Source organism: Nocardia sp. NPDC003183, from assembly GCF_053590715.1.
This window is the reverse complement of sequence record NZ_JBSFTG010000004.1, coordinates 481,432-539,102: the sequence shown is the minus strand read 5'-3', so window position 1 is coordinate 539,102 and position 57,671 is coordinate 481,432. Positions and strand designations below refer to the sequence as shown.

At 67.3% G+C, this 57,671-nt stretch carries 46 protein-coding genes (2 of these 46 only partly in view); 19 read left to right on the top strand and 27 right to left on the bottom strand.

What is annotated here, in order from left to right; all coding sequences use genetic code 11:
• Both ACWDXS_RS18340 and ACWDXS_RS18335 read left to right on the top strand, forming a co-directional pair.
• Window positions 1-508: the 3' portion of a glycosyltransferase family 2 protein gene (locus tag ACWDXS_RS18340; RefSeq protein ID WP_378989527.1), read on the top strand. It extends 461 nt beyond the left edge of the window; the window shows 508 of its 969 coding nt (coding positions 462-969); the start codon falls outside the window, past its left edge; its stop codon occupies window positions 506-508.
• Complete coding sequence (locus ACWDXS_RS18335; RefSeq protein ID WP_378989526.1) at window positions 505-2,028, top strand: DUF2142 domain-containing protein; 1,524 nt, start codon at window positions 505-507, stop codon at window positions 2,026-2,028. The genes ACWDXS_RS18340 and ACWDXS_RS18335 overlap by 4 nt, the downstream gene beginning before the upstream one ends.
• Window positions 2,029-2,049: 21 nt before the next feature.
• Here ACWDXS_RS18335 and rfbB read toward each other — a convergent pair whose 3' ends face one another.
• Complete coding sequence (gene rfbB / locus ACWDXS_RS18330; protein ID WP_449966990.1) at window positions 2,050-3,051, bottom strand: dTDP-glucose 4,6-dehydratase; 1,002 nt, start codon at window positions 3,049-3,051, stop codon at window positions 2,050-2,052.
• Window positions 3,052-3,377: 326 nt separating this feature from the next.
• Here rfbB and ACWDXS_RS18325 point away from each other — a divergent pair, with 326 nt between their 5' ends.
• Entirely contained in the window at window positions 3,378-4,076 is a 699-nt protein-coding gene (locus tag ACWDXS_RS18325; protein WP_378989524.1) for a hypothetical protein, read from the top strand.
• Between the two features lie 118 nt (window positions 4,077-4,194).
• On the opposite strand, the gene ACWDXS_RS18320 is transcribed toward ACWDXS_RS18325, so the two are convergent.
• Window positions 4,195-5,241 carry an alpha/beta hydrolase gene (locus tag ACWDXS_RS18320; protein WP_378989523.1) on the bottom strand — a complete coding sequence of 349 codons (1,047 nt, stop codon included), beginning with the start codon at window positions 5,239-5,241 and terminating at the stop codon, window positions 4,195-4,197.
• A 245-nt stretch (window positions 5,242-5,486) separates the two neighbouring features.
• Between ACWDXS_RS18320 and rfbA the strand changes: the two genes are divergently transcribed.
• Both rfbA and ACWDXS_RS18310 read left to right on the top strand, forming a co-directional pair.
• The gene (gene rfbA / locus ACWDXS_RS18315; RefSeq protein ID WP_378638078.1) at window positions 5,487-6,359 is read left to right on the top strand and encodes a glucose-1-phosphate thymidylyltransferase RfbA; all 873 of its coding nucleotides are present in this window, start codon (window positions 5,487-5,489) and stop codon (window positions 6,357-6,359) included.
• Window positions 6,360-6,362: 3 nt separating this feature from the next.
• Window positions 6,363-6,914: a dTDP-4-dehydrorhamnose 3,5-epimerase family protein gene (locus tag ACWDXS_RS18310; protein WP_266295138.1), complete on the top strand. Its 552-nt coding sequence runs from the start codon at window positions 6,363-6,365 to the stop codon at window positions 6,912-6,914.
• A gap of 60 nt (window positions 6,915-6,974) precedes the next feature.
• Here the strand turns inward: ACWDXS_RS18310 and ACWDXS_RS18305 are convergent, their stop codons facing one another.
• A complete protein-coding gene (locus ACWDXS_RS18305) occupies window positions 6,975-8,450 on the bottom strand; it encodes an MFS transporter (RefSeq protein ID WP_449966984.1) in 1,476 nt (491 codons plus the stop codon).
• An 85-nt stretch (window positions 8,451-8,535) separates the two neighbouring features.
• Here ACWDXS_RS18305 and ACWDXS_RS18300 point away from each other — a divergent pair, with 85 nt between their 5' ends.
• The gene (locus ACWDXS_RS18300) at window positions 8,536-8,955 is read left to right on the top strand and encodes a MarR family winged helix-turn-helix transcriptional regulator (RefSeq protein WP_378638073.1); all 420 of its coding nucleotides are present in this window, start codon (window positions 8,536-8,538) and stop codon (window positions 8,953-8,955) included.
• Here the strand turns inward: ACWDXS_RS18300 and ACWDXS_RS18295 are convergent.
• Window positions 8,939-9,784 carry a helix-turn-helix domain-containing protein gene (locus ACWDXS_RS18295; RefSeq protein ID WP_378989519.1) on the bottom strand — a complete coding sequence of 282 codons (846 nt, stop codon included), beginning with the start codon at window positions 9,782-9,784 and terminating at the stop codon, window positions 8,939-8,941. The genes ACWDXS_RS18300 and ACWDXS_RS18295 overlap by 17 nt on opposite strands.
• A 121-nt stretch (window positions 9,785-9,905) precedes the next feature.
• The gene (locus tag ACWDXS_RS18290; protein WP_378638068.1) at window positions 9,906-10,490 is read right to left on the bottom strand and encodes a DUF4282 domain-containing protein; all 585 of its coding nucleotides are present in this window, start codon (window positions 10,488-10,490) and stop codon (window positions 9,906-9,908) included.
• A 191-nt stretch (window positions 10,491-10,681) separates the two neighbouring features.
• Here ACWDXS_RS18290 and ACWDXS_RS18285 point away from each other — a divergent pair, with 191 nt between their 5' ends.
• The 3 genes from ACWDXS_RS18285 to ACWDXS_RS18275 all read left to right on the top strand — a co-directional run bounded on the left by ACWDXS_RS18285 (window position 10,682) and on the right by ACWDXS_RS18275 (window position 14,247).
• Window positions 10,682-11,185, top strand: coding sequence for a hypothetical protein (locus tag ACWDXS_RS18285; RefSeq protein WP_378989518.1), 504 nt, complete (start codon window positions 10,682-10,684; stop codon window positions 11,183-11,185).
• Window positions 11,186-11,292: 107 nt separating this feature from the next.
• On the top strand, window positions 11,293-13,452 hold the full coding sequence (locus ACWDXS_RS18280; protein WP_449966978.1) for a molybdopterin oxidoreductase family protein: 2,160 nt from the start codon (window positions 11,293-11,295) through the stop codon (window positions 13,450-13,452).
• 168 nt (window positions 13,453-13,620) lie between these two features.
• Window positions 13,621-14,247, top strand: a complete 627-nt coding sequence (locus tag ACWDXS_RS18275) for a pyridoxamine 5'-phosphate oxidase family protein (RefSeq protein WP_378989514.1) — start codon at window positions 13,621-13,623, stop codon at window positions 14,245-14,247.
• Here the strand turns inward: ACWDXS_RS18275 and ACWDXS_RS18270 are convergent, their stop codons facing one another.
• Entirely contained in the window at window positions 14,248-14,745 is a 498-nt protein-coding gene (locus ACWDXS_RS18270; protein ID WP_449966975.1) for a GtrA family protein, read from the bottom strand. It abuts the gene before it with no gap.
• 27 nt (window positions 14,746-14,772) lie between these two features.
• On the opposite strand from ACWDXS_RS18270, the gene ACWDXS_RS18265 reads away from it, so the two are divergent.
• From ACWDXS_RS18265 to ACWDXS_RS18255, 3 genes are all read left to right on the top strand, one after another.
• Window positions 14,773-16,188 carry an FAD-binding protein gene (locus ACWDXS_RS18265; RefSeq protein WP_449967032.1) on the top strand — a complete coding sequence of 472 codons (1,416 nt, stop codon included), beginning with the start codon at window positions 14,773-14,775 and terminating at the stop codon, window positions 16,186-16,188.
• A complete protein-coding gene (locus ACWDXS_RS18260) occupies window positions 16,185-16,964 on the top strand; it encodes a decaprenylphospho-beta-D-erythro-pentofuranosid-2-ulose 2-reductase (RefSeq protein WP_378989511.1) in 780 nt (259 codons plus the stop codon). Before ACWDXS_RS18265 ends, ACWDXS_RS18260 begins: the two co-directional genes overlap by 4 nt.
• Before the next feature lie 115 nt (window positions 16,965-17,079).
• Window positions 17,080-19,089: an arabinofuranosyltransferase gene (locus tag ACWDXS_RS18255; RefSeq protein WP_449966971.1), complete on the top strand. Its 2,010-nt coding sequence runs from the start codon at window positions 17,080-17,082 to the stop codon at window positions 19,087-19,089.
• A gap of 55 nt (window positions 19,090-19,144) precedes the next feature.
• On the opposite strand, the gene ACWDXS_RS18250 is transcribed toward ACWDXS_RS18255, so the two are convergent.
• A complete protein-coding gene (locus ACWDXS_RS18250; RefSeq protein ID WP_449966969.1) occupies window positions 19,145-19,774 on the bottom strand; it encodes a TIGR03086 family metal-binding protein in 630 nt (209 codons plus the stop codon).
• Between the two features lie 83 nt (window positions 19,775-19,857).
• Between ACWDXS_RS18250 and ACWDXS_RS18245 the strand changes: the two genes are divergently transcribed.
• The 5 genes from ACWDXS_RS18245 (at window position 19,858) to ACWDXS_RS18225 (ending at window position 26,078) form a co-directional block, all read left to right on the top strand.
• Window positions 19,858-20,820 (top strand): helix-turn-helix transcriptional regulator, encoded by a 963-nt coding sequence (locus ACWDXS_RS18245; protein WP_387445961.1) that lies wholly within the window; start codon window positions 19,858-19,860, stop codon window positions 20,818-20,820.
• Between the two features lie 176 nt (window positions 20,821-20,996).
• Complete coding sequence (locus ACWDXS_RS18240; RefSeq protein ID WP_378989507.1) at window positions 20,997-21,539, top strand: hypothetical protein; 543 nt, start codon at window positions 20,997-20,999, stop codon at window positions 21,537-21,539.
• A gap of 215 nt (window positions 21,540-21,754) precedes the next feature.
• Entirely contained in the window at window positions 21,755-22,267 is a 513-nt protein-coding gene (locus tag ACWDXS_RS18235; RefSeq protein WP_449966964.1) for a hypothetical protein, read from the top strand.
• Window positions 22,268-22,349: 82 nt separating this feature from the next.
• Window positions 22,350-25,754 (top strand): arabinosyltransferase domain-containing protein, encoded by a 3,405-nt coding sequence (locus ACWDXS_RS18230; RefSeq protein ID WP_449966961.1) that lies wholly within the window; start codon window positions 22,350-22,352, stop codon window positions 25,752-25,754.
• Between the two features lie 162 nt (window positions 25,755-25,916).
• Entirely contained in the window at window positions 25,917-26,078 is a 162-nt protein-coding gene (locus tag ACWDXS_RS18225; protein WP_156677619.1) for a hypothetical protein, read from the top strand.
• A gap of 72 nt (window positions 26,079-26,150) precedes the next feature.
• Here ACWDXS_RS18225 and ACWDXS_RS18220 read toward each other — a convergent pair whose 3' ends face one another.
• Window positions 26,151-29,483, bottom strand: coding sequence for an arabinosyltransferase domain-containing protein (locus ACWDXS_RS18220; RefSeq protein WP_449966957.1), 3,333 nt, complete (start codon window positions 29,481-29,483; stop codon window positions 26,151-26,153).
• 78 nt (window positions 29,484-29,561) lie between these two features.
• On the opposite strand from ACWDXS_RS18220, the gene ACWDXS_RS18215 reads away from it, so the two are divergent.
• Both ACWDXS_RS18215 and ACWDXS_RS18210 read left to right on the top strand, forming a co-directional pair.
• Window positions 29,562-30,059: a peptidylprolyl isomerase gene (locus ACWDXS_RS18215; protein WP_378638030.1), complete on the top strand. Its 498-nt coding sequence runs from the start codon at window positions 29,562-29,564 to the stop codon at window positions 30,057-30,059.
• Between the two features lie 170 nt (window positions 30,060-30,229).
• Window positions 30,230-30,763 (top strand): hypothetical protein, encoded by a 534-nt coding sequence (locus ACWDXS_RS18210; protein WP_378989501.1) that lies wholly within the window; start codon window positions 30,230-30,232, stop codon window positions 30,761-30,763.
• 214 nt (window positions 30,764-30,977) lie between these two features.
• Here the strand turns inward: ACWDXS_RS18210 and ACWDXS_RS18205 are convergent, their stop codons facing one another.
• From ACWDXS_RS18205 to ACWDXS_RS18115, 19 genes are all read right to left on the bottom strand, one after another.
• Window positions 30,978-32,522, bottom strand: a complete 1,545-nt coding sequence (locus ACWDXS_RS18205; RefSeq protein WP_378638019.1) for an acyl-CoA carboxylase subunit beta — start codon at window positions 32,520-32,522, stop codon at window positions 30,978-30,980.
• Between the two features lie 4 nt (window positions 32,523-32,526).
• The gene (pks13, locus tag ACWDXS_RS18200; RefSeq protein WP_449966952.1) at window positions 32,527-37,785 is read right to left on the bottom strand and encodes a polyketide synthase Pks13; all 5,259 of its coding nucleotides are present in this window, start codon (window positions 37,783-37,785) and stop codon (window positions 32,527-32,529) included.
• Window positions 37,786-37,882: 97 nt separating this feature from the next.
• Entirely contained in the window at window positions 37,883-39,793 is a 1,911-nt protein-coding gene (gene fadD32, locus ACWDXS_RS18195) for a long-chain-fatty-acid--AMP ligase FadD32 (protein WP_378989499.1), read from the bottom strand.
• 181 nt (window positions 39,794-39,974) lie between these two features.
• Window positions 39,975-40,994, bottom strand: a complete 1,020-nt coding sequence (locus ACWDXS_RS18190) for an LLM class F420-dependent oxidoreductase (protein WP_378638012.1) — start codon at window positions 40,992-40,994, stop codon at window positions 39,975-39,977.
• 140 nt (window positions 40,995-41,134) lie between these two features.
• The gene (locus tag ACWDXS_RS18185; RefSeq protein WP_378989553.1) at window positions 41,135-42,127 is read right to left on the bottom strand and encodes a cutinase family protein; all 993 of its coding nucleotides are present in this window, start codon (window positions 42,125-42,127) and stop codon (window positions 41,135-41,137) included.
• Window positions 42,121-42,624 carry a DUF732 domain-containing protein gene (locus ACWDXS_RS18180; RefSeq protein WP_378989498.1) on the bottom strand — a complete coding sequence of 168 codons (504 nt, stop codon included), beginning with the start codon at window positions 42,622-42,624 and terminating at the stop codon, window positions 42,121-42,123. Before ACWDXS_RS18180 ends, ACWDXS_RS18185 begins: the two co-directional genes overlap by 7 nt.
• Before the next feature lie 113 nt (window positions 42,625-42,737).
• On the bottom strand, window positions 42,738-44,531 hold the full coding sequence (locus ACWDXS_RS18175; RefSeq protein WP_378989497.1) for an alpha/beta hydrolase-fold protein: 1,794 nt from the start codon (window positions 44,529-44,531) through the stop codon (window positions 42,738-42,740).
• A 203-nt stretch (window positions 44,532-44,734) separates the two neighbouring features.
• Window positions 44,735-45,739, bottom strand: coding sequence for an alpha/beta hydrolase (locus ACWDXS_RS18170; RefSeq protein WP_378989495.1), 1,005 nt, complete (start codon window positions 45,737-45,739; stop codon window positions 44,735-44,737).
• Window positions 45,740-46,037: 298 nt separating this feature from the next.
• Complete coding sequence (locus ACWDXS_RS18165; protein WP_378989494.1) at window positions 46,038-47,099, bottom strand: alpha/beta hydrolase; 1,062 nt, start codon at window positions 47,097-47,099, stop codon at window positions 46,038-46,040.
• A gap of 301 nt (window positions 47,100-47,400) precedes the next feature.
• Complete coding sequence (locus ACWDXS_RS18160; protein ID WP_378637999.1) at window positions 47,401-48,471, bottom strand: alpha/beta hydrolase; 1,071 nt, start codon at window positions 48,469-48,471, stop codon at window positions 47,401-47,403.
• Window positions 48,472-48,704: 233 nt separating this feature from the next.
• On the bottom strand, window positions 48,705-50,600 hold the full coding sequence (gene zomB / locus ACWDXS_RS18155) for a flagellar motor control protein ZomB (RefSeq protein WP_379312829.1): 1,896 nt from the start codon (window positions 50,598-50,600) through the stop codon (window positions 48,705-48,707).
• Window positions 50,601-50,604: 4 nt separating this feature from the next.
• Window positions 50,605-51,537 carry a decaprenyl-phosphate phosphoribosyltransferase gene (locus ACWDXS_RS18150; RefSeq protein ID WP_378989492.1) on the bottom strand — a complete coding sequence of 311 codons (933 nt, stop codon included), beginning with the start codon at window positions 51,535-51,537 and terminating at the stop codon, window positions 50,605-50,607.
• A gap of 26 nt (window positions 51,538-51,563) precedes the next feature.
• On the bottom strand, window positions 51,564-52,076 hold the full coding sequence (locus tag ACWDXS_RS18145; RefSeq protein ID WP_364403367.1) for a phosphatase PAP2 family protein: 513 nt from the start codon (window positions 52,074-52,076) through the stop codon (window positions 51,564-51,566).
• Between the two features lie 74 nt (window positions 52,077-52,150).
• Window positions 52,151-54,061 (bottom strand): glycosyltransferase, encoded by a 1,911-nt coding sequence (locus ACWDXS_RS18140; RefSeq protein WP_449967027.1) that lies wholly within the window; start codon window positions 54,059-54,061, stop codon window positions 52,151-52,153.
• Window positions 54,062-54,069: 8 nt separating this feature from the next.
• Window positions 54,070-55,308, bottom strand: a complete 1,239-nt coding sequence (gene glf, locus ACWDXS_RS18135; protein WP_378989491.1) for a UDP-galactopyranose mutase — start codon at window positions 55,306-55,308, stop codon at window positions 54,070-54,072.
• Window positions 55,309-55,514: 206 nt separating this feature from the next.
• Window positions 55,515-56,168, bottom strand: coding sequence for a hypothetical protein (locus tag ACWDXS_RS18130; protein WP_387445967.1), 654 nt, complete (start codon window positions 56,166-56,168; stop codon window positions 55,515-55,517).
• 92 nt (window positions 56,169-56,260) lie between these two features.
• Window positions 56,261-56,806, bottom strand: a complete 546-nt coding sequence (locus ACWDXS_RS18125; RefSeq protein WP_449966941.1) for a hypothetical protein — start codon at window positions 56,804-56,806, stop codon at window positions 56,261-56,263.
• A gap of 79 nt (window positions 56,807-56,885) precedes the next feature.
• Entirely contained in the window at window positions 56,886-57,296 is a 411-nt protein-coding gene (locus ACWDXS_RS18120; RefSeq protein ID WP_378989488.1) for a hypothetical protein, read from the bottom strand.
• Window positions 57,297-57,407: 111 nt separating this feature from the next.
• Window positions 57,408-57,671, bottom strand: partial view of a MerR family transcriptional regulator gene (locus tag ACWDXS_RS18115; RefSeq protein ID WP_449966938.1) — the 3' portion only. The gene runs 495 nt beyond the window's last position; 264 of the gene's 759 nt are visible here — the last part of the coding sequence; the start codon falls outside the window, past its right edge — the gene reads right to left on this strand; it ends in the stop codon at window positions 57,408-57,410.

The window sequence follows — 57,671 nt, the reverse complement described above, 5'->3', positions numbered from 1 at the left end:
CGGTTTCCGGGTGTTCTCGCGCCGGTTCGTGAAGAGTTTCCCGGCCGTGTCGCGCGAGTTCGAGATCGAGACCGAGCTGACCGTGCATTCGCTGCACCTGCGCGTGCCGCAGACCTCGGTGCCGGTCGGTTTCCGCGACCGCCCCGCGGGCAGCGAATCCAAGCTGCGCACCTACCGCGACGGCACCAAGATCCTCGCGCTGATCCTGGGCCTGGCCCGCCACGAACGCCCCGTCGCGTTCTACGGCCTGTTCGGCACCATCGCCTGGCTGGTCTCGGTGATTCTGACCGTGCCGATCGTGATCGACTTCTACAACACTCACCAGGTGGCGCGGTTCCCGACGCTGTTCCTCGCGTTCACGCTGTTGCTGCTCGGCAGCCTCGCGTGGACCGCGGGCCTGATCCTGGACGGCATCCGCCGCTCCCGCCACGAGACGGCGCGGTTGGTCTACCTGCGTTATTCGGCCGCCGGGGTGAACGAGGACGTCGCGGCCGGAGACCGTCGGTGACCACGTCCATCGAGCCCGAGACGACTGTAGAACCCAGCAAGACCCCCGCACGCAAGGATCGGGCGCTGGCGCCCATCCGGACTGTGACCCAGCGGTTCGGCGCCGCGACCGTCGCGTTCGCGATGATCGCGACCGTCTTCGGCGCCGTGTTCGCCGTGCTCACGCCCGCGTTCTGGGGCCACGACGAGATCACCCAGTTCGGCCGCGCCTACCAGGTCGCCCACGGCGGCGTGTTCCCCCAGCGCATCGTCGACGATCGCGGTGTGGCCTACGGCGGGCAGATCCCGGTGAGCATCGACGCGCTGATGGGCTACGCCTTCACCGACTACAACGACAACCCCGAAGAGCCCGACGCGATGGTGGCCGACCCCGGCGCCTACGACCGGCTCGCCGCGGCCGAGGTCTCCTCGACGACCCGGCAGATGTGGTTCACCAACACCGCCGCCTACTCGCCGGTGCCGTATGTGCCCGCCGCCGTTGGCATTCGGCTGGGCGAGGCGCTCGGCCTCGACGTGGGTGGCATGTATTTGCTCACCCGTTTCGCCGGCCTGGTCGCCTATCTCGCGGTTGTCGGATTCGGGCTCTACGCGCTGCGCGAGCGGCGTAGCCAGTGGCTGGTATTCACCGTGGCGGTGCTGCCGATCGCGCTTTTCCAGGCGGGCACCGTCACCGCGGACACGCTCACCAACGCGCTCGCCATCATGGTGTCGGCGCTGTTGCTGAAAGCGCTGTTCGTCGGCGATCGACTGCACCGGGCGGAAACCGCCGCGCTGCTCGCCGCGACGATCGCGCTGCCGCTGAGCAAACCGACCTATGTGCTGCTGGCGATGCTGGTTGTGGTGGTGCCCGCCGACCGGCTCGGTTTCAGCGGAAAACTGAAATTCGTCCCGTGGGCATTCGCGGTGACGGGCGGGGTGCTTTTCCTCGCCTGGACGAAGATCGCGGCGCCCACCGGCGACGGCATGGGCCTGATGCGCCCGCCCCATCAGTGGGGCCAGGTGCGACCGGGCGATCAGCTGAAGGGAATCCTCAGCGACCCGGTGCAATTCGTGCACACCTTCGGCGAGAGCATCGCGCTGCGCGACCATCGCTGGTTCAACCAGTTCTTCGGCGAACTCGGTTTCGCGTATGTGGACGTGCCCGCGATTTCGATGCTGGCGTGCCTGCTCGCCTTCGCGGTGAGTTTCGGCATCGTCGACCGGATGAGTACCACCACAGCCACTTTCCGTCGCACGCTGATCGTGGCGCTCACGGTGCTCGCGAGTGTGGCGATGATCTACGTGACGCTGTACATGTCGTTCACGCCGGTCGATTTCTATATCATCGACGGTGTGCAGGGCCGGTATTTCGTGCCGCTGGCAATCATGGGACTGGCGGTGCTGGCTCGCGTGGTGGGGCTGCGACTCACGAATTCCGATGGCGTGATTCCGGCCCGCGGGACCGCGATCACCATCGCCTGCGCATCGACTTTCGCGCTTGTCGCTACCGCCGCAACGTATTACACCGTCGTCTGGGGATAATTCCCCAGACGACGGTGGGGATTACAGAGTTTTCTCGCCCGCTGCCGCGTAGGCGCGTTCGGTATCGGCCTTTTTCGGTCGCCACCAGTTCTCGTTGTCGCGGTACCAGGCGACGGTGTCGGCCAGGCCGGCGCGGAAGTCCGCGTAGCGCGGTGACCAGCCCAGCTCCTCGCGCAGCAGACTCGCGTCGATGGCGTAGCGCTGGTCGTGGCCGGGGCGGTCCGTCACGTGATCGAAGTCGGTGGGCTCTCGATCGAACGCCTGCAGAATGAGCTGGACGACCGTGAGGTTGTCGAGTTCACCCTGGGCGCCGATCAGATAGGTCTTGCCGGTCCGGCCACGCTCGAGAATGTCCCAGACCGCGCGGTTGTGGTCGTCGACGTGGATCCAGTCGCGCACCTGATGGCCCGCGCCGTACAGCCGTGGGCGCACACCGTCGATCAGGTTGGTGATCTGGCGCGGGATGAATTTCTCCACGTGCTGGTACGGGCCGTAATTGTTGGAGCAGTTCGACAGGGTCGCGCGGACACCGAAAGACCTGGTCCAGGCGCGTACCAGCATGTCGCTGCCCGCTTTGGTCGCCGAATACGGGCTCGACGGGTTGTAGGCGGTGGATTCGGTGAAGCCCGGCTCGTCGGGGGTGAGATCGCCGTACACCTCGTCGGTGGAGACGTGGTGGTAGCGCACCTCGTGGCGGCGTACCGCCTGCAGCAGCGAGTAGGTGCCGACGATATTGGTCTGCACGAACGGCCACGGCTCGGCCAGGGAGTTGTCGTTGTGGGATTCGGCCGCGAAATGCACGACCGCGTCCACCCCACCGACCAGGTTGTCGACAAGATCGAGATCGGCGATATCGCCGTGCACGAATTCGATCCGATCCGCGACCGGATCCAGCGATGCCCGGTTGCCCGCGTAAGTGAGCGCGTCGAGCACGGTCACTTGGACATCCGGGCGCGTGGCCACGGTCTGCTGGACGAAATTCGCACCGATGAACCCGGCCCCGCCGGTTACGAGCACTCGCACTCGGTCAACGATACGTGCATTCCGTGGACGCTCGTGACGAAAGGTGTCACCGTTATGTGTTGCTGGAACGTCTCTGACCTGTGACCCGGCATATATTTACACAGTGATCTCCGTCACATTACCTGTAGGTAGGTTAAGACTCAAAGTCGGTTTTCCTGAGAAAAAGCCCGGTCAACGCTCAGGTTTCTATCAGCGCACAGGCATCGGAGTATCAATGGTGAACAAAACTTGAACTAACAGTCACAGCAGGTTCACCTCTGGTTAGCTGCGGGAGCTTTTGATCTACGAGTCCCCTCCGCACGCTCCAAACTTGAGGTTCAACAAAAATGCTGATGAGGAAATTCGCCGCCACGTCGGCGCTGCTGATCGCCGCCATGGGCGTCACCGCCGGCACCGTGAACGCCGCGCCGGCCGAAGAAGCCGCCCCGATCAACTACTCCGCCGAGGTCGTCGACGGTTCCAAGTCCGTCATCACCACCGACGCCGGCTCGCTGGTCGTCGAAGACGGCGCCTTCAAGATCAAGGCTGCCAACGGCACCACCGTCGCCGGCACCCCGCTGTCGTTCCGCCTCGATGACTTCGAGCTGCCGATCGCCGCCGAGATCTCGGGCAACAAGGCCGTCCTGACCCCCCAGCTCGACCCGGCCCAGGCCGTCTACAAGCCGGTGGCCCTGCCTTACGAGGACAAGGCTCCCTGGAAGACCGAGTACGAGCGTGAGCAGGCCGCCTGGAGCCGTCTGACCTCCACCATCTCCATGGGCGCCACCATCGGCACCCTGGCCGGCGGCCTCGGCGGCGCGACCATCGGCTGCATCGCGGGTGCCGCGGCCGGCCTGGTCGCCACCGGTGTGCTGCTCGCCCTGTTCGGCGCGGGCCCGATCGCGGGTTGCGTCGTCGGCGCCACCACCATCGGCGCCCTCGGCGTCATCCTGGGCCAGATCTTCGTGACCGCTCCGGTCGCGATCGGCGCTGCGATCCAGTACTTCACCACGATCAACCAGCCCTTCGTCGCTCCGGCCAAGTAATTTCGCCGCAGTACAGAAGGAAAGCGGCCCCTGCCCGGAGAAATCCGGGCGGGGGCCGCTTCTTCGTGTCGGAGGTGGCTCGGTCGGCCGACCGTGGTCAGGACCGCCCGAGCCGTTCTCAGGCCGTACGTGCCCGCTGGGCCGGTTCCACCGCGGTGCGGACGAACTTCGCCACCCGGCCCAGCGCCGAACGGCTCTCCGGCATGCTCGGCAGGATGCTCATGAACGCGTGCACCTGCCCGCGCCACAGCTCCAGGGTGTTGGGTACGCCCGCGGCGGTGAGCCGGTGGGCCATCAGTTCACAGTCGTAGCGCAGGAGCTCGTCCTCGGCGGCGATGAGCAGCACCGGCGGCATCCCGGCCAGCTCGGCGTTGACCGGCGACAGCGCGGGATCGAGCGGACCGGCGTGCTCGGCGCCCAGGTGGACGACCGCCTCGAGGCCCTTCAGCGGAATGTAGGCATCCCGGTTGACATTGACGTAGCCCTCTTTGGCCCGGTAGTCCAGATCGAGCAGCGGGCTGAGGCCCACGAGGGCGGCGGGCAGCGGCAGGCCGATCTCGCGAGAGCGGATCGCGGTCGCGAAGGTCAGGAACCCACCCGCCGAGTCACCGGCGAACACGATGCGCGCCGGATCGGCCCCGTGGCGCAGCAGCCAGCGGTACGCGAGCACACAGTCGTCGATCGAGGTGTCGATCGAATCACCGGGCAGCTGCCGGTACTCGACATTGAGGACGGGCAGTCCGGTGCGCCGGGCCAGTCCGGCCACGACCGCGCGGTGTGTCTGCAATCCGCAGACCGCGAAGCCGCCGCCGTGCATGTACAGCAACGCGCCGTGGCGCAACGCGCGAGATCCGCCCGCGGGCCGCACCATTTCCATCTTGAAGCCCTGGAGCTGGATCTGCTCGCGCTCGATGCCGTGCGGTTCGGGCCGCAGCCGCGACAGCAGGTCGACCGCGACGGCGCCGACCGGAATGGTGGCCCGGTTGATGGGCACGGTGCGCAGCAGCGGTCCGATCAGGCCGAGGCAGGCGCCCATCAGGACTCGCGAGGAGGTACTGGTCCGGCCGGAGTTGACGATGATGCCCGACTCCGGCCTCTCGGCGGTGCTGATCGGGGCCACGGGCGCGAGCCCACCCATCACGCCGGTGATCTTTGTGGCTACCATCGCGCACCTACCTCTACAGCTGGCGCGTCGACCCCTGACCAGGCGTAAACCCCCCGGATCGGATGTCGGCGCTGACATCTAACACAGTGATGTTTCACACATCGACGCTCACATAATCAGATGAACGTCTTGTCTGTCTCAGTTATCGCCCGACACACCCGGTCACGAAACGTTCGTGACCAATTCGTCGACGTGTCGGAACCTCCCCGTCTCCGGGGCGGACGGGACTGGCAGACTTGCCACCTATGCGCGGAATCATCTTGGCGGGCGGCACCGGTTCACGGTTGCACCCGATCACGCGCGGGGTGAGCAAGCAGCTTGTCCCGGTCTACGACAAACCCATGGTCTACTACCCGTTGTCCACCCTCATGCTGGCAGGGATCGACGACATTCTGGTGATCACCACGCCGGAGGACGCCGACGCGTTTTCCCGGCTGCTGGGCGACGGCAGCCAGTTCGGCGTCGCGATCAGCTACGTGGTGCAGCCCGAACCCGACGGTCTCGCGAGCGCCTTCGTCCTCGGGGCCGATCACATCGGCAACGAACCGGCGGCGCTGGTCCTCGGCGACAACATCTTCCACGGGCCCGGCCTCGGCGCCAGCCTGGAACGCTTCCACGACATCGACGGCGGCGCGGTGTTCGCCTACTGGGTGAAGGACCCGACCGCCTACGGCGTGGTGGAGTTCGACCAGGGCCGCGCGGTCTCCATCGAGGAGAAGCCGAAGGTCCCGCGCTCGAACTACGCCATCCCCGGCCTCTACTTCTACGACAACGACGTGGTCGAGATCGCCCGCGAGCTGAAGCCGTCGGCGCGCGGCGAGTACGAGATCACCGATATCAACCGCGCCTACCTCGAGCAGAACCGGCTCAGTGTCGACGTGCTCGCCCGCGGCACCGCCTGGCTCGACACCGGCACCTTCGATTCCCTGCTCGACGCGGCCAATTACGTGCGCACGATCGAGGAGCGGCAGGGCCTCAAGATCGGTGTGCCCGAGGAAGTGGCCTGGCGCCGCGGCCTCATCTCCGACGAGCAGCTGTGCAAGCTCGCCGAACCGATGGTGCGCTCGGGCTACGGCCGCTACCTGCTGGATCTGATCGACCGCGGAAAAGACTGGTAGCGCATGGAATTTCGTGAACTGGCGATCCCCGGCGCCTGGGTGGTGACCCCGCGTCTGCTCGGCGACGACCGCGGCATGTTCTGCGAGTCGTTCAAGGCCTCGGAGTTCGAGAAGGCCACCGGGCGCCCGTTCGAGCTGCACCAGGTGAACACCTCGGTTTCGGCCGCCGGGGTGCTGCGCGGCATCCACTACACCGACGATCCGCCCGGTCAGGCCAAGTATGTGACCTGTGTGCGCGGTGCGTTCCTGGATGTGGTGGTCGACCTGCGGCCGGGCTCACCGACCTACGGCCGCTGGGACAGCGTGCTGCTCGATGACGTCTCGCGGCGCTCGGTGTTCCTGTCCGAGGGTCTCGGCCACGCCATCCTCTCGCTGGAGAACCGGTCGACGGTGACCTACCTCTGTTCGCTCGAGTACTCCCCCGAGTTCGACAGGGACCTGGACGCTTTCGATCCGCGCCTCGGCATCGAATGGCCGACCGAGGGCCGCGACGGCCGCCCGCTGACCTATGTTCGCTCGGCGAAAGACGAAGCAGCGCCGAAGTTTTCCGCCTGATTCACGTGAAACGTCGAACGGCACCACCTGCGCGAGGTGGTGCCGTTCAGCGTTTTCCGATCAAGCCACCGGTTCGAGAACCTTCGCCTCGACCGGTGCGACCTCCGCCGGCTTGCGGAACCGGGGCAGGAAGACCGTGAGCGCGAGCAGCGCGCCGACGATGGTGACGCCCGCCGCGAACTCCAGGCCCGGCCGGTAGGCGTCGAGCATCTGCTGCGGAGTAGCGCTCGTACCGTGCCCGCCGGAGGTGACGATGGCGGTGGTCACCGCGAGCACGACGGCCGCGCCGACCTGCATCGAGGTCTGCAGTACGCCTGCGGCGAGACCCTGCTCGTCGTCGTCGATACCGCTGGTGGCCTGCACATTGATGGCGGGGAAACCGACCCAGCCGATGCCGATCAGCAGAATCGCGGGCAGCAGCACGGTGAAGTAGCCGGGTGCCGTGTCGATCCGCAGGAACAGCAGGTAGCCGATCGCCATGACGCTCATGGTGACCGCGATGACCGGTCCGGTACCGAAACGGTCGATCAGCTTCTCGGAGAAGAACGCCGACCCGACGACCAGGATGCCGACCGGCAGCAGGGCCATCGCCAGCTTCAGCGCCGACCACTCCAGGGTGTCCTGCATGTACAGGGTCACGATGAACTGCCAGGAGAAGTAGGAACCGGCGACCGCGATGATGGCCAGGCTGGCTCGCACGAGCGAGGCCTTGCGCAGGATGCCGAGGCGGACCAGCGGGTGCCTCACCCGCTGTTCGGTGACGACGAACGCGGCGAACAGGGCGATCACGGCGAGGAACGAACCGATGGTGCGAGCCGAGGCCCAACCGACTTCCGGCGCGGTGACCACGGTGTAGACCAGCAGCAACATGCCCGCGGTGGACAGCAGCGCGCCGAGTAGATCGTGTCCGCCTTCTTCGGCCTTACCGTCCTTGGGCACCAGCACGAAGGCGGCGGCCAGGGCGGCGAGCGCGATCGGGACGGGCAGCAGGAAGGTCCAGCGCCAGCCGACGCCGGTCATCAGGCCACCGAACAGCAGGCCCATGGAGTAGCCGCCCGCGCCGAAGACGGTGTAGATCGACAGCGCCTTGTTGCGCGCTTTTCCTTCGGCGAACGTGGTGGTGATGATCGACAGACCGGTCGGCGCGGTGAACGCGGCGGCCAGGCCCTTGATGAAGCGGGTGGCGATCAGCAGCGCGGGGTCGCTCACCAGGCCACCGACGAGCGAGGCGACCGCGAACACCGCGAGGGCGATGAGGAAGACCTTGCGGCGGCCGAGCAGGTCGGCGGTGCGTCCGCCCAGCAGCAGCAGGCCGCCGTAGCCGAGGATGTAGCCGCTGACGAGCCACTGCAGGGTGGAGGTGGACAGATCGAGTTCGGCGCCGATGGACGGCAGCGCGACGCCGATCATCGAGACGTCGAGCCCGTCGAGGAAAAGGACGATGCACAGAGTGATCAGCATTCCCCAGAGGCGAAGGGGCCACCTGGTGGGATCGGTCGCCTGATCTGCGGCCGAGAGCGTTGCTGGCGAAGTCATGCGGAGGACATTACATGCGTGTGCATTAATTGCCAACACATAAAATGCCGTTGCATGAACATGCGCCTACCACTAAGATGGGGCCATGAACCCGGCCGTAACGTCAGCTCGGCGCACCGAAGCGCCCACCGAGCTGGTCGGTCAGTGGCGCGAACTACTCGGCAGGCACGCCGCCGTGAGTTGCGCCCTGGAGAAGGCGCTCCAAAGGGACCACGAGATCGGCCTCAGCGAATTCGAAACGCTGGACCGACTGGTCGACGCGGCGTGTCAGAAGTACCGCATGACAGAACTGGCCCAGGACATCTACCTGAGCCAGAGTGCGCTCTCGCGCGCGGTGGCCAGGCTGGAACGCGACGGCCTGGTCGAACGGAGCATGTGCGATCTCGACCGTCGCGCCATCTTCGTCCAGCTCACCGACAAGGGCAGGGCGGTCTACGACCGAGCCCTGCCCACCCACCGTTCGGTGCTCGCCGGTTCGTGGGACAGCCCTACAACGTGCCCGTAGCCGCCGCGGTGATACCGGTGAAAGCACGCCGGTAGCGATCACATTCGGCAGGCTTGTCCAGGTAGGTGCTGCCCGCGAAGGTCTCCACGTAGACCACCGGCGGCTCCGGTCGATCCACCGAGTCGTCGACCCCGAAATCCAGGATCACGAACCGGCCCGATTCGAGACCCGCGTGGTAGCCGGAATCGCCGGGAACCACCTGGATCCGCACCGTTTCGCGCTCGGCCAGCTCCCGCAATCGCGCGAGCTGGCCCGCGCGGACGCGGTCGTCACCGATCACACGGGTGAGCACCGACTCGGCCAGCACCACGTCCAGTCGCAACGGAGCATCCGCCCTGGTCACCAGAGCTTGCCTGGCCGCCGACACCCGCAGCCTGCGCTCGAGCTCCGCCTCGGTCAGCCCGGGGATCGTCTGCTCCAGCAGCGCTTTCGTGTAGTCCTCGGTCTGCAACAGGACGGGGACGAGGCCGTCCTCGTAGAGCGCGAGCCCCGACGCGGCTTCCTCGAGGCCGATGTAGACCTCGAATCCCTCCGCGATCACGTCGCCGTAGCTCGTCCACCAACCCCGTGCTTTGGTTTCGCGAGCCAACGCGGCCAGCGGTTCGACCAGATCGGCCGGCGCGCCGTACACCTTGCACATGGCCTCGACGTCGAGGCTGCGCAACGACGTCTGCCCCGTTTCGATCCGCCAGATCTTCGCTTCCGACCACTCCAGTTGCGCCGCCGCGGTTCTGGTTGTCATCCGCGCACGATTGCGCAGGTCACGTAAGTGCCTGCCCAACTGCCTGCGCGGCATCGTGGAACCGGTGACGCCCTGTGGTGAAGCCATACTTCCCCCCTGTATCCGAACTCCGGTCTCCGGACAGAACTTACGGAGACCGACCTACGCAGCCGACATATCCGGATCTGCGTACGGATTGTTTCACAATGAATCGGACACCGCGCAAGACCTATTTTTTCTTGCGGAACCGCCAGAACTGCACCGCACGAACGTCTTCGGAGAGCTGACTCACCGGCTCGGCGACATCGGACAGCGCCTGGAACAGGCCGTCGGCCAGATCACTGATGTGTTCGACGCGGCCGGCCAACCGGGCGGCGTTGTCGGCGAACTCGAGCATCAGGCGGACCGAGGCCGCGATGGTGAGCCCCAACGGGATCGACACCAGCGCGGCGAGCACCCCCAGCACCGCGGAGGCTTTCCACATCAGCACGGTGAAGGCGATCGGCAGGCCGATGCCGAAGGACGCGACGCCGAGCACGTAGGCCAGCGGTAGCAAAGTCCTGGTCGCGGGCCTGCGGAACTGCACATCCAGCAGCGAACGGGCGGCCTCGGCGGCCCACTGTTTGGCCGAACCGGTACTGCGGAACGGCTCTTCGAACCCCGCGTCGCGCGCCAGATCGGCTTCGTAGGAGACTTCACCGGCACGATCGGGCCGCTTGCCACCGGCCTCTTTCCAAGAGAGCCAACGGGATTCGGCGTCGAATTCCTCGACATCCTCGTCGTTCGACTCGGGAGTGCCAGGCGCTTCGGTCATGCTTCGAATCCTGCCCGCTTTCGACCCCGACGCCAACCTGTCGGCACCGTACCTGCGATAGCGAAGGTTACCGGACTGAGACGAAGCAGACACTCTCGAATATTTTTCGGTAACGGCGTAACGAGTCGGCCACCTCCCGCCGATACGCCCATGAACGCAGGAACAGAGCTCTTCGGGGAATGGAGAACACAGTGCGCACGACGTTTCCGACCACCACTACGGCCGCCGACAAAGGTGCCGCCGCGCAGGAGTACACCGCGCGTGGATGGACGGTCGCTGAAACCACCAACGGTCTGTGCTTGATCACCGACGACGAGGTCTCGGCCATCGAGATCACCGGTGAGATCGCGGGCGACGTTCGCCGCTTCCTGCGCGCCAACAACCTGTCCGGCCCCGTGATCGAGATCCCGGGCCAGGAGCGTCGCGAGATCCACCTGGTCACCGGTGTCCGCAAGGCCGCCATGGCGATCGAGGCCATGCGTGAGGCAGGCGTCATCGTGCACACCGACGGCGCCAGCATCCCGCTGCCGCCCACCCAGCTCGCCGCGGGCAGCGCCTCCTGGGGCGTCGCCCCCACCGAGGCTCGCTGGATCCCGCCGGTCGTCGCCCTCGGTGCGGCCGTTCGCTCGGCAATGGCCCGCAGGCAGACCGGCAAGCAGGTCGGCAAGCGCGCGGCGCTGACCCTGGCCAGCTGACCTGAACCAGCCCGAACCCGCGATGCGCGACGCCTCCCCGACGTCGCAGCTCGCGGGTTTTCGGCGTTTCCGGCCATCGCCCGCCCCAGTGGGCGTAAGCATGGGGTATGGCTCCACGTTCGCTCCTGCGTACCTGTCCGCTGTGTGAGGCCGTCTGCGGTCTCACGGTCACCCTCGACGACGCCGACCAGGTGCTGTCGGTACGCGGCGACCGCGACGACCCGTTCAGCAAGGGCTTCCTGTGCCCGAAAGGCGCCAGCTTCGGCAAGCTCGACGGCGATCCCGACCTCGTCACCACCCCGCTGATCCGCGACGGTGACGGGTTCCGCGCGGCAAGCTGGGACGAGGCGTTCGACCTGATCGCGGCCGCGTTCGCCGAGATCCCCCGTGGCGCGTCCGCGGTGTACCTGGGCAACCCCAACGCGCACACCGTCGCGGGCGCGCTCTATCTGCCCGTCCTGATCCGGGCGCTGAGCACCCGTCACATCTACACCGCGAGCTCGGCCGATCAGATGCCCAAGCAGGTCGCGGCCGGACTCATGTTCGGCGACCCGCTGACGGTGCCGGTCCCCGACCTCGATCGCACCGACTTCCTGCTGATGCTGGGCGCCAATCCGCTCGAATCCAATGGGTCGCTGTGCACCGCGCCCGACTTCCCCGGGCGGTTGAAGGCGTTGCGGGCGCGCGGGGGCAAGCTGGTGGTGGTCGATCCGCGCGAGACCAGAACCGCGGCACTCGCCGACCAGCACCTGTTCATCCGGCCGGGTTCGGACGCGTATCTGCTGTTCGGGGTCGTGCACACGCTGTTCGACGAGGGCCTGACCGACGTGCGCGTCGACGTGGCCGGACTCGACGAACTACGCACGGCCGCCCTCGATTTCCCACCGGAAGCGGTGGCCGAGCGCACCGGCATCCCCGCCGGCACCATCCGCGCGCTGGCCCGCGAACTCGCGGCCGCGCCCACGTCGGCCGTCTACGCGCGGATCGGCACGTGCACCGCCGAGTTCGGCACGCTCACCCAGTGGCTGGTCGACGCCGTCAACACCCTCACCGGCAACCTGGACTCCCCCGGCGGCGCCATGTTCGCCGATGCCGCGGCGGGCGGGGTGCAGCGCAGCAAGCCGTTCCGCCTCGGCCGCTGGACCAGCCGGGTCCGCGAGCTGCCGGAGGCCATGGGCGAACTGCCCGTCGCCACCCTCGCCGACGAGATCGAAACACCGGGTGAGGGGCAGATCAAGGCGCTGGTGACGGTGGCGGGCAACCCCGTGCTGTCCGCGCCGAGCGGTGCGCGACTCGACCGTGGCCTGGCCGGGCTCGAGTTCATGGTCAGTGTGGATCGCTACGTCAACGAGACGACGAGACACGCGAACGTGATCCTGCCGCCACCGCGTTCGGTGCAGTCACCGCACTTCGATTTCGCGCTGCTGCAGTTCGCGGTGCGCAATTACGCCCGCTACTCGCCGCCGTTGGTCGCGCTGGGCGAGCGGCCCTCGGAATCGGCCGTGGTGGCCCGGCTCGCCGCCGCGGTGAGTGGTCAGCCGCATGCCGGGACGGGCGCGGCCAGTCCGATCGCGATGGTCGACGAGCTCGTGATCGCCGGCACCCTGCACAAGGCCGGCATGAGCGAACGCCGCGACGAGCTGACCGGCACGGACACCACCGAACAGCGCCTCGATCTGATGCTCAAGCTCGGCCCGTACGGCGCGTGGAACGGCGGCGACCTGAGCCTGAAAACCCTCCTGGACAACCCGCACGGCATCGACCTCGGCCCACTGCGCCCACGACTGCCCGGTGTCCTGCGCACCGCGTCGAAGCTGGTCGAGCTGGCACCGCCGCAACTGCTCGCGGACGTGGAGCGACTGCGCGCCGGGCTGGCGAGCACCGCGCCCGCGATGGTGCTGATCGGACGACGTCAGCTGCGCTCCAACAACAGCTGGATGCACAACATCGCGGGTCTGGTCGGTGGCTCCAACCGCTGCACTCTCCATGTCCACCCCGACGACGCGACCCGCCTCGGCCTCGGCGAACAGGCCGAGATCACCTCGGCGGCGGGCTCGTTGACGGTGCAGGTCGAGCTCACGCCGACGATCATGCGCGGCGTGGTGAGCCTGCCGCACGGCTGGGGTCACGGCGCGAGCAGCACCCAGTCGGTCGCGCTGGCGCACGCGGGCGTGAACGCCAATGTGCTGACCGATGATTCGGTGGTCGACGTGGTGTCCGGAACCGCCGTGTTCAACGGGGTACCGGTGACGGTAGGTCCGGCCTGATCAGTCCGGGTCCGGAAACCGTTGCGCAAACTCGGCTTTCATATCCTTCGCAACAATGGACACGCCCCACCGGCAGTGAGAGTCCCCTAGACTGGGTGAGATTGCGGTCACAGCGGGGGTTTCGTCTAGAAGCCCGCATCAACCGGTACGGCTAGCAGAGGGGGCCCGATGCCCGAAAAATTCGTCGGTAGCGACGGAGAACACGAGCTACAGGACACGTTGGGCACCTCGGACAGAGCCGAGCGCTTCTACGACGACCAGGTGATCGACTATCTGAATCCCACGATGGTCGATTTCGTCGCCCGCATGGACATGGCCTTCATCGCCACCTCCGATTCACACGGCGAATGTGACTCCAGCTTCCGGGCGGGGACCCCCGGATTCCTGCACGTGATCGACGATCGCACGATTGCGTACCCCGAATATCGAGGTAACGGGGTGATGGCCAGCCTGGGCAATATCCTCGAGAACCCGCACGTGGGAATCCTGATGATCGACTTCGTTCGCGACCTCATCGGCCTGCACATCAACGGAAAAGCCCGCATGGTCGCCGACAGCGAGCTGCGCGAGGACGTCACCGATCTGCCGCCCGCCGAGCGAGGAAAGACCTCGCAGGTGTGGGTGGTGGTCGATGTCGAAGAGGCCTACATCCACTGCCGCAAGCACATCCCGCAGATGGTGCCGGTCTCGCGGGACCAGCGCGAATGGGGCACCGACAACGTGCGCGCCAAAGGCGGCGACTACTTCGGCGTCAAGGCGGGCAAGCAGGCACCGGCCATCGCCGAGGCCAGCTAGCTACTCGATCTTGAAGATCACCACGCGCTGCACGACGAAGTTGATGACGGTTGCGGTGCCCTGCGCGATCACGAACGCGAGGGGCTGGCGCCACCACTCGTCGGGCAGCGCGAAGTACAGCGCCGCGTTGATCCCCACCTGCACCGCGAACGTCACCGCGTAGAGCGCCACCACCGCGAAGAACCTGGCCCTGCTCGGCTCTGCCTTGAACGTCCAGCGCCGGTTGATCAGGTACGCCGTGGTGGTGCCTGCGACGAAACTGATCGCCTTCGCCAGGCTCACCGGCAACCCGAGCAGATTCAGCAGCAGGCTGTAGATGCCGTAGTCGACGATCGCCGACAAACCACCCGTCAGCGTGAACCGCACGATCTGCGTCTTGAGGTCGACTTCGGTCCCGCCGGGCTCGTCGACCAGGGGAATTTCGGCGGGCAGCGGCAGATGCGGTTGGGCTTGCACGTGAGGAAGACTACGAGACCGGTCGCTCCTCGCGCCATGCATGTAGCCTCTTAGCCGATGTCTGAGAACATTTCGACCACCAACGATGAGGCGTTCGCGCTCCCTACGCGCACCCGCAAGCTCACCGGTTGGGGTCGCACCGCACCCACCTCCGCCGAAGTGCTCTCGACCAGCGATCCGGAACTGATCGCCAAGGCCGTGAGCATGGTGGCGCAGGACAACGACTCGAAGCCGGCGCATCTGCGACGCGGCGTGATCGCGCGTGGCCTCGGCCGCTCCTACGGCGACAACTCGCAAAACGCGGGCGGCCTCGTGATCGACATGCCCGCGCTGAACAAGATCCACAGCATCGACGCGGCCACCCGCCTCGTCGACGTGGACGGCGGCGTCGACCTCGACCAGCTGATGAAGGCAGCGCTGCCGTTCGGCCTATGGGTTCCGGTCCTACCCGGTACCCGCCAGGTCACCGTCGGCGGCGCAATCGGCTCCGATATCCACGGCAAGAACCACCACAGCGCCGGTAGCTTCGGCAACCACGTGCGTTCGATGGATCTGCTCACCGCCGACGGTGTCGTCCGCACGATCACGGCCGCGTCCGATCCGGAGCTGTTCTGGGCGACCATCGGCGGCTGCGGCCTGACCGGCATCATCCTGCGGGCCACCGTCGAGATGACCCCCACCGAGACGGCGTACTTCATCGCCGACGGCGACGTGACCAGCACCCTCGACGAGACCATCGCCTTCCACAGCGACGGCTCCGAGGACAAGTACGAATACAGCTCGGCCTGGTTCGACGCCATCAGCCCGCTGCCCAACCTGGGACGCGCGGCCATCTCACGCGGCAACCTGGCCAAGGTCGACCAGCTGCCGAAGAAGCTGCAGAAAGACCCGCTGCGCTTCAACGGCAAGACCTTCTTCACGCTGCCCGATGTGTTCCCCAACGGGCTGGCCAACAAGTACACCTTCGGGCCGATCGGTGAGATCTGGTACCGCAAATCGGGCACCTACCGGGGCAAGGCGCAGAGCCTGACCGCCTTCTATCACCCGCTCGACATGATGGGCGAATGGAACCGCGGCTACGGCTCCAACGGCTTCCTGCAGTACCAGTTCGTGGTTCCGCCGGAGTCGGTCGAAGAGTTCAAGCGCATCATCATCGACATCCAGAGCTCGGGTTTCTACTCGTTCCTCAATGTGTTCAAGCTGTTCGGCGAGGGCAACCAGGCGCCGCTGAGCTTCCCGATGGCCGGCTGGAACATCTGCGTCGACTTCCCGATCTCGCGCGGGCTCAACGAGTTCGTCACCGAGCTCGACCGGCGCGTGCTCGAGTTCGGCGGGCGGCTCTACACCGCGAAGGATTCGCGCACCTCGGCCGAGACCTTCCACAAGATGTACCCGCGGATCGACAAGTGGATCAAGGTCCGCCGCAGCGTCGACCCGAATGGCGTGTTCATGTCCGATATGGCCAGGAGGCTGGAGCTCCAGTGATCAACGCAGTTGGCAACCCGCAGACCATCCTGCTCTTCGGCGGCACCTCCGAGATCGGTCTCGCGATCGTGGCCGAGTACCTGGCCAAGAGCCCGGCCCGGGTCATCCTGGCGAACCTGCCCGGCGACCCGCTGCTCGAGAACGCCGTCACCCAGGTGAAGGCCGCGGGCGCGACCCAGGTCGACGTCGTCGACTTCGACGCGCTCGACACCGAGTCGCACCCCAAGGTCGTCGACTCCGCGTTCGCCGCGGGCGACGTCGACGTCGCGATCGTGGCGTTCGGTGTGCTCGGCGATGCCGAGGAGCTGTGGCAGAACCAGCGCAAGGCGGTCATGACCGTCGGCATCAACTACACCGCCGGTGTGTCGGTGGGAGTGCTGGTGGGCGACAAGTTCAAGGCCCAGGGCCACGGCCGGATCATCGTGATGTCCTCGGTGGCCGGTGAGCGCGTCCGCCGCTCCAACTTCGTCTACGGCTCCACCAAGGCCGGCCTCGACGGTTTCTACCTCGGCCTCGGCGAGGCGCTGCGTCCCTTCGGGCCGCGCGTCACCGTGATCCGGCCGATGCAGGTGCGCACCTCGGCGACAAAGGCCCACTGGGAAGCCACCGGCGCCAAGGAAGCTCCGCTCACCGTCGACCCGGAAGACGTCGCCAAGCTCGCCGTCACCGCGTCGGAGAAGGGCACCGAGATCGTCTGGGCGCCGGGCGAGGCCCGCTTCCTGATGTCGGCCCTGCGCCACGTGCCGCGCCCGATCTTCCGCAAGCTCCCGATCTGATCGACTGCGTTCAGGACTGCCGCATCATCCCCGGATGGTGCGGCAGTTCTGCTTTTCGGCTCCACTAGGCTGGCCCGGACCGTTGAGCACAGTGGAGCCGGAGGATTGCGCGCCGATGACGACCAATGACGAGGTGCGGGCGGGGCGCAAGATCTGGACCGGGGTCGGCGAGGGGGCTGCCGCCGCGGGTGTAGCGCTGGTGGTCGCCGTGGTGGGGCTGTTCGCGTTCTCGGCGGTGCAGTGGCCCGCGTTCAACTCCTCCAATGTGACTCGCGCGCTGACCACGGTGGGACAGGTCGTCGCGGTCGCGCTGCTGGTGGTCTCGGTGCTGCTGATCCGGCTGCGCAAGTGGCCGGTGGTGGCGAAACTGCTGTCCTGGGTGGGCATCTCGAGCTTTGTCACGGTCACGCTGGGGATGCCGCTGGCCGCGACGAAGCTGTACCTGTTCGGTGTCTCGGTGGATCAGGAATTCCGGACCGAATACCTGACCCGGCTCACCGACAGTGCCGCGCTGCGCGATATGACGTATGTGGATCTGCCGCCGTTCTATCCGGCCGGGTGGTTCTGGATCGGCGGGCGCGTGGGCAACGTGCTCGGGATGGACGGCTGGGAAGTGTTCAAGCCGTACGCGATCGGGCTGCTCGCCATCGCCGCCGCGGTGGCGCTGGTGTTGTGGATGCAGTTGGTGCGGGCCGACATGGCGGTGGGCGCGGCCGCCGCGGTCACGGCGATGACGTTGGCGTACGCCTCGCCCGAGGCTTATGGCGCGGTGCTCGTGGTGTTCGTTCCGCCGGTGCTGGTGCTGGCGTGGGGTGCGCTGCATCGGCGGTCCGGTGGGTGGGGCGCGGTGCTCGGTACGGGGCTGTTCCTCGGGGTGGCGGCGTGTTTCTACACGTTGTACCTGGCGATCGCGGCGTTCACCGTGGTGATCATGGCGGTGGTGGCGGCCGGGTTGGCAGTCTACGCACAGCGGGCAGCTGGGCGGCGGGCAAGCCGTCTGGGCGGCGCGCGAGCGGGCGCGGCTGCTGACGCCGGTACCCCCGGCGTTTCCTCCGCCACGGGCGGAACTATCCCGCTCAGCGCTCCGCCCGCCTGGCGCGCCGCGATCGCGCCGATGACCAGGCTGGCGGCAATCGGCGGCATCGCCATCGTGCTCGCCCTGGTCGTGTGGACGCCGTATCTGCTGAAGATGGCGTCCGGTGCGAAACTTCCCTCCGGCAGCGCTTTCCACTATCTGCCGGAGTCCGGCGCACAGCTGGCGTTCCCGATGCTGGAGTTCTCCCTGCGGGGAGCCCTGTGCATGATCGGCGTGCTGTGGCTCGTAGTTCGCGCCGGATCATCGAGGCGCGCACAGGCACTGGGCCTCGGCGTCGTATCGATCTACCTGTGGACCCTGCTCTCGATGATGGCGACCGCGGCAGGCACGACCCTGCTGTCCTTCCGGCTGGAGCCGGTCCTGCTCGCGTTGCTCGCCGCCGCGGGCGTTTTCGGCTTCGTCGAAGGCGCGACCGCCCTCTACCAGGCGGTGAACGAGCCCGCCCCGATGCGCACCGCGGCTGCCGCGATCGCCGTCCTCGGCGCCATCGCCTTCGCCCAGACGATCCCCACCGTGCTGACCCACGAGATCGACACCGCTTACACCGACACCGACGGCAACGGCGAACGAGCCGACCAGCGCAAACCCTCCGCCGTCTCGCACTACCGCGAGATCGATGCGGCCATCCTGGCGCAAACCGGCCGTCCCCGAGACGAATCCGTCGTCCTCACCGCGGACACCACCTTCCTGGCCTTCTACCCCTACTGGGGCTTCCAGGCCCTCACCTCCCACTACGCGAACCCCCTGTCGGACTTCAAGGCGCGCGCCGCCACCATCGCCGACTGGAGCAAGCTCCCCGACTCCCCGGCCCTCGTCGAAGCCCTCGCGAAGTCCCCGTGGCGCGCCCCCGACGCCTTCCTCTTCCGCAACGACGGCGACAACTACACCCTGCGCCTGGCCGAAGACGTCTACCCCAACGACCCGAACGTCAAGCGCTACACAGTCTCTTTCCCCAAGTCTCTCTTCACCGACCCCGCCTTCACCGCCACCGAAATCGGCCCCTTCACCCTGATCACCGTGCGCCGCTGATACTCGACGACCACTGTGGCGAGGCCATGTCCTCGACCGGTGGCCGAACCCCGGCTCACACAGCGGCGCGGCCCAGGTAGTGCAGGAGTTCGGCGGTGGGCGTGGTGGCCGCTGTTTCGACAACGGCGGCGTAGGCGCCCCACTGGCGCAGGGGTTCGATGATTTCGGCATCGGTGCCTGAACCGGGGGCAGGGTGGATGGTGCGGGCGGCGGTCAGGAGATGGGCGGAGAGGTCGTCGGTGAGGGGCGACGGCTGGCCGGTGGCGATCGCGATGTCCCAGGCGTGGACCGCGGCGTCGAGAGCGGCGAGGGAGGCCGCGACGGGGGTCGGGAGGTCGCCGTGCGGGAGTGGCGTGGGGACAGTGGTGGTTTCGTCGGCGACCGTGGCCCACGCCGCGGCGGTCTGGTCGACGGCTTCGCGGACCAGGGCGGCGGCGGAACCGTCGATCTCGCCGGAGGGGTCGAAGGGGTTGTAGGACGGGCCGGGGCCGACTCCCAGGGCAGCGGCGTAGGCGAGTTGGTCGCCCGCGGCGTGCTGGATGACCTGGGTGACGGTCCAGTCCGAGCAGGGGGTGGGCAGGTTCCACTGGTCGTCGGCGATCCCGGCCACGACGTCGCCGAGGGCCCGGTAGGAGGTGGCGACCACGTCGCGCCAGACGGTTTCGAGGGCTGCGGTGCTGTTCATGATGGTGCCTTTCGTTTCGGTGATGACTCCAGCCTAGAAACCTATTAGGCTTGTTTCTTTCCTAATTTTCGACGAGGTGGAAAATGGCTGCGACAACCCCGCGCGTCCTGCGTCTGCTCGCCCTGCTGCAGGACCGCGCCTACACCGGGCGCGAGCTCGCCGACCGCCTCGAGATCACCGAACGCACCGTGCGCAACGACATTTCACGGCTGCGCGAACTCGGCTATCCCGTCCACGCCGAACGGGGCGCGATCGGCGGCTACCGCCTCGGCCGCGGCGCGACCATGCCGCCGCTGCTCCTCGACGACGAGGAAGCGGTGGCGGTCGCGCTGTCCATCGCCGTGGCCCACGACGGCTCGCTCGCCGTCTCCGACATCGGCGACCAGCTCACCAGAGCACTGCGCAAGATCGAACAAATCCTCCCGAAACGCTTGCAGCGCAAGGTCTCCGCGTTGCGCGACGCCACCGAGATCGGCCCCGCCACCACCGGTTCCCGCGAACCGGACGCACCGGTCGCCGCGGGGATCCTCACCACCCTCGCCGACGCGGTCCGCCGCACCACCGCTGTCACCGTCGAAACCTCCGACGGTGCAACAGAACTCGAGCCCTACCGGCTGATCAACTGGCAACGTCGCTGGTACCTGGTCGCCTACAGCATGCGCACCCACGACTGGACGGCACTGCCTGCCGCCGGGATCACCCGGGCCGAGGCGGGCACCCGCGTGTTCGCCCCGCGCTCCCTCCCACACGACGACCTGGTCGCCTTCGTCATGCGTCATATCGCCTCCACCGGCTGGCGCGTCCACGCCCGCGTCACCGTCCTCGAATCCGCGGAGACCGTGATCGCCAGGATCAACCCGGCGGTCGGCGTGGTCGAGCCGATCGACGAGCACAGTTGCGTGCTGCTCACCGGCGCCGACGCGATGGAGACGATCGCGATCTACCTCAGCATGTTGATGATGGATTTCCGCGTCGACGGCCCGCCCGAGCTGGTCGCGCACCTGCGCACCCTGGCCCGCCGCTACACCGAATCGGTCGCCGGGTAGCCGCCGCAGATCGTGCCCCTTCCGTGCCGGAAGCAGGTGTTCATCCCGCTCGACGGCACTACACTGACTGGTGCGGCACGGTCGTCGCCGGCGGATTCGAACTCTCCCGGCGGCTGGCGTAGAAACCAGATCCTGCACGTCACGGGTCCCGGCGACCCGCTATCGGAGGAGGACGTATGTCCGATCCGTTGCACACGAGGGTGTGCCTCACCGGCTTGAACTGTTCCTGCCCGAGCATCAGCGTTTTCCTGGTGCCGGAACCGCTGGTTCTCGGCGGTCAGATGATGCACCTGCTCGAACAGGCGCCCCTCGCCGGGCGAATACCGCAACCCACCCCGGACGCCGAGCTGATCGACCTGATCCAGGCCGTGCGCACGCCGCTGGACACCCGGGGGCTGGCACGCGCGCAGCAAGTCGCGTTCTCCGGTCCGCGCCACGATCCGCCGGTCGCGCGCGAGGTGCTGCACGACCATCTCATCGAGGAACCCGCCCCATGGGGGCTGGATGTGGACGATCCCGCGGAACTGACCCGGCTGGCGATGCTGCCCGAGTGGCGCATCGGAGTGCGCCGCATCGATGATTTCCAGGCGCATTCGGTCCGCCAGGCGATGGAGGCCGTCTACCGGTATTTCGCGATCGACCAGCGCATTCCTCTGGTCTATCACGGCTTCGCCGACCCGCGCGAAGGCTGGTTCGCGCTGCGCGCATCAGCGGCGTGAGCTGATCCTCGCGGTGTGACGGCGTCGACCCTGTGTCTATCGACACCCGATAGCTACTGGTGTGCGGAAGCTCGATAGACCACAATATGTCCGGTCAGTGTCAACAAACCGCGCGGTCGGTGTCGCGGGGCGAGTACGCTGCGAAATGTTGGAAGTTCGGCCGACCGAAATCAGGTTTTGGTAGCGCTGATCGGTACGGATGCAGAGGTATAGCTATGACGCTCAACCGACCGGAGCGGATCGATCTTTTGTTGTCCCGGCCGCAACGAATCGGCCGTGAACCGGAACCGCGCGAGCAACTCGACTCGCTCGCCGCGATCGAGCGGGTCGTCATCGACGCCACCATCGCCATGCTCGCACCCGGCCAGAAATTCGCCCTGCTGTGGTCACTGCAGGTCGGCGAGCAAACCGTCGCCGGCGTGCAGATCAAAGAGCGCGACGGAACGGTCACCAACCTGATGCCGCCCACCGAGGTGCTCGAATACCTCACCGATCACAAGCGCATGTCCTACGACCCGAACATCGGGGCCTGGCTCAGCGCCGAGATCTTCATCGCCGGTCCCACCCGGTACAAGACCAACTACTCCACCGGCTCGGTCGCCGACTGGATGCCCGAGGTCACCGCCGACGACCTGCGCGCCGAATTCGCCGCCTTCCCGCGCTCCGACACCGAGATCCCCGACTGGGCCCGATCCCAGCTCGACTGGGCCGACCGCCGCACGGGTTGAGACGTACCTGCGCCGTCGCTGCGGCGGCCCGTTAGGAGCGGCGCCGACCCGCGCACAGGTTCGATGGCTAGCATCAGACCCCGTGCGACCGGACCGATCTGAACGAGCGTTCACCCGATACCGCCTGATCGCCCTCGTCTGTGGGCTGCTCGGGTTCGTGCTTGCCCTGCTCACACCGCTGTTACCGGTGCGCCAGGACCGCGCGAGCCTGGACTGGCCGCAAGCGGGCGCGACCAGCGTCGAGGCACCGCTGGTGTCGTATGTGCCGCAGCGGCTCGACGCCCAGCTGCCGTGCACGATGCTGAGCGGATTGCCGGGTCCCGGGGCGGAGAACCCCACCGCGACCACCCTGCTCACGACGATTCCGGTCGCCTCGGGCAAGGCCGACCGCGGACTGAGCGTCACCGTGCGTGACGGCGTGCTGGGGGTACAGGCGCGCGATGTGCCGATGCTGTCGGCGCCGATCGCCGAGATCGCCGGGTGTGAGCGGATCAGCATCGTCTCGACCATCGAGGCCACGACCGTGGAGTTCGTCGGGGCGGCACGCCAGGACGGGACGCCGTTCCGCAACACCGTCACCGTGGACAAGCGCCCGCAGATCGTCGGCGTCTACACCGACCTCGACTCGGCCGCTCTCACCGGCGCCCGGCTGCACGCCGATATCGACTCCCGCTTCACCTCGACGCCGACGACGCTGAAACTGGCGACGATGATCGGCGCCGGTGTGTTCACCCTGCTCGCGCTGATCGCGTTGCACTTGCTCGACACCACCGACGGCCGCCGCGCCCGCCGCTTCCTGCCCCGGCACTGGTGGCGGATCACCCCGACCGACGTGGTGGTGGTCGTGACGCTGCTCGGCTGGCATGTGATCGGCGCGAACACCTCCGACGACGGCTACATCCTCAATATGGCGCGCGCGTCGGGCCCGTCGGGCTACATGGCGAACTACTACCGCTGGTTCGGGGTGCCGGAGGCGCCGTTCGGCTGGTCCTACGAACTGCTCGCCTGGATGACGAAGATCTCCGACGCCAGTCCCTGGATGCGCCTGCCCGCGCTCGCCGCCGGATTGGTCTGCTGGGCGGTGATCAGCCGGGAAGTGCTGCCCCGTCTCGGTGCTCGTGTGCGCCGCGACAAGGTGGCGCTGTGGACGGCGGGCCTGGTGTTCCTCGCCTTCTGGCTCCCGTACGACAACGGCCTTCGCCCCGAACCGCTGATCGCGGCGGGCGCGCTGCTCACCTGGTGCCTCATCGAACGCGCCATCGCCACCGCGCGACTGCTGCCTGCCGCCTTGGCGATCCTCGTCGCCGCGTTCTCGCTGGCGGCGGGCCCGACCGGCCTGATCTGCATCGCCGCCCTGATCGCCGGTACCCGGCCGGTCATGCAGGTCATCATCAAACGCGCGCAGGGTCTGCGCCCGCGTCGGATCGCCGCCGACAGCGAGTTCGACGCCGCCGACGACCAACCGTCGCCCGTCGCCCGCAGTACGGCGAAGACGGACGCCACCAGCCCGGCTCGCACGAACAGCTCGGCAAGCCCGGACAAGGCGGATCGGCTCTCGCTGGGCGCCAAGATCTTCCGTTACGCCGCGCTGCTGGCCCCCGGCATCGCGGCGGGCACGCTGGTGCTCATCATCGTTTTCGCCGACCAGACACTGGCCACCGTCATGGAGGCCACCCGAGTCCGCACCCTCGTCGGACCGAACGTCGCCTGGTTCGACGAACGCACCCGCTGGGACTCGCTGTTCATGCTGTCGCCCGACGGCTCGCTCGCCCGCCGGTTCGGCGTCCTGGTGCTGCTGCTGTGCCTGCTCGTCTGCATCCTGCAGGTGCTGCGCAAGGGCCGCATCCCCGGCACCTCGCGCGGCCCGTCGGTGCGCATCCTCGGCATCGTCTTCGCCGCGCTCCTGCTGATGATGTGGACGCCCACCAAGTGGACCCACCACTTCGGCGTCTACGCGGGCCTGGCGGGTTCGCTGGCGGCACTGGCGGCGGTTGCGGTGGGCACCAACGGAATCAAGGCTCCACGCAATCGAGCGCTGTTCACCGCGGCGGTATTGTTCCTGCTCGCGATGACTTTCACCGGCTCCAACGGCTGGTGGTATGTCTCCAGTTACGGCGTGCCGTTCTGGGACAAGGCGCCGATGGTGGCGGGCAAGGGCGTTTCGACGCTGTTCCTCGGTCTCAGCATCCTCGCGCTGCTGGTCGCCCTGTACTTCCACCTGCGCGCCCCGTACCGGACACCGAGCGACACCGGGCGTTTCGACCGCTTCGCGACCATGCCGCTCACCATCGCGGCGGCCCTGCTCGTGCTGTTCGAGGTGGCGTCGATGGCCAAGGGCGCCATCACCCAGTACCCCGCGTACTCCATCGCGAAGTCGAATCTCAATTCGCTGCAAGGCAATACGTGCGGCCTGGCCAATGACGTTCTGGTGGAATCGAATACGGCCGATTCCCTGCTCACCCCCTATACCGGCGCCCCCGCCGACGGACTGAACGCCGAATCCACCGGCTTCACCCCGGACGGCGTGGCCGACGACCTCACCGCCGATGCCGACGAGACCGTGGTCGGCGGCGCCAACTCGGTCGACACCGATTCCGCCAACAAGACCACCAAGACCACCGGCGCGGGCACCGGCGGCGGCACCAGCGCCGAACCCGGCATCAACGGCAGCACCGTCGCCCTGCCGTTCGGCCTCGACCCCGCCCGCACTCCGGTCCTCGGCTCCTTCCAGGACGGCGTGCAGCAGCAGGCGAAGCTGACCTCACAGTGGTATCGCGTCGACCTCGGCGACAGCGTGCGCGACGATCCCGCGTATCAGGCCCTCGTGGTCACCGCGGCCGGGCGGATCCGCTACGTCGACACCGACGGCGTCGTGCACTACGGCCAGGAGTTGCGTCTGGAGTACGGCACCCGCGCCGCCGACGGTTCCGTCGAGGTGACGGGCTCGGTCGCGCCGATGGACATCGGCCCGGCCCCGTCGTGGCGCAACCTGCGTGTGCCGATCGATCAGCTGCCCGCAGGCGTGAACGCGGTGCGCCTGGTCGCCGCCGACAACGACATCACCGGCAAGCAGTGGCTCGCGGTGACGCCGCCGCGGCTGCCGAAACTGGCCACCCTGGACTCGGTGGTCGGCCGGACCGCGCCGGTGCTGCTCGACTGGCACGTCGGCCTCGCGTTCCCCTGCCAGCGCCCGTTCGAGCATCACGACGGCGTCGCGGAGGCTCCGCAGTGGCGGATTCTGCCCGACCGGGTCGGTTCGGACGCGTCCAACGCCTGGCAGGACGACATCGGCGGCGGCCCGCTCGGGTGGACAAATCTGCTCCTGAAGGCCGAGACTGTGCCCACCTATCTCGACCACGATCTCGGCCGGGACTGGGGCTCGCTCGAGCGGTTCACGCCCTATCAGCCGGCACCGCCCGCGAAGATCGGGGTGACTGTGATCGATCAGACAGGACGAGCGAAAGAACCGGCAATTCGGGCGCAGTAGAACGGCGTAGAGACTATGGCAGCGCAAGGGCAGTGACCGGGCACTTGCCCATGTCACTTACGAAACCCTCAGTGTCCGTTAGGGTTTCGGTTTGATGAAACACCTGTAAATGACAGCCTAAAGGTCCTGTGCCTGCACGTTTGAGCACGTACCCTGGTGGGTATGACAGGAGCCTTCGATGACATGGATCTACGAGATCTCGTCGAGTTGCTCAGCAACGACGAGAAGCAAGAACTACGACCGGCCGTAATGCGGGTACTGGAAAGACTGCCTTCACAAGAGGTATTACGCCGCGACCTGAACCGTCGCATGCTCAACGTCTGACTCCTGTCCCCCATCCAACCGAAAAGGCGCGGACCACATACGTGATCCGCGCCTTTTACTGTCCGGCCGAGGTCAGAACACCCGCAGCGGTCCCGGGCTCCACAGCCCGTTGCGCGCCGCCGTGCCGGTCTCGAGCTGCGCGGGCGTGGCCTGCGCGTACTGGTCGTAGCGTTCCAGCGAGCCCCAGTCGCGGGCCCAGTCGTCCTTCAGGTAGGTCGGGATAGTGACCCGGGCCGCCAGCATCTGCGTCATGCCGAGCGGACCACCGAACTCCTGCGCCTGCCAGGTGTCGGTCGACGAGATCGCCAGCGGGCGGTCCGGCAGGATCCGGTAGTTCGGCACCTCGGCCACGCCGTTCTTGTGCGCGAACGGACGCTGGCACGGGAACTGCAGGCCGACGGCCCAGTCCAGCAGTACCGGCTGGTCACGGCCGATGAACGTGTCCAGAGTCTGCAACTCGGGCACCCGCGGCGGGGTGAACGCCAGCCACTGGTCACCGATCAGGATCGGGTCGTTCACCATCACGCGCACCGCGTTCACCTCGGCCGGAAGGTCGGCCAGCGGCACGCGCAGGTTGCGCCACGACGGCGCGGGACCGATATCGCGCGGCTGGTAGGCGCCGAGCGTGGTGACGCTGCCGTCGGGGTTGCGGGTGCCGTATTCGACGAACAGCGCCTGACCGTACTTGTCGGAGCCGGAGTCGTCCTTGGAGGCGATGCGACCGGCCGCGCTGATCACGACCAGCGGCGAGTCGTCCGAGCGGGCGGGCAGGCCGTACCAGGCCGATTCCAGGTGGGCGGGCTGCTGCATGCCCTCCTGGTAGGAGCCGAGAATCGGGGTCTGCGCGGGGTCGAGGCCGAACGGCAGCGCCACGGTGGAACCGTTGACGCCGAGTGCGCCCTCACCACCGCCGGTGCCCGCGCTCTCGCCTTCGGCGAAGGCCGCGCCGACCGACTGGTTGCTGGTGTTGCCGGTGCCCGGCTTCACCTCGACCGCGTCGGCCGACAGATCGCCCGGCACGCCGTTGGGCGTGAACCCGACCGAGCCGGTGCCCGCGAGGGGATCGTTGGGGTCGGTGAACGGACGGGCCGGGTCGACGATGGGGTCGAGCCTGCCGCCGTTCGGGTCGGATTCGACCAGCACGTCATTGGCCAAGCCACACGAGTTGTCGCTCAGCGCGTCGATGTTGGAGCGGCCGAGCGAGTAGCCGGGATACTGCTGCGTCGCGCCCTTGACCAGCGAGAGCACTTCGAACAGCACCATCAGGCCGACCACGATGGTCAGCGGAATAGCCGCGAACTTGCGGATCCTGTTGCCGCGCTTGGTTTTCACCGACGGCACCGGCTTCACATAGTCCTCGCGCAGCGCATACCAGCCGACCAGGGCCAAGGCCACGCCGAACAGGACGAGCATCACCGTGTTCGAGTGGACGCCGCGCAGCGAGATGGTCTTGTCGAACCACGGCACCCCGTAGCTGGACACGTACCAGTAGCCGTTGATGCCCGAGAACGACAGCGCCAGCACGAACAGCAAACCGGCCAGGAAGATCGCCCGGTTCTTGCGGGAGCGCAGCGCGCTCTGCGACACCGCCACCGCCGTCACCGCCGCGAGCCCACCCGCGATGCCCGCGTAGGCGCCGAAGTGGTGGGTCCACTTGGTGGGGTTGAACATCATGAAGAAGATCGTGCCGAAGACGATCCCCATCAGCCGCCACGTCGGACCCGACGCGATCCCCGGCACCTGACGGCGGCGCAGCAGCACCAGCAGCGTCGTGAACAGGCACAGCAGCATCACCAGGAAGGCGAACCGGCGGGCCAGCGAGCCGTCGACGGTCTCGACGAACATGTAGTAGTAGCGCAGGTAGTCCTCGTACCAGGCCAGGTTCGGGCCGGTGGCCTGACGGACCCGGTTGGCTTCCTGGATGCCGGCGAAGGTCTGGTCGCCGTAGACCACGGTGAGCACGAGCACGCCCGCCGAGGCGATCGGAGCCAGCAGCGGCAGCGTGCCGAACTGGCGATGACGGCGCACGATGATCCGCACCAGCGGCCGGATACCGGCCAGCAGCGCGGCCACACACATCAAACCGGTCGGCGCGGCGGCGAGGGTGAACGCCGCGATCAGCACCGCGATGCCCGCGGGCAGCAGACGGCCGGTGGCGATGGCGCGTTCGATGGACACCCAGGTGAGCAGTGCGCCGAGGGCGACGATGGGCTCCGAGCGCAGGCCGTTGTCGAACGGCAGCCAGAACGCCAGGAACACCAGTCCACCGGTCCACAGCGCCACCTGCGAGCGCTTCACGGCATTGCCCAGGCGCGGCACCACCTCGCGGCTGATCACCATCCAGCACAGGATCGCGCAGATCAGCGCGGGCACGCGCACCCACGGGCTGGCCGTGGAGATCTCCGCGAAAACCTGGATGACGTAGTAGTACCAGCCGAACGGGGCCTCGGGGACGCCGTACCAGCGGAAGTAGTTGGCCGTATAGCCCGCGTCGGGGGCCACGCGCACCATCGACAGGATGTAGCCGTCGTCGGAGGTGTTGGCGCCGACGAAATGCCAGACCAGCAGCGTGCCGATCACCGCACCATCGGCCCAGGTCGGCTTCAGCCAGTTGCGCGGCAGGAAGCGGCGGTGCCCACGCCCGTCACTGCCGTCGAGGCGGCCCAGCGCGGCCAGTGCCAGCAGGGTGCACAGCACGGCCGCGATGATCGCGACCAGCTTGATCAGCGACGGGCTCGACGAGAAACGGGTGTCGATCGTCGAGGTGAGCGAAAGACCCTGCGGCACCTCGCCCTTCAGATCGGTGAACACGCCCACGATCTGCGGCCGCAGGTCACCGGCGAGTTGCCCTTGCACGGGCACCTGCACGGTTTCCACCGCACCGGGCTGACCGGCGATCGGCCGCTCGACCTGCTTGGTCAGTCCCACGAACTCCGCGGTCGTGCGGTCCTGATCGGACGTGATCAGGATCGCCGAGCACCCGTCCATCGCCGACCGGTCCGCCGACGCGACGACCGCATTGCGGTCCACCACATCGACCGCGGTATCGGAGACGCGCACGAACAGCGCCTCCAAGGCCGCCCGGTCGCCCTGCGGGGGCGCGGTCGCCAGCAGCATCCCGCCTTGCTCGGGCAGCGTCGACACGGCGCTACAGGGAATCGACACGTTCAGATCGATCGGCACCTGCGACATCAGCGGCGCCTGCACATTGCCGAGCGAACCGTTCTGCGGCCAGTTCAGTTGCGCGGTCGTCTGGGTGACCGGCAGAAACGGCGTAGCCACCGCGAACAGGGCGCCGAGAATCCCGGCGACCATCGCGATCCATCGCGCGGTCCGGAAGTCCTTCGCGGAGGCCACCGGTTCGGCAGGAGGCTTGGAGAGAACAGCTGTTGCGGCGTCTGGCACGGTTCGACATGCTATCTGTCCCTCGGTACTTGTGAGGGGTCGCACGCCTCAGCAGTGCACTTCCCTAGACTCGACTCCATGACCAAGGTGAATCTCGAAACCAATTACGGACCGATCGTGCTCGAGTTGGACGACCAGGCCGCGCCGAACACGGTCGCCAACTTCGTGAACTACGTGAACTCGGGCCATTACGCCGGCACCGTGTTCCACCGCGTCATCCCCGGTTTCATGGTGCAGGGCGGCGGCTTCGAACCCGGCCTGAAGCAGAAGCCGACGCAGGCGCCGATCCAGAACGAGGCCACCAACGGCCTGAAGAACGACAAGTACACCGTGGCGATGGCCCGCACCAACGACCCGCACTCGGCCACCGCCCAGTTCTTCATCAACATCTCCGACAACGCCTTCCTCAACCACACCGCCCCCCAGGGCCAGGGCTGGGGCTACGCCGTCTTCGGCAAGGTCACCGACGGCACCGAGGTAGTCGACAAGATCGCCGCCGTCACCACCGGCAGCGCGGGCCCCCACCAGGACGTCCCCGTCGACGACGTCATCATCGAATCCGCTTCTGTCGCCTAGTTCTTCGACGCAGCGTGCCGGGCCGCCACCGAATTCATCGGTGGCGGCCCGTTTTTCGATCGGCTCCCAGAATGCGATTACGGCCGTCGAGTCGTCGCCGATGCGATCGTGAAGGTGTCGCGGGGCACGGGGTACGGTGTCTCGACTGATCAAAGTTCTTGGGGGAATACGTGAAAGACCTTCTTTACTCGGTGCTGGGCGTAGTGTTCGGCGCCTTCCTCGTCTTCGGCGGAATCGTCACACTCAACAGTGGTGCCGACTGCGACGGCAAGGCCATGTCGGCGGGCCAGACCTGCGTGACGACCAGTAAGGGCTCGTCGGTGGAGCGTGACGCCGGCGAGCAAGAAGCCCAGAACAAACGCACCGGGTGGATGCTGATCGGCGGCGGCGCCGTGATGAGCATCGGCTCCGCGTTCTGGCTGCGGAGCAATCTCCGGTCGCGCCGGGCCCGCCGCGCCGCTACCGCACCCCAGGGCTACCCGCCCGTCGGCGGGCCGCCGCCCGCCCCCAACGGGCTGCCACAGGCGCAGGGCCACTGGCCACAGGGCGCACCCGCTCCGTACGGCGCGCCGCAAGCCCAGGGCCAGTGGCAGCAGGGACCTCCCGGATACGGCGCACCCGCCTACGCGCCGCACCCTCAGAATCAATCGCAGGCACCGCAACCAGGCGCCGGGTACAACCCGCACCCGAACTACCGGCGGTAACGGGTCGCACGCGATCAGACTTGGTCCAGCGAGTTCTCCGACCGCTACATTCTCGATCGGCGACCGGGTCATACCGGACCGGCGACACGTTCACAGGAGCGGTCGATGCCTCGGCTCCCTTTCCCGCGGATATCGACCTCGGGAAAATGTGATCCGGACTGCGCGAACGGGCCGCCTCGGAGAACTTCCCGGGGCGGCCCGTTCGAGGTTCTGGTTACAGCGGCAGGACGTGGTGCTTGCGCGGGTTGCGCTGGATCTTCTTGTCCTGGAGCAGCTTCAGGGCCCGGCGGAGTTCGAGGCGAGTGGTGGCCGGTTCGATGATGGCGTCGATGAAGCCTCGTTCGGCGGCTACCCAGGGGGTGGCTACGTTTTCGTTGTAGAAGTTGATCAGGTTCTGGCGGATGGCGGCGCGCTGGTCTTCGGGGGCGGCGGCGATCTGGGCGGCGCCCAGGAGGCTGACGGCGCCCTCGGCGCCCATCACGGCGATGCGGGCGGTGGGCCAGGCGAGGTTGATGTCGGCGCCGAGCTGCTTGGAGCCCATCACCGCGTAGCCGCCGCCGTAGGACTTGCGGACCACCAGGGTGATCTTGGGGACCGAGGCCTCGACATAGGAGAACAGGAAGCGGCCGCCGCGCTTGATGACGCCGACCTTCTCCTGTTCGACGCCGGGCAGGAAGCCGGGGGTGTCGACGACGAAGATCAGCGGGATCTCGAAGGCGTCGCACAGGCGGACGAAGTGCGAGGCCTTGTCGGAGGCGCGGGCGTCGAGGGCGCCTGCCGCGGCCATCGGCTGGTTGGCGACGACACCGACAGTGCGGCCGTCGATACGGGCGTAACCGGTGATGATGTTCTGGCCGGTGTCGGCGCTGATCTCCTTGAACTCACCGTCGTCGAAGATGCGCAGCAGGATGTCGTACATGTCGTAGCCGGCATTGTCGGAATCCGGCATGAACGTGTTCAGCTCGCGGTCGGAATCGGTGATCTCCGGCTCCAGACCGGGGTTCACCACCGGCGGCAGTTCCTGGCAGCTGCTCGGCATGTAACCCAGGTACTCGCGCACCCAGGTGAAAGCCGCTTCCTCGTCCTTGGCGACGTGGTGGATGTTGCCGTACTGGGCCTGCGTGCGCGCACCGCCGAGCTCCTCGAGGCTCACGTCCTCGCCGGTGACCTCTTTGATGATCTTCGGGCCGGTGACGAACATGTGCGCCGACTCGGTCGCAACCACCACATCGGTGCAGATCGGCTCGTACACCGCGCCGCCGGCGCAGTTACCGAGGATCACCGACACCAGCGGAACCATGCCGGACAGCGGCTCGAGATTGGTCGCCATCCAGGCATACCAGGCCAGCGAGCTGATCGCTTCCTGCACGCGCGCGCCACCGGAATCATTGATGCCGACCAGCGGGATGCCGACCTTCGACGCGTACTGCATCAGACCGCACAGCTTGCGACCGAACGCCTCACCGACCGAACCGCCGTACACGGTCTGATCATGGGAGAACACCGCCACCGGGCGACCCTCGACCTTGCCGTGGCCCACGACGACGCCGTCACCGTAGAGGGCGGTCGGGTCGCCGGGCTTGCGCACCAGCGCACCGATCTCGACGAAGGTGCCGGGATCGAGCAGCTGGTTGATCCGGTCGCGGGCACTGGGAATGCCCTTGTGCGCCCGCTTCGCGATGCCCTTCTCACCAGCGGGCTCTTTGGCGAGCTCGAGCCGCTCGTGTAGATCGGCAAGCTTTTCGGCGGTCGTGCTCACTTACTTATTCTCCCTTAGCGGAAATCGCGGCCAGTTTGGCGGCGAGGTCGGCACCGATCTGGCCGATCCGCGGTTCGTCGACAATCTGCAGGTGGTCGCCGGGGATGCGGACCACTTCGAGGTTCGGAATGTACTCGTCCCAACCACCGTTGGGCTTGCGGTCCGCGAAACGCGGCTCGAGCTGGATCATGCCGTCGTGGTAGCGATCAGCCAGGTAGAGCACGGCGTCACCGTCGTACCGAGTCGGCTTCGCCTTCGCGAGATGACGGCTCTCGATCCACGAGGTGCGCTGGTGTTCGAGCACACCACCGGGGATTTTCGCACCGGTCAGCTTCACCAGGCTGGCGACGATGTCGTATTGCTCTTCGTCGTTGGCCTGGGCAAGTTCCTGGAGTTGCTCGTCGGGCAATTCGCCCTCGACCCCATAGGTGGTCTTGGCGAACTGCTGGTAGCGCTGGATACGGCGCACCCGCTCCTCGGGGCTGTTGTCCTCGCCCTCGACCGGAAGAGCCAGGTCGATCAGACCGACAACGCGCACGTCGGCGCCTTCTTCGCGAAGGAGCTGAGCGACCTGCAGGGACAGCACCGCACCGAGCGACCAGCCGTACAGCACGTACGGGCCGTTGCCCTGCAGCTTGCGCAATTCGGGCAGGTACTGGCGCGCGCGTGCTTCGATATCGCCTTCTACCCGCTCGAATCCGTACATCGGGGTGTCCGCGGCGAGGCGCTTCAGCAGCGGCTCGTACACGAGGGTGTTGCCACCCGACGGATGGAACACGAACACCGGCACGGCATCCGAGCCCTCGGCACGCGCCCGCAGCGGACGCACGAAGCCGTCGACGTCGGCGCCACTGTCCTGCAGATTGCGCACGATTTCGGCGAGCTGTTCGATCGACTCGCAATCGAGCACGTCATCGACGGTGACCTCGGCCTTGACCCGCTCGGTGAGGCGGGCCGCCATCTTCTCGGCGACGTCCTCCTCGAGGATCGGCAAGGTGTTGTAGACACCACCGGGCGAAGTGCCGGTGACAACCGCCCAGGTGGCGTAGGCCAGGCGCTCAGCCGCGTCACGTGGCGGAACGTTGTCCTCGTCACCGGCGGCGGCATCGGCGAAGTAGTCGATGTCGGCAACCACCGGCTCGGCAGCAGTCTGCTCCGAAGCCGATTCACCCGCAGTCGCTACGTCGGCGGCAGCGACCGGAGCAGCGACATCGGCCGGCGCGGCATCCGAAACCGGTTCGGTAGCAGCAGCTTCCGACGACAGCTCGGCTTCGGCCTTCTTCGCCACCGCCAGCGGATCCTCACCCGCGGCGATCGCGGCCCGAGCCGCCTCGACGAAGTTGGCGTCGACACCCAGCTCGACATCTTCACCGGCGGCCTTGGCGGCAGCCTGCTTCTCCGCCATCGCCGCGACCTCGTCGCGATGCTCGATCGCGTAGCGCAGCACCTTCGACACCTCGTTGAGGCTGGCGTCGCGCACCGCGGAGATCTGCAGCTGCGGGATGTCGAATTCGTATTCGACGCGGTTCTTGATGCGCATGGCCATCAGCGAATCGAGGCCGAGCTCCATCAGCGGGATCTCCATCGGGAGGTCCTCGACGGCGTAACCCATGGATTCGGCGACGATGACGCACAGCCGCTGCTCGATGGTCTCGCCGCTGTCGGCGCTCCAGCGGTCGCCGGTGGCGATGGCGATCTCGGCGGCGGTGGGCTCTGGCACGGCAGCCGGAATCGCGACGGCGGCAACCGGTTCGGGCAGCGCCGCACCGGAGGTGACGACCGCGTCGAACAGCAGGACGAACCCGGTGCCGGACTTGGCGTGCACCTGGACCGACGCGCCACCGAGGTGCGGAGTCAACGTGGTGGTGAGCGTGCCCGCGGTGGGCAGGGCAGCGTGCGGATGGGACACCGAGACCGCGACATCGGAGAGAACCTGGGCGGCAGCGGCTTTCACCAGCGCGGCCAGGTTGCTCACCGAAGTGGCCTGAACCTCCCAGGCGTGACGGCCGTCCGGCATGGCCACGTGCGCGCCGGGCACGCGAGTGTTCCCGCCGCCCGAGGTCATCGAGACCTTGGGCCAGTACTCCTTGCGCACGAACGCGGTTCGCGGCACATCGGCGTAATCACCTTCGGGCAGCAGCGAACTCAGGTTCACGGCATGGCCGTGCACGTAGAGCTGGGCGAGCGCGCCGATCACACCGGCGGACTCGTCCTCCTTGCGCTTGAGCGTGGGAATGAGCTGCGCGTCGTGCACGCCCGCCGCGAACGTGGTGCCCAGAACCTGCATCAGCGCAACGGAATTGGGTGCCAGTTCGAGGAAGGTGGTGTGCCCGGAGTCGACGGCGGCCTTCACCGCGTTGGTGAACCACACGCTGTGGCGCAGGTTCTTCACCCAGTAGGGCTCGTCGTGGATCGGATCGGAACCGGGCTTGAAGTACAGCCCCTCGTGCACGGTGGAGTACAGACCGGTCTTCAGCGAGGTCGGCTCGATGCCCGCCAGTTCCGCGGCGAGTTCGCCGAGCAGCGGGTCCATCTGGGAGGTGTGGCCCGCGCCGCGGGTCGGCAGGATGCGGGCGAACTTGCCCATCGCCTCGACCTCGGCGACGATCTGCTCGACCTGCTCACGCGGACCGCCGATGACGGTGTTGGTCGGCGCGGCGTACACCGCGCACTCCACGTCGGGGTACTTCGGCAGCAGCAGCGCCACGTCGTGGGCGCTGAGTTCGACCAGTGCCATATTGCGCACTTCGTCGTCGGTGAGCATCTGCTCGCCCTCGCCCATCAGGCGCGAGCGGGCGCAGATCACGCGCACCGCGTCTTCGATCGTCAGGCCACCGGCGATGTAGGAGCCGGCCACCTCGCCCATCGAATGACCGACCACCGCAGCCGGTTCGGCGCCGTGCGCGCGCAACAACGCGGCGAGGCCGAGCTGGATGGTGAAGATGCCGACCTGGCAGGTGCCGACGTCGTAGTCCTGCTCGTCGTCGAGGAACATTTCGCGGATCGAGTAACCCGCTTCGTCCTGCACGAGCTCGTCGACCTCGTCGACGGTCTTGCGGAAGATCGCGTTCTCGCCGTAGAGCTGCTTGGCCATCTTGCGATGCTGGGAACCGAAACCGGAGAACACCCAGATCGGACCGTTGGACGCGGGCGAATCGGCGGTGAACACACCGGCGCCCGGCTTGCCCTCGGCGATGGCGCGCAAGCCCGCGACGGCCTCTTCGCGGGTCTTGGCCACCACCACGCCACGTGAACGCTGGTGGCTGCGCTTGGCCAGCGAGCGGGCGACATCGGTCAACGCGACATCGGCGCCCGCGCCTTCCAGCCAGTCGGCCAGCTCGGCAGCGGCCCGCTTACGACGCGACGGCAGGTAGGCGGAAACGGCAAGGACCACGGGCAGCGGCTCGTCGCGCTCGCCGTCCCACTCGACGAACGGCGGCACCGGCTCGACCGCGGCCTCGGTGATCGCGACGGCCTCGGCGACCACATCGGTGGTCTCCTCGCCCTCGATCTCCTCGGCGGCGACCTGCTCAGAGGTGACGTCCTCGACGACCGGGGCCGTGGGCACGTACTCCTGGAGCACCACGTGCGCGTTGGTGCCACCGAAACCGAAGCCGGAGATGCCGACGGTCGCGACGCCGCTGTAGCGCGGGTACTCGGTGGCCTCGTCGACGACCTTGAGGTTGGCCTGCTCGAACGGGATGTAGGGGCTCGGGCCCGCGTAGTTGATGTTCGGCGGAATCACGTTGTGCTGGAACGACATCAGCACCTTCGCGAGAGCGGGCACGCCCGCGCCGGACTCGAGGTGGCCGAAGTTGGTCTTGGCCGAACCGAGCAGGGCGGGCTTGTCCGCGTCACGGCCGCGACCGATCACCCGGGCCAGCGCCTCGGCTTCGATCGGGTCGCCGATCGGCGTGCCGGTGCCGTGCGCCTCGATGTAGTCGACGGTGTTGGGGACGATGCCCGCATCGCGGTAGGCGGCGCGCAGAACATCGGCCTGCGCGTCGGGGTTGGGCGCGAACAGACCGTTGGAGCGGCCGTCGGAGTTCACCGCGGAACCCTTGATGACGCCCAGGATGTTGTCGCCGTCCCGCTCGGCGTCGGCCAGGCGCTTGAGCACGACCATGCCCGCGCCCTCGGAGCGAACCATGCCGTCGGCGTCGGAGGAGAACGCCTTGATGTGCCCGTCCTTGGCGACGGCGCCGTTCTGGTCGAAACCGAGGGTGATGACCGGGGCCAGGATCATGTTCACGCCACCGGCGAGCGCCACCTCGGCCTCACCGCTGCGCAACGCGCGCACGGCCTGGTGCACCGCCACGATGGTCGACGAGCAGGCGGTGTCGACGGTGACCGAAGGGCCACGGAAGTCGTAGAAGTAGGAGACACGGTTGGCGATGATGCCGGTCGAGCCGCCGAGCAACGCGTATCCGCGCGATGAGGCGGGCGCATCGGGATCGGTGTCGCCGAGACCGAGCGAGGCGATCATCTGGAAATCGTTGGTGGACGAGCCGACGAACACGCCGACCTGACCGCCCTTGAGGTCGCTGGCCGGGATGCGCGCGTGCTCGAGCGCCTCCCAGGTGAGCTCCATCATCAACCGCTGCTGCGGGTCGACCTGCTCGACCTCGATCGGCGACATCGCGAAGAACTCGGCGTCGAAGCCCTTGATGACGTCCTGGTCCAGGTAGCCGCCGAGGGTGTTGGCCTGATCGATGGACTTGGCCACCGATGGGTCGGTCAGGAACTCCGACCAGCGACCCTCGGGCAGCTCACGGATCGCGTCACCGCGACCGATGATGAACTCCCAGGTCGACTCGGGCGTGGTGCCCGCACCCGGCAGACGCGTGGACAGACCGACCACCGCGACGTCGTGCGCCTCGGAAGGCGCGAACGCGGCCGTGTACTCCGAGGAATCCTCGGCGGGCGGCTCCGGCTCACCGTGCACGATGACCTCGGCCAGCGAGGCGATCGTCGGGTGCTGGTAGACCACCGTCGGGGTGAGCACCACACCGGTGAGGTCCTCGATGTCACCACCGAGGGCGAGAGCGTCGCGCGAGGCGAGCCCGAACTCCTCCATCGGCCGGTCGACAGTGATCGCGTCGACCGACTGCCCGGTCGCATCGGCGACCCAGCGGCGCAGCCATTCGCGCAGCTCGGCTACCGAGAGCTCACCGCCGGTCGCGGGGGTCTCGGGCGTGCCGTCGTTGTCACCGGAGGAGGTCATCGCACGGTCTTCATTCTGGGCGCCATCGTTGTCAGCCATCAGTCCTCAAGCTACCTGTCTGTGTGCAGGGCGCGCCGTGGAACTCGACGCCCGGCATGCACAGGGCACGCCGGGCGTCGTCTCCGTGTCGAGCCAATTACTCTTCCGGTGCATCGGGGAAAGCCTGCTGGGTGTAACCACCGCGCAGCGTTCCCTCGAGGTAGGCGGCCTTGCAGGCGCGCCGGGCGATCTTGCCGCTGGAGGTCCGCGGGATGGAACCCGCGGGGACCAGCAGGATGTCACGAGCGGTCACACCATGACGCATCGAGACCGCGGCACGCACCGCGTCGGCGATCGGGCCGGGATCGGCCTTACCGGCGCCGGGGCCACGTTCGGCCACGACCACCAGCTGCTCGGACGCGTCGTCGACGTCGAACTTCAGGCCGGAATGGCTGTCGGCGGCGAAGACCTCGGCGGGCAGCTGGTTGGCAGGCACCGCGAAGGCCGCGACGAAACCAGGACGCAGCGCCTTGGAGGCCTCCTGTGCGGAGTACTCCAGGTCCTGCGGGTAGTGGTTGCGACCGTCGACGATCACCAGGTCCTTCACGCGACCGGTGATGTAGAGCTCACCCTCGAAGTACACGCCGAAGTCGCCGGTGCGCATCCAGTCGGCATCGGGATCGGTGCCGTCGGTGTGCCCACCTTCGATGGGCTCGGTGACCTTGTTGCGGAACGCCTTGGTGGACTCGGCGGGGCGACCCCAGTAACCGATGCCCATGTTGTTGCCGTGCAGCCAGATCTCGCCGACCTGACCGTCGGGCAGCTCGCGACCCTGCGCGGTGTCCGCCGATTCGGGATCGATGATCGCGGCCCACTGCGACAGCCCGACGTAACCACACGACACCTGCGCGATGGCGGTCTCGTCGGACTGGTCGACGCGCACCATGCGGCCCGCGTTGAGCTCGTTGCGGTCGACGTAGACGTACTTGGCCTCGTCCTCGGCGCGGGTGGCCGAGACGAACAGCGTGGCCTCGGCCATGCCGTAGCAGGGCTTGATCGCGGTCTTGGGCAGACCGTACGGCGCGAACGCCTCGTTGAACTTCTTCATCGAGGAGACGGTCACCGGCTCGGACCCGTTGATCAGGCCGATCACGTTCGACAGGTCCAGCGACTCGCCCGCCTTGGGCACACCACGCGCGGCGGCGTGCTCGAACGCGAAGTTCGGCGCGGCCGCGAACGTGCCCGCACCGTCAGAGACGGCGGCCAGCTCGTTGATCCAGCGCGAGGGGCGACGCACGAACGCACTCGGCGACATGATGGTGATGAACTTGCCGCCGACCGCGGGCAGGATCACCGTGAGCAGGCCCATGTCGTGGAACAGCGGGAGCCAGGTGACGCCGCGCGAGTTCTCGTTCATGTTCAGCGAGTTGATCATCTGCAGCAGGTTGGTGCCGACCGCGCGGTGGGTGATCTCCACACCGGCGGGCACCCGGGTGGAACCCGAGGTGTACTGCAGGTAGGCGATGTCGTCGATCGCGGTGTCGGGGCGCACCCAGGAGTCACCGAGGGTGTCCGGGATCGCGTCGACGGCGATGATGCGCGGGCGCTGCGCGGCGGGCAGCGAGCGGAAGAACTGGCGCACACCGGCGGCCGAGGAGGTCGCGGTGAGGATCGCCGAGGGCTCACAGTCACCGAGGACGGCGTGCAGGCGGTCGGTGTGACCCGGCTCGTCGGGATCGAACAGCGGCACCGAGATGGTGCCGGCGTAGATCGCCGCGAAGAAGGAGATCACGTAATCCAGGCCTTGCGGCGCGAGGATCGCGACCCGGTCGCCCGGGTTGGTCACCTGTTGCAGGCGAGCGGCCACCGCGCGCAGCCGTACTCCGAACTCCTGCCAGGTCAGCTCGTGCACCTCGCCGTCGCGTTCCCGCGAATAGTCGATGTAGCGGTACGCGAGCGTATTCGCATCGTTACGGGTGTGCTTCTCGACGTGATCGACCAGGGTCCGACCCTCGGGAATGTTGATATTCCCGGTTGCGTCCAGGTAGTCGTCGAAAGTCTCTTCCATTCCTTCTTCTCCTTGCGAGGACGCGATGACAAGCTCTGCGGCCTCGACTCGCTATATCGCCACCGGCCGTCGAACTCACACGAACGTGCGTCGACAACCTGCGGATTTTCGAGCGGTCTGCGCGGTGACCGCTATCGGCTAGATGTTCTCAAACCAGAGTCATGTTACAGAGAGCCCCCGCTCAGTCCTCCCGCAGCAGCGGAATGACAGGCGCGAATGCGTCCATCTGGGTGGGGAAGATGCCCACATACGACATCGAAGTGAGTTGGCGCACACGCTTGACCTGTTCGGCGATTTCCTCGAACGTGCCGATCGCGATGTACGGCGAGCTCAGGATTTCCTCGACGGTCAGTTCGACGTCGACTTCGAGGTCGGGATGCAGGCCGCGTTCGATCGCGCGCAGCGCCATCTCGGCGGTCTTCTCCCGGTCGTCGGTGATGACGATGGCGGTGATGGCCCAGTTCAGTTCGATATCGGCGAACCGGTCACCGGCAGCGGCCTTGACGATGTTGACCTTCTCGATCGTCTTCTCGAGGGTAATGCCCGAGAGCAGGCCCTTGCCGTTCTTGGTGGTCTGCGGGACGACCGAGACGATATCGGCGTGCTTGGCCGCCAGCGCCAGCATCTTCGGACCGCCGCCACCGGTACACAGCGGCGGGCGCGGGCCCTGCCGAGGGCGCGGCGTGCCCTTGATGCCGCGCACCTGGTAGTGCTTGCCCTCGAAATTGCACTCCTGGCCGCGCAGCAGCGTGTCCAGGATGGTCAGCGACTCGTCGAGCTTCTCCAGCCGGATGCCGGGACGCTCGAACGCGATGCCCGCGTTGTCGAACTCTTCCTTGATCCAGCCCGCGCCGACGCCGACCTCGAGGCGCCCCTTGGACAGGACGTCGAGGGTGGCCAGCTCCTTGGCGACCACGACCGGATGACGTAAACCATTGGCCAGCACCGAGGTGCCGAGGCGGATCTTGGAGGTGGCCTGCGTGAGTGCGCCCAGCGCGGCGATCGGGCCGATCTGATCGCCCAGGTGATCAGGAACGAAGAAGGTGTCGTAACCCATCTCTTCGGCTTCCTGCGCCGTCTGAACGAACTTGCGCGCGCCACCTTCCTGCTTGTTGCCCTCTCCGGCCGCTCCGAAGCGGAACGGACGCAGCGGCGTACCCAGCGCGGTCAACTCACCGACGGGTGCGGCAGCTTCGGTCATGAACTCTTCGCTCCTGGCTGGTGTGTACTCGGGCGCAATTCCCAGCGCACTTTACAGCGTGTGAGCGATCCGGCGTGCGGATGTCACAGCGAGGCATGATCCATGGCAATCACGCCCCCACTGTGACTGTGACAACTCCGTCAGGAATGGGGCGGATGTGGCGCGTTCTCGATGAGCCCCGCGGCCCAATTCACCGTCCATTGAGTGGCCGTTGTGCCGTTGCCGTCCACCGTGTTCGAGGCGTACAGCGCGTGCACCGGGTTGCCCGCCGAGCGGATCAGCGCCGCGAGACTGCCCAGCGCGTTGGCCGGATTGAGCGCCTGGCGCGGCGCGTCGCAGATCATGTCGCCGGGCGCGCAGAGGGAGTTCACCTTCGGTGCCAGCGTGCCGAAACCGCCGGGCCGCGGACCGGTCATGCTGATGCCTGGCACGTTGACGCCCTTGAGCGCCACCTCGGCGCCCTCGCCGGCGGGCGGCGGATCACCGATCTCGGTGGGCTGCCCCGGGCCGGTCGCGGTGCGGCGGCCGTCGGCGATCACTGTCACGCCGAGCACGTTGGCCTCCGGGATCGGGCCGTTGCCCGCGCCGATCTGGGCGGCCACGTCACCGGCGATCACCGCGCCCTGGGAGAAGCCCGCGATGACGAAGTTCGTCAACGGGCATTCCTTGTGGCGCTGAGCCAGCACGTCGGTAGCGCGCGCGGTGCCTTCGGTGCGGCTGTTGTTGTAGGAAGCCTGACCGTCGGGCGGGAACGCGATCGGGTTCGAGAACTGCGCCACGTACGGAACCGTGTACACCTCGAGCCGGTTGTCCGGGAACTGCGCGCGCAGTGGCCCGGACACGCTGAGCATCAACGAGATCGGGTTCGCCTGCGGGTTGTACGGATCGTCGGCGCTCGACGACTCCCAGGTGCCCGGGATCGAGAGCAGCATCACATCGGGGCAATCGGCCGACTGCGACGTCGGCGGCGGCGGGCCGGGCGGCGTCGGCCCCGGCTCCTTCAACCGGCCCGCGAGCAGGTACCAGAGCAGCACGATGACGATGATCGCCAGCACGAGCAGCGCCAGCACGGTCAAGCACCCCGCAGGCCAGAACCTGCGGGTGCGTCGCGTCGGTCGGGGCGTCACTAGCAGTAGGTGGAGTTCGCGGCAGCGATGTAGATCTGTGCTGCCTTGTTGACGTCCATCTTCGAGGCGTCGAAGGACGGGTCGGTGCCCGCCATCGCCGCGACGAAGGTGGCCACGTCGGCGTCACTGGCACCGGTGCCCTTGGTGGAACAGATGTAGGTCGCCGTGGTGATCGCGGTCGTCTGGTCGCCCGGGGTGATCCCGTTCTTGGCCAGCTCGTCCAGGAACGCCTTGTCCTTGCCGGTCGCGGGTGCGGCGGCGCTGGTCTGCGGGAGGGGCGTCGGCTCCTCGGCGGGCGCACTGGTCTCCGGCGCGGTGCTCGACGGGGCCTCGGCCGGCGGCTCGATGACCACGGGCGGCGTCGTCGTCGACTTCGCGGCCGCGCTGGTGGACAGGGTGGGCGTCTGCGACGCGGTCGAGTCGTTGCCGCCACAGGCGGACAACAGGGCGACGGCAGCCAGGGCCGCGACCGATCCGGCTACCGTGCCAGGGATCCGATGCATGAAGATGTCTTTCCTCGATCGTTCGTCAGGGAAGCGGTCGCAGACCAGGCTAGCCGGAGGATCGGCACTGCCGGGCACTGCGCGGCGAAGCTCAGAGAGTTCTCAGCCCGAGATCACACCCCGTGGACTTCGGATTTGCCGTCTCGCACCACGATGAACCCGGTCTGAAAGTTCTGCTGGATTCCGCCGGGAACGGTGAACTCGTCGCTCACCGGATACCCGAGCCTGCCGTTCTCGAACCCCTGCGCGCCCCAGGCGTCGGCGAGCGCGCCGTTGCGCACCGACCAGGCGCCCGAGAGCGGGCTCCAATAGATGTTGCCGCCCTCGAACCGGCTGAATCGGCCGAGATCCTTCAGCGGCGCCTCCTCGGCGACCGGGAAACCGAGCGGGCTGTTCTCGAAGCCGAGCTGGCTGTACTTGTCCAGGACGAAGCCCTGCACCCGGTGTGCGCCGGTGGCCGGGCTGTAGAACATCGGACCGTGTTCGAAGGCCTGTACCGAGCCGTCACGGCTGGGTGTGCGCGCCTCGGCGGCCACCGGGTAACCGGCGGGACCGCCCTCGAAACCCTGCTTGCCCCACTCCTCGAGGAACGCGCCGCGCATCACCTGCGCGCCGGTCTGCGGGGTCCAGTAGATCGAGCCGCCTTCGAAGGTCTGCATGCGCCCACGCCCGTCGGGCAGGCCGTGCTCGTCGCCGGTGGGCATGCCGAGCGGCGAGGCCGGTCCGCCGATACCGGCGTAGGTGCCGCCGATGCGCCCGCCCACCGCGTGCGTGCCCGCCGCCGCGGAATGGAACACCCGGCCGTTCGGGAAGTCCTGCACCATTCCGGTGCCCGCCGGGTATTCGGCGGTGAGGCAGTTACCCAGCCAGTTCGCCGCCTGCGCGACCCCGGCGATGGCCCCGCCCAGCGTGCAGGTGGCGCCGCCGGGATCGGTCCCGAGCGCCGCGGCGGCCTGCGACCACGACTGACGCATCTCGAAATCCCAGTACGGCCAGGTATGGGTGCCCGCGGGCCGGTAGTTCGCCTGCACCGGGATCGCCAGCTTCTCCAGCTTGGCGACGAAATTCTGGGTCGACAGGCGCGAGAGGATCTCCAGGCCGGTGCCCGCCCAGTTCTCGCTCATCAACGGCACTTCGCCGAGCTGATCGTGCGAGCCGGCCAGGCCGCTGCCGCTGGAGACGTACATGCTCACGCCTTTGAGCTTGTCGGCCAGCAGGTACGGGTCGTGCGCCTCCCATTCGGGGCTGCCGGGCGGGCCCCACATCGCGCCCGCGTCGAAACCGCCCGCGTCCTTGTTGGCGAAGGTGATCGCCTGCGGCATGCCGAGTGTCGTCGTGGTGAGCAGGCCCGAGTACGAGGCCACGTATTTCATCAGCCCCGGATTGCGGCCCGCGAGGTTCATCGCCGCCGTGCCGCCCATCGAAAGTCCTTGTACGCCACGCACATCCGTGGTTCGCCAGTCACGTTCCAGGATCGGCGGGAGTTCCTTGGTCAGGAAGGTCTCCCACTTGTAGGTGAAGCCGTTGTCGGGCGCGAGCCAGTCGGAGTACCAGCTCGACTGACCACCCACCGGCAGCACCACATTGACGTTCTTGTCGGCGTAGAAACCCTCGGCGTCGGCGTCTTTGGTCCAGCCGTTCTCGTCGTCCTGCGCGCGCAGACCGTCGAGCATGAGCATCATCGGGAACTTCGCGTCGGGGCGCACATTCCAGTCCCGCGCCAACAGCATCTGCACCTGGATCGGGGTCTTCATGGCGGCCGAGTACACCCACAGCGCCACCCGCCGATCCGAGAGCCAGTCCACCCGCTGCACCGCCGACACCGCGGGTTGCGCCTGCGCCGGAACGGCGACAGTTGGCGCGAGCAGCGCCGCCGCCATGGCCGCGATGCCGAGGATCCGCCGCATCGGCGCTGAAACACTATGAACCGAGACACGATGTTTCATCACACGCGACCCTCCTCATCCCGGAATTGGGACACAGCATCACCGTCGGTTGTACCGCAATAATGAGCGATAACTGGGGAGGACACGCGAGCCGCGTGCGCAGCAAAAAGACCGGCTCACCCTGGGGGTGAGCCGGTCTTCGAGTTGTTGCTGAGCGGAAACTACTAGGCGCCCAGTGCATTCAGGATGTGCGGACGCGCCTTCCACAGCTCGTCTTCCCAGTACTTCCACGAGTGGGTACCGGCGGCACCGACGTCGTAGACGGCGTTGATGCCGAGGGTGTTGAGGCGACGCTGGAACGCGAGCGTGCTCACGAACGAGATGGCCTCGATGCCCATCGCGTTGGCGGTGTTGTAGGCACCGCCGAGGCCGGCCGGCTTGTCGTGCTGGGCGGGCAGGCCGTTGGCCGAGGAGATGAACAGCGGCAGGCCGCGCAGCTCGGGGGCGAACACCATCGGGTCCATCCGCAGCCACGCCGAGCTCCACGGCGCGGCCATGGCGTCGACGTTGAAACGGCCCGCGTCGAGCATCATCACGCGGATGGCCTCACGCATGCCGGGGGCACCCCAGTTCAGCGGGCCCGAGAGCGAGGACGCGTGCTTGAACTGATCGCGGTTCAGCGCGGCGAGGCGCAGCGCGGCCGGACCCGACATCGACAGGCCGAGCACCGCGTTGTTCGAGCGGGACACGCCGTAGCCCTCGAGGAAGGCCGGGAGCTCTTCGGTCAGGAAGGTCTCCCACTTGTAGGTGGTCTTCTGGCCGTTGGTGTTGCTGGCGGCGGTCCAGTCGGCGTACCAGCTGGACTGGCCACCGACCGGCATCACCAGGGTGACGTTGTCGTTGCTGAACTGCTGCATCGCGTTGGTCTCGAACGACCAGGCGTTGCGGTCGTCACGGGCGCGAAGGCCGTCGAGCAGGTAGAGCGCGGCGTTGCCGCCGTTGCGCGCCCACTGCACCTGGACCTTCACCGGGCCCATCTTCGAGGGCACCATGAGTTCTTCGTAGCCACCGGCCGGTGCGCGCAACACGGGTGCCGACACCGATGGTGCGGCAAGCGCGGTCGGGGCCGCTCCCGCGGCGATCGGCAGCACAAGGGCTGCAGCGCCGACAGCTAGAATTCGATTACGCCAACCACGAGATGCCGGCGCGACGGCCTTGCCGAAACGCATGTGAATTCCGCTCTCTTTCTGCTGTTATGGCATGCCAGCCTCGTCTGCCGTCCTCGACGCGGCCCCGACAGCCCGGTCGATCAGACGGATGAAACAACGATCTGGTCACACTTACGCTCGCTGGAGGATATTCCACGCACGAATTAACTGCAAGGCCAACAGAAGTCGGCTGTGAAATGCCCGTATGGGCGGCGTGTCGGGCTGGGCCGATCAACCCTGGTAGACGGACGTGGCGAGGGGTCAGCGGGAGAAAAGAAACGCCCGGCGCAGTTATGCGCCGGGCGTTTCCGGAGATCGGCTAGCCGATGTTGTTCGACAAATCCGGGATCATCCGCAGTGCTTCGTCATTCCAGTTGTTCCAGGCGTGGATGCCGAAGGCCGGGAAAGAGTAGGTGACGTTACGGGCGCCCAGCGTCGCCATCCTGACTTCGAAAGCCTTGGTGTTGGCCAGCGCCAAGGCTTCCAGCGCCATCCCGTTGACGGTGCCCATGTTCGGGCCGTCGGTACTCGTCGGCAAGCCTGAGCCGGCCGCTATCCACAGCCGGGTGTTGTTGCCCACCAGGTTGGGGGCGAACACGAACGGGTCCATCCGCAGCCACTGTGGGCCCCACGGCGGTGCCATGGAGTCCACGTTGTAGCCGCCCGCGTCGAGCATCGCGAGCCGGATGGCCTCGCGCATGCCGGGGGCCGAGATGTTCAGGTACCCCGAATACGCACCGGCGAAGGAGAATTGGTCCGGGTGGTAGGCGGCCAGCGTCAGCGCGGCCGAGCCGCCCATCGACAGGCCGAACACGCCGTTGCGGAAGCGGTTGAAGCCGAGGCGGTCGGCGAGCGCGTTGCGCAGATCGCCGGTGAGGAACGATTCCCACTGATAGCGGTAGCTCTTGCCCGGTCCACCGGCCAGCGCGTTGCCCGCGCCGGAACCCGACGACGGCGCACCGTTGCCCGCGATACCGAAGAAATCGCTCGGCGCGTTCCAGTCGGCGTAGAAGCTCGACATGCCGCCGACGGGCATCACCACATTGATATTCGCCGCGGCGAGCGCGTTGGGGATATCGGTTTCGATCTCCCAGCCGTTGAGCGTCTCCGGTGCGCGCATGCCGTCGAGGACGTAGACGACACGGTTGGTATTGCCGTCGGCGGCGCGCAGCACGCGCGACTTGATCGGACCCATCCCGGAATCGACCCAGAAATCGAAGGCGTTGCCGTTGAAGCCGGCCGAGGCGGGGGCGATTCCTCCGGTGACGGCCGTCGCGATCGGAACGAGCAGAGCCATGGATACGCCCGCGGCCCAGCGCCGAGCCCACGAACCAGGGGCTGCGGTCTTCACGGGCCTACGCTTGCGGCGCAGTGTTCGCATTCGACTAGACCTTTCTCGCAGACCGAACGCGCAAATCCCGAGCTACGCAGTCGGATCCCTCATCGGACGTCGAGAGAAACCAATCCAGGGCAAAACGGACGATTCAACCTCGACGCATGCTCACTGTGTATAAATCGGTGACGAATGGTCTACATGTTGCTGGAAAGTGACCCAGAGCACAACTCCCGGTGATCTGTCGCACATGATTCGTCACCGCCTGTGGCTCGGATCGTGACGAAAACGAAGAAAACCGCCCGGCGCTGACGAGGCACCGGGCGGTTTTCGGGTGGAGCTGGAGTGACTAGCCGATGTTCGCGGACAGGTCCGGGATCATGCGGTTGACTTCGGTCTCCCAGTTGCGCCAGTTGTGCACGCCGGTGATCGGGAAGTCGAAGTGGGCGTTGCCGCCACCGAGGGTGGCCATCCGGACCTGGAACGCGCGGCTGTTCACCATCGCGAGCAGTTCCAGCGGGACGCCCTGGACGATCTCCATCGGGTTGGACACGTCACCGGCGCCGGGGATACCGCTGGCCGCGGAGACCCAGATGCGGGTGCCGTTGCCGACCAGGCGCGGGGCGAAGACGAACGGGTCCATGTGGAACCACTGCTGGCCCCACGGCGGCGCCATCGCGTCGATGTTGAACGCGCCCGCCGAGACCATCGCCACGCGCATGGCTTCACGCATACCGGGTGCCGAGATGTTCAGGTACCCGGAGAACGAGCCCGCGAAGCTGAACTGGTCGGGGTGGTAGGCGGCCAGCGTCAGCGCGGCGGAGCCACCCATCGACAGACCGAACACGCCGTTGTTGTTGGGGTTGAAGCCCAAGCGCGCCGACAGCGCGTTGCGCAGGTGGCTCGTGAGGAAGGTTTCCCACTTGTAGGTGTTCTTCTTGCCCGCCACCTGGGTGGGCGCGACCGACGAACCGGTCATCGCCGAACCGGTCGCCGCCGAACCGGTGGAGCTACCACCCGAACCGGCGTCGAGGCCGAAGAAGCTGCTCGGCGCGTTCCAGTCGGCATAGAAGCTGGACTGGCCACCGACCGGCATCACGACGTTGATGTTGGCGTCCATCAGCGCGCGGGCGACATTGGTGTCTTTCTCCCAGCCGCTGAGGTCGTCGCCCGCACGCATACCGTCGAGCGCGTACACGACCCGATTGGTGTTGCCATCGGCCGCGCGGAAGATCCGCGACTTGATCGGGCCCATCTCCGAGTCGACCCAGAAGTCGAAACCTGTGGGATCGAAGGCCGCCGTCGCGGTGCCGGTGGGACCGGCCACAGCCGCACCGATCGGCAGCACTACAGCCAGGGAGAGAAGCACCGATCGTTTGAGCCAGCCGGCTCCCCGGGCTCTGAGACGTCCGCCACGCATTCTGTTATGGGCCTTTCCTCATGCGGTTCGCGCGGAACCGCGGTTGCAATGACCGCCGACTAGTTACCGGCACACCAGTGCGCCGACGGGCCGTTCCTCCAGTGACCATATCGCTACATACATAGCTTGGCGTTACCGAAAAGTGATTTAGCGGCGAACACCACTAAATAAGGCCTGGCCAGCCGGTGTGTGTCATAGGTCGACGGGTATCGATACCGACCGGCCGGGCCTGTTCAGCGTGGGGGCTCGGGGAAAGGATCAACCAGCCCACAACGCTGGATCTCGTACTTGGGCACCCGGTCGATCCGGTATTTCGAGAAGGCGAGGGCATTGCGGAAGTTGTGCTTGAACCGGTCCAGGGTGAGCGGTTCGCGCACAGAGATCATCAGCGCCTGGGTCTGCGGGCACGACATCGCCGTGCGCGCCTGGGTAACCCATTTCTCGTCCATGTACCAGGGCATCCACGGGTGGATGTCGACCATGCCCGAGTCCGCCACGACCCAGTCCGGCAGCAGGCTCTTGTCGTGGCCGATGCGGCCGTCGGCGAGCCGGTCCGAGTGCGCGGCCAGCGGGTAGGCCAGGCCCATCGGGTCGATCACGCGGACATCCAGCGGCACGTTCATGCTCGTCATGCCCAGGTTCAGGAAGTAGACCGTGTGCCCGGAACCCTCCTCGGGGATCGGCTCCGGCGGCGGGTCGAGGTACCAGAACGTGAACGCGGGCGAGTTCAGCAGCAGGCCGCCCTTGGGGTTGGCGGCGATGTCGTTGACCATGGCCCGCATACGCGGGTAGTCGAGGTAGTCCTCGGCCAGGATCGGGTGGTCGCGGCCGGTGTTGAGGACGTAGTAGATGCGCTCGTCGACGATGCCCGACGAGCGGATCTTCGTGCCGGTCGTGATCGCCGTCGTGTTCGACGCGTACAGCGACCAGCCCGCGGTGCCGAGCAGCGCGATCAACAGCAGTCCGACAGACCAGTCGCTGCGCCGCGATCGCACCGGAATCGGGACCACGGCCACCGGCAACAGCAGCAGGAACAGCTGGGTGAGCAGCATCCGCCCGTGCATGAAGTCGCCGCCGACGCGCACCGCGTACACGGTGAGCAGCAGACCGCTGCCGAGCACCATCACCACGACCGCGCTCGGCGAACGCAGCCACGCACGCAGGCCAGCGACCGAGAACTGCGGCAGCGCGAAGCCGCGCGCGACCCCCGCCACCACACCGGCGATCAGCAGCACGAGCAGCGGAATCCACAGGTAGTACGGACCGACGAGGTCCCACAGGTAGATGGCGCCCTGCCCCCATTTGGCCCCGCCCGCGTCCTTGGCGACCGCGGTGTTCGGGTAGGGCAGGCCGTAGTAGCCCATTCGCCAGATCTGGTACCCCACCGGCACGATCCCGGCGACGAACACGATCAGCGCCCGCAGCGCGATCGGCCCGAACCGGAACGCGGGCATCGGCGCCAGGAAGATCATCCCGAGCGCGAGCACGCCGATCAGTGTGGCCTCGGGACGAACCAGCGGCGCGAGCCCGGCCAGGAACACCAGGCCCAACAGGCTCGGCACGCGGACGACGGCGGCCTGACTCCAGCGGATCATCAACCACCACAGCAGCCCGACCCAGCAGATCACCAGGCCGCTCTCCAGCCCGGAGGTCGCGTAGTCACGCGCGGGCGGCAGCGCGATGTAAACCAGCACACCGGCCGGGATCAGCAACTGACCGCTGGTTCCGCCCCACAGCCGCGCGGTGCCGAGCATCGCGAACACCACCGCGAGCACCGAGACCACCAGCGCCACCCCCAGCACCACGTACTCGAGGCGGGCCTGGGTGAGCCAGGAGAAGAACCAGACCAGGTAGGTCCACGCGGTGCTGGTGTTCGCCTCGACCCGCTCGTCGGCATTGAAGACCGGGCCGTTGCCCGCGAGCAGGTTGCGGACCGTGCGCAGCACGATCAGGCCGTCATCGGCGATCCAGCGCCGCTGCCACGCACCCACCGTGAACAGCGCGGCGGTGATGACCACCCCACCGACGAAGATGGCGCGGGACAGAACCGAGGAACGCGCGTCAGGACGCGGCGACTCGTCGTCGCGTAGCTGCTCGTCTTCGGTTGAATCCTGCTCCGCTACCAACATCTCGTCAGGTGAGATAGACAGCGACACCTACCGCTCCGATCCAGGCAATAGCGAGGAACTGCAGGATGCGGTCCCCCAACGCGATCTCTTCGGGTTCACCGGCCTCGCCACCATCGACGTCGACCGCGTAACGCAGGATTGCGATGGTAAACGGGATCATCGAGATCGAGTACCACTGGGTGTCTCGAGCCGAGTCCTGCTGGAAGGCCCAGAGGCCGTAGAAGACCACGACCGCGGTGGCCGCGAGCGTCCAGATGAAGCGCAGGTAGGTCGGGGTGTAGTACTCGAGCGACTTGCGGATCTTGGCGCCGGTGTCGAGCGCGATCGCCAGTTCGGCGTACCGCTTGCCCGCGGCCATGAACAGCGAGCCGAACGCCATGATCAGCAGGAACCACTGCGACAGCGCGATTCCGGCCGCCGCGCCACCGGCGACGGCGCGCAGCAGGAAGCCCGAGGACACGATGCAGATATCGAGCACGGCCTGGTGCTTGAGCCCGAGGCAGTAGGCCAGCTGGATGCCGATGTAGATCGCCATCACCACGGCCAGGTGCCACGATGCCAGGAACGAACCGGCGATCGAACCGATCAGCAGCACCGCCGACAGCGCGTAAGCCAGGTTGACAGGAACGACGCCCGCCGCGATCGGCCGGAACCGCTTGGTCGGGTGCGCCCGGTCGGCGTCGACGTCGAGCGAGTCGTTGACCAGGTAGATGCCCGAGGCCGCCATGCAGAACACGATGAACGCGATCGCGACATGCACGAGCACGCCCGCGTCGCCCACCGCTTCCGGCCCGACGGCGAGCGGTGCGGCGAGCACCAGGACGTTCTTGACCCACTGACGTGGGCGCATGGCCTTGATGACACCACCGAGCAGCGTCTTCGGCGGGCCCTTCACAGCACCCTCGTCAAGGACGGCGGCGGACGGTTCTTCGCTCATCTGGGCCAAAGTTCTTTCAGTTGCGGTCACTGTCGGAGTCTCTTTTCGGCGGCTAGCACGGCAGCAGCCGACGCGGCCCCCAAAGCGGAACCGGCGATCACGTCGGAAGGGTAATGCACCCCGAGTACAACTCGGGACAGCAGCATCGGTGGGACGATCACCGCTGGCAAGGGTAGCCCGGTCAGCCGCCCGAGCAACACCGCCGCGGCCGTGGTGGACGTGGCGTGCGAGGACGGGAAGCTCAGTTTGCTCGGCGTCGACACGTTGACCTGCACCGACGGATCGTTGGGGCGCGGGCGGCGAACGATCCGCTTGATCACGATGGACGCGGCGTGCGCGCCGACCGCGCCGACCGCGACACCGGCCCACTGGCGGCGGCGCGGCTTGTCGACCAGCCAGCCCGCGGCGGCGATGCCGACCCAGCCGAGCGCGTGCTCGCCGAAGTGCGACATGCCGCGCGCGGCGGAGACGACGGCCGGGTTGCTGCCGATGGTGCCCTGCACGGCGTTGAGGATCGCGACCTCGACCGGGACCTCCACGTAGTCGCCGCTGCAATCGCAGCCGCCGCAGCAGCCTTCCTCGGCCAGCTCGAGCTCGGGCAGTTCGGTGTCGGTCACTTCGCGGTTCCGTTCAGGCCGAAGGTCTTCTCCCACGCCGCCGTGCTGGTGAGCTCGGCGTGCGCGGCCCGGTAGCGCTGCTGCATCTCCGGGAAGCGGGCGGTGAGTTCCTTGCGCAGGCGCATGGCTTCCTTGAGCAGGTCGCGGGCCTGGCGCGGGTCGCGCTTGCGGTAGACGACGCCGCGGCCGTCAGCGGTGGTCACGGTGACGCCGTCGACCTGCGAGAGCAGGTACCAGCGCGCGTCCAGCGTCGGCACGTTGAGCTGCGGCGTCTCGTAGGCGGCCGGATCGGCCTTGCGGAAGTTGTGCACCACGCCCTTGGCCAGGCGCGCGACCTTGGCGATGGGGTTGCCCGGTTCGCCGACCGCACCGACGCCGTGGCGGTTGGCCAGCGGCAGTTCGGTGGACGAGGGCACGACCACGGCGTCCGGGAACTCCTTGCGCATGCCGTGGATCTTGCCCAGCGCGGTGGGGAGCAGGTCGAACAGACCCTCGGGACCGGCCAGGAAGTCGCGGATCGCCTCGTTCTGGACGGCGACCGTGGAGTACTCCAGGCACAGCAGGTGCTTGAGGGTGGCCTTGATCGTGTTCACGATCATCGGCTTGCCGTCGCCGGGCAGGTGCAGGGACGCGACCACGAGGCGGTTGCGCAGGTGGAAGTAGGCCTGCCAGTCGATGGCGTCGTCCTTGTCGGACCAGGCCATGTGCCAGACCGCCGCACCCGGCAGGGTGATGGTCGGGTAGCCGGCTTCGCGGGCGCGCAGGCCGTACTCGACGTCGTCCCACTTGAGGAACAGCGGCAGCGGCTGACCGATCTGTTCGGCGACCTGACGCGGGATCACACAGGTCCACCAGCCGTTGAAGTCGACGTCGATGCGCCGGTGCAGCAGCTTGGAGTTGTCGCGGTCCTTGAGCGGGTACTTCGAGAAGTCGTGGTCGTATTCGACATTCGGCGCCGAGGACCACATGAAGATCCCGCGGTCGACGACCTCGCCCATGCTGTGCAGGTGCGAACGCTCCTGCAGGTTCAGCATCTGCCCGCCGACCAGCAGCGGCGACTTCGCGAACCGGGAGAACGCGAGGGCACGCAGGATGGAGTCGGGCTCGATCTCGATGTCGTCGTCCATGTAGACGATGTACTCGGCGTCGGTCTTGAGCGCCTCGTACATGACCCGGCTGTATCCGCCGGAACCACCGAGGTTGGGCTGATCACAGATCGAGAGCCGGTCGCCGAGGGTCGCGGCGGCTTCGGTGAAGCCGGGCTCGTCGACCACCTTGCGGTTGCCCTGGTCCGCGACGATCACCGCGGCGATGTTGCCGAGCACCAACGGATCCGAGCCGAGCGCGCCGAGCGTCTTGACCAGGTCGGTGGGGCGGTTGAAGGTGGGCATGCCGACCGCGATCGAGCCGGTGCCCGCCGCTTCCTGCGGTGCGTACCAACCGCCGGACAGCAGCGTGACGGCCGTGTCGGTGGTGATGTCGAACCAGATCCAGCCGCCGTCTTCGAACGGGCCCAGATCGGTTTCGAATTCCACGACCACCGAGTCCGCGCCTTGTGCGACGGCGAACTCCTTGCCCTGCACGTGAATTCGCGAACCGTCGGCCTTGGACCGGTAGACGTCGGCGCGGCCGTGCCCGGCCAGTTCCAGGCGAAGGACCACCGACTTCAGCACGCTCCAGCGACGCCAGTAGCTGGCGGGCAGCGCGTTGAAGTAGGTGCAGAACGACACCTCCGACTCCGCGCCGATCGACAGCGCGGTGCGGCTGGTGGCGTGCGCGCGACGGGCGTTGGTGGTGGACTCCTCCAGGTAGAGGGTCCGCACGTCGAGGGGCTCACCCGGCCGCGGCAGGATGACCCGCTGCAGCAGCGAGATGGCGCGAGTTTCGGTGGTCACGTCTTCGAGCATGGCTTTCGTCACGCCTCGTCCACCAATGCCGCGCCGGATTCCAGGTGCGGACGCAGCACGTTCTCGAACATGCTCAGCGCCGAACCGATCGCCATGTGCATGTCCAGGTACTGGTAGGTCCCCAGACGGCCGCCGAACAGCACCTTCTTCTCGGCGGTCTCCTGCTTGGCCCGCTCGCGGTAGGCCAGCAGCTTGGCGCGGTCCTCGGGGGTGTTGATCGGGTAGTACGGCTCGTCACCGGTCTGCGCGAAGCGGGAGAACTCGCGCATGATGACCGTCTTGTCGGTCGGGTAGTCGCGCTCGGGGTGGAAGTGGCGCGGCTCGATGATGCGGGTGAACGGGACGTCGGCGTCGTTGTAGTTCATGACGCTGGTGCCCTGGTAGTCGCCGGTCTCGAGGACTTCGGTCTCGAAGTCGATGGTGCGCCAGCCCAATTCGCCCTCGGCGTAGTCGAAGTAGTGGTCCAGCGGGCCGGTGTAGACGACGGGTGCTTCCGGGTTCGCCGCGACGATCTCGTCACGCACGTCGAACCAGTCGGTGTTCACCCTGACCTCGATGAGGTCGGAGGCGGCCATGTTCTCCAGCCACTTCGTGTAGCCGTTCTTGGGCAGACCCTCGTAGGTGTCGTTGAAGTAGCGGTTGTCGAAGGTGTAGCGCACCGGCAGGCGGGTGATGTTGCCCGCGGGCAGTTCCTTCGGGTCGGTCTGCCACTGCTTGGCGGTGTAGTCGCGGATGAATGCCTCGTAGAGCGGGCGGCCGATCAACGAGATCGCCTTCTCCTCGAGGTTCTGCGCGTCGGCGGATTCGACCTCGGCGGCCTGCTCGGCGATGAGCTTGCGAGCCTCTTCCGGGGTGAAGTAGCGGCCGAAGAACTGCGAGATCATGCCGAGGCCCATCGGCAGCGGGTACGCCTGACCCTTGTGCAGCCCGAACACCCGGTGCTGGTACCCGGTGAACTCGGTGAACTGGGTGACGTAGTCCCAGACCTTCTTGTTGGACGTGTGGAACAGGTGGGCGCCGTACTTGTGGATCTCGATACCGGTTTCCGGTTCGGGTTCGGAGTAGGCGTTGCCACCCAGGTGGTAGCGGCGGTCGATCACCAATACCCGCTTGCCCAGCACGTTCGCTGCACGCTCGGCGACGGTCAGCCCGAAGAAACCGGAGCCGACCACGATCAGGTCGTACTGGTTTGCCGGGGCATTGGAATCTGCGTTGACGGAGTTACCCGAGGACGATGCGGCGGTCACGGGTGCCCAGCGTATCGGAAGACCACCGTTTGTCCCGGCGGAGTCTCCGACCACGCCTTGACCAGGGCCGATCCATCCTTCAGGAAGGCGCCGGCCCAGCAGACCGGGTCAGTACCCCTGAAACGGGTATCCGCCGGGTCACTCGGCCCGTACCCAGCGACCGGTGGACGGCGCGGCGGCCGGAACCGAGCCGCCGGCGCCGACCGTCAGTACTGCGGGTATTGCTGATAACCGCCCGGCCGCCCTGCCCGGATCCAGCGGCCCGTGGACGGCGCGGCCGCCAGAACCAGGATCAGCAGGGGGATGATGCTGGTGATTATCCCGACGACCAGGGTGACCGCCGGCTCTTCCGACCCGGTCGAGATGGCCGCTACGATCGATATCGCGCTGAAGACCAGGGCAAGCGTGGACAGCAGGATGAGGATCACCCGGCCCGCGGTCTTGCGGCGGAACAGCAGAATCGCGCCGAGCAACCACAGCAGGCCCACCGCGGCACCGATCAGCAGGCTGACGGTCGCCGCGGATCGAACCTCGTCCCCGGCGGCACTTCCGGTGTTCTCGCCGAACAGGATCGCCGCGGCGATACCGAGGCCGGCCAGTGCGAGTAGTGACAGCAGCAGTGAGATGACCGCGGCGGTGATCGCCGTGCCGCCGCCCGCTCGCGGCTCACCGTAGCCCGGGGCGTACGGATAGGGCGCGGCGCCGTAAGCCGGTGCGCCATAACCGTTTTGGACGGGTGCGCCGTAGGGTTGCGGATAGCCCGGCTGACCGCCGTACGGGTCGGGTCCGTAACCGGGTTGCGCATACCCCTGCCCCGCGTACGGGTCATGGCCCTGCTGTGGACCGTACGGATACCCCATCGTGTTCCCCCTCCTGGCGAGCTGTCCCTGAAGCCGCTAACTCGTTTCCCGGCCTCGCAGCACCCCTCCACGGCAATGCTGACCTGCTGAAACTATACGTTCGGTCCGACAACATCGTCCGGGCGAGCGAGTGTGTAGGCCGCGGTCCACGGCAGTGCCGCGGACAACAGCACGAGCCCACCGAACAGCGCGCCCGAAAGTGCCGCCGCCCAACTGTGATTCACGATCGCCGTCACCGCGCCGGGTACCCCGCCGAGGCCGGTCGCAATCGAGCGGATGACGGGTTCGTCGGCGAACCAGTGGATTCCGTACCCGGAGTCGTAGTTCACGAGCGCGGCGAGCAGGCCGAGCGCCCCGAGGGCGAGCTGTGCGCCGGCGGCGACCACGATCACCCAGCGCCCGGTGTCGTCCCTGCGCGCCAGCAGCAGGCCGCCGTAAGCGAACGCGAACATCGACACCAGCCCGCCGAGCGTGGCGAACAGCGTGAGCGAGTCGTCGAGTTCGCCCGGATCGCTCAGGAACGACCGCACGAGAACCACCGCACCCACCAGATTCGCCGCGGCGGCGATCCCCGCGAGGCACCCGGCGACGATCGCCGCCACCTCACCGCTCTTCGACTTCGTCTCCAGCACGACCATCCCCCGACCGTAGCGCCATCAGCCGCGACGTACCGAGTTCGAGAAGCACGCGCGTCGAGCCGACCGCCACCGCTACGCCCTATCGCGTGATGGTCCAGCGCCGCGTCGGCTCACTCAGGCTGAGCGCGAGGATCACCACGTTGAGCGCCAGCCACGCGTCCAGCGGCCCGAACCGCCAGCCGTGACCGGCCCCGTTGAGCACGACGACCAGCAACGTCGCCCCCGCCATCACCGCGGCCATGGTGAGCAGCATTCGCCTGCCGAGCATCCGCCGACGCAACAGCAGCACCGCCCCGAGCAGATACACCACCCCGAGCCCGCCGACGATCCCCGCGCCCACGTAGTCGAGGTCGATCTCGCGCCCGAGCACCCGGAGTACGGCGGTCGCCGTGCCGACGAAGATTCCCGCCGCGCCGACCAGCACCCCGAGCCAGCCCGCGATCAGCGCGGTCACCGCACGCGAAGGCCGCTCCGGCCGCACCTGTTCCACCACTGCCCCCGCTATTTCTCGACGTCGCCGTCAGTTATACGGCGCGACGCCCGATCGAGCACGGTGTGGGCGATTGTCACCTCACTACCCGATCGTGCGCCCGTCAACCGCTCAGGCGGGATGAGCTGCGACGTAAGCCCGGAAGGCTTCGAGGATGTACTCGGCCACGCCCTGGCCGTGCACGTCGTAGTTGCCCCGGAAGCGAGGGTCGGCGACGTACATTTCGCCGAGGCCGAGCAGGTATTCGTTCGATACCGCCTTGCCCTGCGTACCGACGCCGAGCCAGGCGCGATGCCGGGTGACGATCGCCTGGACGTCGTCGCCTTCCACGGGAAGTCCTGCGGTGAAGGCCTTTCCGAAGTCGGTGGCGATGTC

What these genes read in the sequence shown, in the direction of transcription:
- ACWDXS_RS18325 (WP_378989524.1), top strand. Translation starts at nt 3,378, where the DNA reads ATGCTGATGAGGAAATTCGCCGCCACGTCGGCGCTGCTGATCGCCGCC.
- ACWDXS_RS18320 (WP_378989523.1), bottom strand. Translation starts at nt 5,241, where the DNA reads ATGGTAGCCACAAAGATCACCGGCGTGATGGGTGGGCTCGCGCCCGTG.
- rfbA (WP_378638078.1), top strand. Translation starts at nt 5,487, where the DNA reads ATGCGCGGAATCATCTTGGCGGGCGGCACCGGTTCACGGTTGCACCCG.
- ACWDXS_RS18310 (WP_266295138.1), top strand. Translation starts at nt 6,363, where the DNA reads ATGGAATTTCGTGAACTGGCGATCCCCGGCGCCTGGGTGGTGACCCCG.
- ACWDXS_RS18305 (WP_449966984.1), bottom strand. Translation starts at nt 8,450, where the DNA reads ATGACTTCGCCAGCAACGCTCTCGGCCGCAGATCAGGCGACCGATCCC.
- ACWDXS_RS18300 (WP_378638073.1), top strand. Translation starts at nt 8,536, where the DNA reads ATGAACCCGGCCGTAACGTCAGCTCGGCGCACCGAAGCGCCCACCGAG.
- ACWDXS_RS18295 (WP_378989519.1), bottom strand. Translation starts at nt 9,784, where the DNA reads ATGGCTTCACCACAGGGCGTCACCGGTTCCACGATGCCGCGCAGGCAG.
- ACWDXS_RS18290 (WP_378638068.1), bottom strand. Translation starts at nt 10,490, where the DNA reads ATGACCGAAGCGCCTGGCACTCCCGAGTCGAACGACGAGGATGTCGAG.
- ACWDXS_RS18280 (WP_449966978.1), top strand. Translation starts at nt 11,293, where the DNA reads ATGGCTCCACGTTCGCTCCTGCGTACCTGTCCGCTGTGTGAGGCCGTC.
- ACWDXS_RS18275 (WP_378989514.1), top strand. Translation starts at nt 13,621, where the DNA reads ATGCCCGAAAAATTCGTCGGTAGCGACGGAGAACACGAGCTACAGGAC.
- ACWDXS_RS18270 (WP_449966975.1), bottom strand. Translation starts at nt 14,745, where the DNA reads ATGCATGGCGCGAGGAGCGACCGGTCTCGTAGTCTTCCTCACGTGCAA.
- ACWDXS_RS18255 (WP_449966971.1), top strand. Translation starts at nt 17,080, where the DNA reads ATGACGACCAATGACGAGGTGCGGGCGGGGCGCAAGATCTGGACCGGG.
- ACWDXS_RS18250 (WP_449966969.1), bottom strand. Translation starts at nt 19,774, where the DNA reads ATGAACAGCACCGCAGCCCTCGAAACCGTCTGGCGCGACGTGGTCGCC.
- ACWDXS_RS18245 (WP_387445961.1), top strand. Translation starts at nt 19,858, where the DNA reads ATGGCTGCGACAACCCCGCGCGTCCTGCGTCTGCTCGCCCTGCTGCAG.
- ACWDXS_RS18240 (WP_378989507.1), top strand. Translation starts at nt 20,997, where the DNA reads ATGTCCGATCCGTTGCACACGAGGGTGTGCCTCACCGGCTTGAACTGT.
- ACWDXS_RS18235 (WP_449966964.1), top strand. Translation starts at nt 21,755, where the DNA reads ATGACGCTCAACCGACCGGAGCGGATCGATCTTTTGTTGTCCCGGCCG.
- ACWDXS_RS18225 (WP_156677619.1), top strand. Translation starts at nt 25,917, where the DNA reads ATGACAGGAGCCTTCGATGACATGGATCTACGAGATCTCGTCGAGTTG.
- ACWDXS_RS18215 (WP_378638030.1), top strand. Translation starts at nt 29,562, where the DNA reads ATGACCAAGGTGAATCTCGAAACCAATTACGGACCGATCGTGCTCGAG.
- pks13 (WP_449966952.1), bottom strand. Translation starts at nt 37,785, where the DNA reads ATGGCTGACAACGATGGCGCCCAGAATGAAGACCGTGCGATGACCTCC.
- fadD32 (WP_378989499.1), bottom strand. Translation starts at nt 39,793, where the DNA reads ATGGAAGAGACTTTCGACGACTACCTGGACGCAACCGGGAATATCAAC.
- ACWDXS_RS18190 (WP_378638012.1), bottom strand. Translation starts at nt 40,994, where the DNA reads ATGACCGAAGCTGCCGCACCCGTCGGTGAGTTGACCGCGCTGGGTACG.
- ACWDXS_RS18180 (WP_378989498.1), bottom strand. Translation starts at nt 42,624, where the DNA reads ATGCATCGGATCCCTGGCACGGTAGCCGGATCGGTCGCGGCCCTGGCT.
- ACWDXS_RS18175 (WP_378989497.1), bottom strand. Translation starts at nt 44,531, where the DNA reads ATGCGGCGGATCCTCGGCATCGCGGCCATGGCGGCGGCGCTGCTCGCG.
- ACWDXS_RS18170 (WP_378989495.1), bottom strand. Translation starts at nt 45,739, where the DNA reads ATGCGTTTCGGCAAGGCCGTCGCGCCGGCATCTCGTGGTTGGCGTAAT.
- ACWDXS_RS18165 (WP_378989494.1), bottom strand. Translation starts at nt 47,099, where the DNA reads ATGCGAACACTGCGCCGCAAGCGTAGGCCCGTGAAGACCGCAGCCCCT.
- ACWDXS_RS18160 (WP_378637999.1), bottom strand. Translation starts at nt 48,471, where the DNA reads ATGCGTGGCGGACGTCTCAGAGCCCGGGGAGCCGGCTGGCTCAAACGA.
- zomB (WP_379312829.1), bottom strand. Translation starts at nt 50,600, where the DNA reads ATGTTGGTAGCGGAGCAGGATTCAACCGAAGACGAGCAGCTACGCGAC.
- ACWDXS_RS18150 (WP_378989492.1), bottom strand. Translation starts at nt 51,537, where the DNA reads ATGAGCGAAGAACCGTCCGCCGCCGTCCTTGACGAGGGTGCTGTGAAG.
- ACWDXS_RS18140 (WP_449967027.1), bottom strand. Translation starts at nt 54,061, where the DNA reads ATGCTCGAAGACGTGACCACCGAAACTCGCGCCATCTCGCTGCTGCAG.
- ACWDXS_RS18130 (WP_387445967.1), bottom strand. Translation starts at nt 56,168, where the DNA reads ATGGGGTATCCGTACGGTCCACAGCAGGGCCATGACCCGTACGCGGGG.
- ACWDXS_RS18125 (WP_449966941.1), bottom strand. Translation starts at nt 56,806, where the DNA reads ATGGTCGTGCTGGAGACGAAGTCGAAGAGCGGTGAGGTGGCGGCGATC.